The sequence below is a fragment of the Clostridium amylolyticum genome (assembly GCF_900142075.1).
Lineage (GTDB): Bacteria > Bacillota > Clostridia > Clostridiales > Clostridiaceae > Clostridium_AA > Clostridium_AA amylolyticum.
Map to the genome: position 1 here is coordinate 57,672 of NZ_FQZO01000011.1, position 46,055 is coordinate 103,726.

The 46,055-nt window shown below is 32.5% G+C and carries 40 protein-coding genes (1 of these 40 only partly in view); 29 read left to right on the forward strand and 11 right to left on the reverse strand.

Annotated elements, in window-relative coordinates:
* The 18 genes from murQ to uvrA all read left to right on the forward strand — a co-directional run.
* A protein-coding gene (gene murQ / locus BUA82_RS18560; protein ID WP_073012073.1) for an N-acetylmuramic acid 6-phosphate etherase crosses the window boundary here: on the forward strand, positions 1 to 277 show its 3' portion. 629 nt of this gene lie to the left of the window's left edge; the window shows 277 of its 906 coding nt (coding positions 630-906); the start codon falls outside the window, past its left edge; the stop codon is at positions 275 to 277.
* The gene (agaF, locus tag BUA82_RS18565) at positions 274 to 684 is read left to right on the forward strand and encodes a PTS galactosamine/N-acetylgalactosamine transporter subunit IIA (RefSeq protein WP_073012075.1); all 411 of its coding nucleotides are present in this window, start codon (positions 274 to 276) and stop codon (positions 682 to 684) included. The genes murQ and agaF overlap by 4 nt, the downstream gene beginning before the upstream one ends.
* A 347-nt stretch (positions 685 to 1,031) precedes the next feature.
* Positions 1,032 to 1,700, forward strand: coding sequence for a response regulator transcription factor (locus BUA82_RS18570; protein ID WP_073012078.1), 669 nt, complete (start codon positions 1,032 to 1,034; stop codon positions 1,698 to 1,700).
* Positions 1,687 to 2,703, forward strand: a complete 1,017-nt coding sequence (locus BUA82_RS18575; RefSeq protein WP_073012081.1) for a sensor histidine kinase — start codon at positions 1,687 to 1,689, stop codon at positions 2,701 to 2,703. Before BUA82_RS18570 ends, BUA82_RS18575 begins: the two co-directional genes overlap by 14 nt.
* Before the next feature lie 71 nt (positions 2,704 to 2,774).
* Complete coding sequence (locus BUA82_RS18580; RefSeq protein ID WP_073012084.1) at positions 2,775 to 3,530, forward strand: ABC transporter ATP-binding protein; 756 nt, start codon at positions 2,775 to 2,777, stop codon at positions 3,528 to 3,530.
* The gene (locus tag BUA82_RS18585) at positions 3,530 to 5,503 is read left to right on the forward strand and encodes an ABC transporter permease (protein WP_073012087.1); all 1,974 of its coding nucleotides are present in this window, start codon (positions 3,530 to 3,532) and stop codon (positions 5,501 to 5,503) included. The genes BUA82_RS18580 and BUA82_RS18585 overlap by 1 nt, the downstream gene beginning before the upstream one ends.
* Positions 5,504 to 5,683: 180 nt before the next feature.
* Entirely contained in the window at positions 5,684 to 7,627 is a 1,944-nt protein-coding gene (locus tag BUA82_RS18590; RefSeq protein WP_083600026.1) for a BglG family transcription antiterminator, read from the forward strand.
* Positions 7,628 to 7,672: 45 nt separating this feature from the next.
* Positions 7,673 to 8,281 carry an RDD family protein gene (locus BUA82_RS18595; protein WP_073012093.1) on the forward strand — a complete coding sequence of 203 codons (609 nt, stop codon included), beginning with the start codon at positions 7,673 to 7,675 and terminating at the stop codon, positions 8,279 to 8,281.
* Between the two features lie 54 nt (positions 8,282 to 8,335).
* Positions 8,336 to 8,662 carry a PTS sugar transporter subunit IIA gene (locus BUA82_RS18600; protein ID WP_073012097.1) on the forward strand — a complete coding sequence of 109 codons (327 nt, stop codon included), beginning with the start codon at positions 8,336 to 8,338 and terminating at the stop codon, positions 8,660 to 8,662.
* 41 nt (positions 8,663 to 8,703) lie between these two features.
* Positions 8,704 to 9,027 (forward strand): PTS sugar transporter subunit IIB, encoded by a 324-nt coding sequence (locus BUA82_RS18605; RefSeq protein WP_073012100.1) that lies wholly within the window; start codon positions 8,704 to 8,706, stop codon positions 9,025 to 9,027.
* A gap of 87 nt (positions 9,028 to 9,114) precedes the next feature.
* A complete protein-coding gene (locus tag BUA82_RS18610; RefSeq protein ID WP_073012102.1) occupies positions 9,115 to 10,470 on the forward strand; it encodes a PTS sugar transporter subunit IIC in 1,356 nt (451 codons plus the stop codon).
* A 13-nt stretch (positions 10,471 to 10,483) separates the two neighbouring features.
* Positions 10,484 to 11,011, forward strand: a complete 528-nt coding sequence (locus BUA82_RS18615; protein WP_341430618.1) for a GrdB-related putative oxidoreductase — start codon at positions 10,484 to 10,486, stop codon at positions 11,009 to 11,011.
* A gap of 70 nt (positions 11,012 to 11,081) precedes the next feature.
* Positions 11,082 to 12,038: a glycosylasparaginase gene (locus BUA82_RS18620; RefSeq protein ID WP_073012105.1), complete on the forward strand. Its 957-nt coding sequence runs from the start codon at positions 11,082 to 11,084 to the stop codon at positions 12,036 to 12,038.
* A 7-nt stretch (positions 12,039 to 12,045) separates the two neighbouring features.
* Positions 12,046 to 13,164, forward strand: coding sequence for a Sapep family Mn(2+)-dependent dipeptidase (locus BUA82_RS18625; protein ID WP_073012108.1), 1,119 nt, complete (start codon positions 12,046 to 12,048; stop codon positions 13,162 to 13,164).
* The gene (locus BUA82_RS18630; RefSeq protein WP_073012111.1) at positions 13,157 to 13,903 is read left to right on the forward strand and encodes a copper homeostasis protein CutC; all 747 of its coding nucleotides are present in this window, start codon (positions 13,157 to 13,159) and stop codon (positions 13,901 to 13,903) included. Before BUA82_RS18625 ends, BUA82_RS18630 begins: the two co-directional genes overlap by 8 nt.
* A gap of 100 nt (positions 13,904 to 14,003) precedes the next feature.
* Complete coding sequence (locus tag BUA82_RS18635) at positions 14,004 to 15,098, forward strand: DUF871 domain-containing protein (RefSeq protein ID WP_073012114.1); 1,095 nt, start codon at positions 14,004 to 14,006, stop codon at positions 15,096 to 15,098.
* Between the two features lie 509 nt (positions 15,099 to 15,607).
* Positions 15,608 to 16,441: a MerR family transcriptional regulator gene (locus BUA82_RS18640; protein ID WP_073012117.1), complete on the forward strand. Its 834-nt coding sequence runs from the start codon at positions 15,608 to 15,610 to the stop codon at positions 16,439 to 16,441.
* 117 nt (positions 16,442 to 16,558) lie between these two features.
* The gene (gene uvrA / locus BUA82_RS18645; protein ID WP_073012120.1) at positions 16,559 to 20,158 is read left to right on the forward strand and encodes an excinuclease ABC subunit UvrA; all 3,600 of its coding nucleotides are present in this window, start codon (positions 16,559 to 16,561) and stop codon (positions 20,156 to 20,158) included.
* A gap of 172 nt (positions 20,159 to 20,330) precedes the next feature.
* Here uvrA and BUA82_RS18650 read toward each other — a convergent pair whose 3' ends face one another.
* Positions 20,331 to 21,779 carry an alpha/beta hydrolase family protein gene (locus BUA82_RS18650; protein WP_073012123.1) on the reverse strand — a complete coding sequence of 483 codons (1,449 nt, stop codon included), beginning with the start codon at positions 21,777 to 21,779 and terminating at the stop codon, positions 20,331 to 20,333.
* Positions 21,780 to 21,946: 167 nt separating this feature from the next.
* Between BUA82_RS18650 and BUA82_RS18655 the strand changes: the two genes are divergently transcribed.
* From BUA82_RS18655 to BUA82_RS18665, 3 genes are all read left to right on the forward strand, one after another.
* Positions 21,947 to 22,648, forward strand: coding sequence for a response regulator transcription factor (locus BUA82_RS18655; protein WP_073012126.1), 702 nt, complete (start codon positions 21,947 to 21,949; stop codon positions 22,646 to 22,648).
* Between the two features lie 14 nt (positions 22,649 to 22,662).
* Positions 22,663 to 24,027, forward strand: coding sequence for a sensor histidine kinase (locus BUA82_RS18660; RefSeq protein ID WP_073012129.1), 1,365 nt, complete (start codon positions 22,663 to 22,665; stop codon positions 24,025 to 24,027).
* A gap of 156 nt (positions 24,028 to 24,183) precedes the next feature.
* Complete coding sequence (locus tag BUA82_RS18665; protein ID WP_073012132.1) at positions 24,184 to 24,888, forward strand: SDR family oxidoreductase; 705 nt, start codon at positions 24,184 to 24,186, stop codon at positions 24,886 to 24,888.
* A 91-nt stretch (positions 24,889 to 24,979) separates the two neighbouring features.
* Here BUA82_RS18665 and ahpF read toward each other — a convergent pair whose 3' ends face one another.
* The 5 genes from ahpF to BUA82_RS18690 all read right to left on the reverse strand — a co-directional run bounded on the left by ahpF (position 24,980) and on the right by BUA82_RS18690 (position 31,554).
* On the reverse strand, positions 24,980 to 26,506 hold the full coding sequence (gene ahpF / locus BUA82_RS18670) for an alkyl hydroperoxide reductase subunit F (protein WP_207650320.1): 1,527 nt from the start codon (positions 26,504 to 26,506) through the stop codon (positions 24,980 to 24,982).
* Positions 26,507 to 26,521: 15 nt separating this feature from the next.
* Positions 26,522 to 27,085: an alkyl hydroperoxide reductase subunit C gene (ahpC, locus tag BUA82_RS18675; RefSeq protein ID WP_073012138.1), complete on the reverse strand. Its 564-nt coding sequence runs from the start codon at positions 27,083 to 27,085 to the stop codon at positions 26,522 to 26,524.
* Positions 27,086 to 27,427: 342 nt separating this feature from the next.
* Positions 27,428 to 28,099, reverse strand: coding sequence for a class A sortase (locus BUA82_RS18680; RefSeq protein WP_073012141.1), 672 nt, complete (start codon positions 28,097 to 28,099; stop codon positions 27,428 to 27,430).
* 102 nt (positions 28,100 to 28,201) lie between these two features.
* On the reverse strand, positions 28,202 to 30,742 hold the full coding sequence (locus BUA82_RS18685; protein ID WP_073012144.1) for an LPXTG cell wall anchor domain-containing protein: 2,541 nt from the start codon (positions 30,740 to 30,742) through the stop codon (positions 28,202 to 28,204).
* A gap of 254 nt (positions 30,743 to 30,996) precedes the next feature.
* Positions 30,997 to 31,554 carry a hypothetical protein gene (locus tag BUA82_RS18690; protein ID WP_073012148.1) on the reverse strand — a complete coding sequence of 186 codons (558 nt, stop codon included), beginning with the start codon at positions 31,552 to 31,554 and terminating at the stop codon, positions 30,997 to 30,999.
* Between the two features lie 370 nt (positions 31,555 to 31,924).
* Here BUA82_RS18690 and hsp18 point away from each other — a divergent pair, with 370 nt between their 5' ends.
* The 4 genes from hsp18 (at position 31,925) to BUA82_RS18710 (ending at position 33,572) form a co-directional block, all read left to right on the forward strand.
* Positions 31,925 to 32,368 (forward strand): heat shock protein Hsp18, encoded by a 444-nt coding sequence (gene hsp18, locus BUA82_RS18695; RefSeq protein WP_073012151.1) that lies wholly within the window; start codon positions 31,925 to 31,927, stop codon positions 32,366 to 32,368.
* Between the two features lie 173 nt (positions 32,369 to 32,541).
* On the forward strand, positions 32,542 to 32,766 hold the full coding sequence (locus tag BUA82_RS18700) for a DUF1659 domain-containing protein (protein ID WP_073012154.1): 225 nt from the start codon (positions 32,542 to 32,544) through the stop codon (positions 32,764 to 32,766).
* Between the two features lie 34 nt (positions 32,767 to 32,800).
* Positions 32,801 to 33,022, forward strand: a complete 222-nt coding sequence (locus BUA82_RS18705; protein ID WP_073012157.1) for a DUF2922 domain-containing protein — start codon at positions 32,801 to 32,803, stop codon at positions 33,020 to 33,022.
* A 178-nt stretch (positions 33,023 to 33,200) separates the two neighbouring features.
* The gene (locus BUA82_RS18710) at positions 33,201 to 33,572 is read left to right on the forward strand and encodes a hypothetical protein (RefSeq protein WP_073012160.1); all 372 of its coding nucleotides are present in this window, start codon (positions 33,201 to 33,203) and stop codon (positions 33,570 to 33,572) included.
* A gap of 24 nt (positions 33,573 to 33,596) precedes the next feature.
* Here the strand turns inward: BUA82_RS18710 and BUA82_RS18715 are convergent, their stop codons facing one another.
* Positions 33,597 to 34,292 carry a hypothetical protein gene (locus BUA82_RS18715; RefSeq protein WP_073012163.1) on the reverse strand — a complete coding sequence of 232 codons (696 nt, stop codon included), beginning with the start codon at positions 34,290 to 34,292 and terminating at the stop codon, positions 33,597 to 33,599.
* A gap of 424 nt (positions 34,293 to 34,716) precedes the next feature.
* On the opposite strand from BUA82_RS18715, the gene glgB reads away from it, so the two are divergent.
* The 4 genes from glgB (at position 34,717) to BUA82_RS18735 (ending at position 42,603) form a co-directional block, all read left to right on the forward strand.
* Positions 34,717 to 36,657, forward strand: a complete 1,941-nt coding sequence (gene glgB, locus BUA82_RS18720) for a 1,4-alpha-glucan branching protein GlgB (protein WP_083600029.1) — start codon at positions 34,717 to 34,719, stop codon at positions 36,655 to 36,657.
* Between the two features lie 14 nt (positions 36,658 to 36,671).
* Entirely contained in the window at positions 36,672 to 38,105 is a 1,434-nt protein-coding gene (gene glgA, locus BUA82_RS18725; protein WP_073012166.1) for a glycogen synthase GlgA, read from the forward strand.
* A 188-nt stretch (positions 38,106 to 38,293) separates the two neighbouring features.
* Positions 38,294 to 40,729: a glycogen/starch/alpha-glucan phosphorylase gene (locus BUA82_RS18730; protein WP_073012169.1), complete on the forward strand. Its 2,436-nt coding sequence runs from the start codon at positions 38,294 to 38,296 to the stop codon at positions 40,727 to 40,729.
* A gap of 14 nt (positions 40,730 to 40,743) precedes the next feature.
* The gene (locus tag BUA82_RS18735; protein WP_073012172.1) at positions 40,744 to 42,603 is read left to right on the forward strand and encodes a glycoside hydrolase family 13 protein; all 1,860 of its coding nucleotides are present in this window, start codon (positions 40,744 to 40,746) and stop codon (positions 42,601 to 42,603) included.
* 123 nt (positions 42,604 to 42,726) lie between these two features.
* Here the strand turns inward: BUA82_RS18735 and BUA82_RS18740 are convergent, their stop codons facing one another.
* The 4 genes from BUA82_RS18740 to BUA82_RS18755 form a co-directional block, all read right to left on the reverse strand.
* Complete coding sequence (locus BUA82_RS18740) at positions 42,727 to 43,662, reverse strand: glycosyltransferase family 2 protein (RefSeq protein ID WP_073012175.1); 936 nt, start codon at positions 43,660 to 43,662, stop codon at positions 42,727 to 42,729.
* Entirely contained in the window at positions 43,655 to 44,035 is a 381-nt protein-coding gene (locus BUA82_RS18745) for a GtrA family protein (protein ID WP_073012178.1), read from the reverse strand. Before BUA82_RS18745 ends, BUA82_RS18740 begins: the two co-directional genes overlap by 8 nt.
* Entirely contained in the window at positions 44,020 to 45,459 is a 1,440-nt protein-coding gene (locus BUA82_RS18750; RefSeq protein ID WP_073012181.1) for an ArnT family glycosyltransferase, read from the reverse strand. The genes BUA82_RS18745 and BUA82_RS18750 overlap by 16 nt, the downstream gene beginning before the upstream one ends.
* Before the next feature lie 146 nt (positions 45,460 to 45,605).
* The gene (locus BUA82_RS18755; RefSeq protein WP_242949006.1) at positions 45,606 to 45,872 is read right to left on the reverse strand and encodes a hypothetical protein; all 267 of its coding nucleotides are present in this window, start codon (positions 45,870 to 45,872) and stop codon (positions 45,606 to 45,608) included.
* Positions 45,873 to 46,055: the final 183 nt, after the last annotated feature.

The window sequence follows — 46,055 nt, forward strand, 5'->3', positions numbered from 1 at the left end:
AACTGTTATGATAAAGTTAGGGAAAGTATATAAAAACTTAATGGTTGATGTACAAGCTACTAATGAAAAATTAGTAGAAAGAGCAAAGAGAATAATAATGGAAAGCACCTCTTGTGATATGGAAAGGGCTTGTGTTTTAATAAAACTTTCAAATCAAAGTGTTAAGCATGCAATATTAATGGAGTTAACAGGCAAAGGCTACGATGAAGTATCAGTAATGTTAGAGAGAAATGAAGGAAATATTTCTAAGGCTATTAGGGAGGAGATAGGGCAATGATTGGGATAATATTAGTAGGACATGGGTCTTTTGCTAGTGGATTAGAGTCATCTGTTAAATTAATAGCTGGAGAACAAAAGAATTTTATTTCAATTGATTTTATTCAACAATTAACAGGAGAAATGCTTGAGGATGAGATAAAAAAAGCTCTTAATGAATTAAAAAATTGTGATAGCTTAATAATATTTACAGATATTTTAGGGGGCACTCCATTTAATACAGCTGCTAAATATGTGAATGATAGAGTAAAGCTTATTACGGGTACTAATTTATCTATGGTAATTGAAGCAGCACTTTTTAGAGGAATGAATAGAGATTTAAATGAAATTGTTAAAGGAACAATGAATTCTGGTAGAGAACAAATTAGAGAGTTTACAATTAAAGCAACAATAGATGAGGATTTTTAAAAAGAGATACATAGAACTGTACCGCAAGTAATACTTTAAAGAAAATATCTTTGGAGAGACTAAGAAATAGGAGTGAAAATTCATCACTCCTATTTTTTTATATCTTATTTTTAAATATATATGTTAAAGTCTCCGTTATATCTATAACGAAGAACTTAATCATAAATAAAGTAGACTTTCCTAAAAAACGTTGGTATAACTACTTTTAGGAGATAAAATTATGACATGTATGGTATCATATATCAAATAAGTTACAAAATATCTTTTTATATATTTTTTGATATAATATATGCATGATTGTAACTGTTATTTGTCAAAAGACCAATAAAATTTAAAAGAGGATGAATATGGGGAAAAGAATTTTACTTATAGAAGATGATGTTAATTTAATAAAATATATAGAAGAATACTTAAGTGCTTATGATTATTGCGTTGAAACCATTAAAGATTTCAATGATATTCATAAGAAAATATTTGAGGGAAAGAACGATTTAATACTTTTGGATATAAACCTTCCAAAGTTTGATGGATTTTATTTTTTAAAGTTAATTAGAAAAAAGTTAAACGTACCTGTTATTATAGTTTCTTCAAGAGGTGAAGAAGCAGAACAAATTAGAGGGATGGATTTAGGTGCAGATGATTATATAACGAAGCCTTTCAGTATTGGAATACTTTTAGCAAAAATAAATGCAGTATTAAGAAGAACAAGTGGTATTAATGAAAATGTTATTGAGATTAATAAAGTAAAGCTTTATTGTGAGAGCATGGAGTTAAGAACCGATAATGAAATTATGCCGTTATCAAAGAATGAGTACAAGCTTCTTAAAGTGTTTTTTATTAACTATGAAAAAGTGGTTACCAGGGAAGAACTACTGGAAGAGTTATGGGATGAAGATGAATTTGTAGATGATAATACTCTAACAGTTAACATTACGAGATTAAAGAAAAGGCTTAAGGAAAACCATATACAATTGACTATAGAAACTAAAAGGGGTGTTGGCTATGTCCTTAAGTAAGTTAATTGGAGCTGTTTTAAAAAAGGAAAAGGTTTCAATTTTTATTTATTTATTTAGCTGCCTTTCTATAATGCTATTTTATTATTTTTTATATAATGGAAAATTCATGTTATACCCTGTTTTATTATGCTTCTTTTGCCTAATGGTATATTTAATTTATAAGCTTTGTGTATACAATTCATTTTATGAATCTCTTAAAGAAATAAGGACAAGTCCTTCTTTTAATTTGGATAAGGATAGTAATTTTGAAGAAGTGTTTAATGAGATTAGGACGATACATAACGACTATATTTCAAAGATATATGCTTTAGAGAATAACTATGAAGAAAAGGAGAAATTACTTATACAATGGATTCATAATATGAAAACCTCTGTGGCAGTAATTAATTTGGCTATAGATAAGCTGCCAAATGAAGATGCAGCTAAGGATATACGGAATGAGAATAGTTTGTTGCAGAATAATTTAGAAGGTGTATTAAACATATTTAGGTTAGGAGAGTTTTCTAAAGATTACGTTCCAGAAGCAATAAATTTAAAAAAGCTGGTGAAGGAAAGTATTAATTTACAAAAAAGAAATTTTATCTATTCTAATGTATTTCCTGAGGTAAATATACCTGAGGACTATTTTATTTTGTCAGACAAAAAGTGGAGTAAATATGTTATTGAACAGGTTATAAGCAACGCAATAAAGTATTCATTTTCAGGAGGAAAGGTATGCTTTTATACAGAGGAGAATGATTATGAGATTACCCTTTATATACAGGATTCTGGGGTAGGGATAAAGAAAGAAGAGCTTTCCAGGGTTTTTGAAGCATTTTTTACAGGAAGAAATGGAAGAAGAGAAGAAAAATCTACAGGCATAGGTCTTTATATGAGCAAAAACATTTGTGATAATTTAAATAATAAAATAGAAATAACCTCAGAGGTTTCAAAAGGAACAACTGTGAGTATTACATATTTAAAGCAAGAGAAACCTTTCACACATGTAAGGTTAGGTAAGTAAAATCGATTTGAGAATATATAAGCAGGTAATATACTTTAGGTAAAGTTTGAAAAGAAATGAGGTATATTTACATGAAGGTTTTGGAATGTAGAAAGGTAATAAAGGTTTATGACGCCTTTAAAGGTGCCCAGGCGGTAAAAGCACTTAATGATATATCCTTTAAGGTAGAGGATGGAGAGTTTTTGGGAGTAATGGGGCCTAGTGGCAGCGGCAAAACAACTTTATTAAATATTTTAGCTGGAATTGATAAGGCCACTGCAGGTGAAGTTCTTATTGACGGAAAAAATATTCTTACCATGAAAAAAGATGATATGGCTATTTTCAGAAGAGACAACATAGGCTTTATATTTCAGGAGTTTAATCTTTTAGATAGTCTGACTGTGAAAGAAAATATAGGATTCCCATTAACCTTAGACAGGATAAAGCCAAAGGTTATTGAAGATAAGGTTAATGAATTAATAGAATATTTTGGCTTAAAAGATGTTGAGAATAGTTATCCTTATAATATTTCAGGAGGCCAGAAGCAAAGAACAGCAGAAGCCAGAGCATTAATAAAGGAACCAAAAATAATATTAGGAGATGAACCAACAGGGAATTTAGATTCCAAAGCTTCAAAGAATATAATGGAAAGCTTTAAAAAAATAAATGAAGAAAAAAAGGCTACTATTGTCATGGTAACCCATGATCCCTTTGCAGCATCTTTTTGCAAGAGAATTATATTTATAAAGGATGGAACTATTAAGCTTGAGATAAACTCTAATGGAAACAGAAAAGAGTTTCTTGACAAGGTAATAGAAGCACAATTGGTTATAGGGGGGCAGGAATAGTGGACTTCTCTTCAATGATTATAAAGAATATTAAGCATAATATTAAAAATTATATGGCATATCTTATTGGTAATAGTATAATTCAGTGCATATTATTTATGTTTTTTACTTTAGTTTTTAATCCTAAGTTTATGGAGAACAAAGAATTCCTGGCCTTAAAGGGAGAGTTAAATACTATAGTGATTTTTATGATAGCTTTTTCAGCAGCATTTATAATCTTTACCACAGTTTCATTTACAAAGTATAGAGGAAGAGAATTTGGAGTGTATTTTACAATAGGACTAACTTCAAAGGAAATAATAAAAATACTTTGCTATGAAAATATTATAATTTCTTTAGCATCATTTTTAATTGCATCTCTCTCAGGAAGTATATTTTCAAAACTCTTTCATATGGCTATAGGAAAAATACTGAACATTGACAACATAGTCATTCCTTTAAGCATTAAGGCTTATGCAGCAGTGTTATTAATATCATTTGTAATATTTTTATTTACTACAGTATATCAGATGATATTTTTAAACAGATATTCAGTTATAAATATATTAAAGTCAAAGTCGAAGAAAGATATAGGGAGTACAAGCACTATCTTAGGTGTGATAGGAATAATAATTTTTATAGGCTCTTTTGTCATTGTTAAGATGATAGCTGACAGGAAAATAAATAGCAGAGGGAGTACATTCTCTTTAGCTCCTGTAGTGGGTACAATAGTATCGGTTTACTTATTGATAGGCTTTTCAATGACAGTAGTAGTAAAGGTTATGAAAAAATTTAAGAAAGCCTACAATAATAATATTTTATTTATTAATTCTCTTTCACACAGGTTTATATCTTATAGAATAGTTTTATATGTGGTTACCTTAATGGTTTCTGGAGGAATAGTATTTATTTCTTTTGCTTACAGCATGTATAAATCAACCGAGAAGCAAGTAGGTGCACTTTTTCCATATGATATGAGTTTTATAGTTGATAAAAGCAGCATTAAAGATATGAACATTAAGGACTTTATCACTAAGAATTTAGGAGAGGTAAAAAGCTACGATGAAGTAGAAGGACTAAATATTCCTAATATTAGAGTAAATGATGGCGCTTGCTTATGGCGTAGACCTAATATGCTGGTTATAAGCGAAGACAGCTATAAAGCTTTGGGAAATAATGAATTGAATTTAAAAAAGGGAGAAATCTTTTATTGTCATGCTGAAAAGACAGGCAGCTTTTATGATGGAGGCTTTATGCTGGATTTATCTAAAAAGGTAATGGATGATACTGCTATTTCTCTAGGTGAATATAAAGCTCAGCGCAATACTGATGAGTACATATATGTACCTAAAGAGAAAAAAGAGGAGAAAGTAGCTGCTATAGTAAATATCTCTTACAATGAAGATTATTTCAGAGGGGATGTTGTGGTTGCTAGTAATGAGGATTACAAAGCCATGGAGCAAAAGCTGGGGCATGAAGCCATTACGTATGATGTGCTTATTGATTTAAAAGAAGAGGGCAAATATGAGAGGCTAAGTAATGAATTAGAAGCTAATTTTGGGAAAAAGGTTAGTGATACCTTAATTACTAGGGAAAAAACATTTGATAAAGCTATAAAAGAAAATAGTTTTATGCTGTTTATCTGCAGTTTCATGGGAATGATGTTTTTAGTAGGAAGTGCAGCAGTTATATATTTTAAAACAATAACCTCTATTGAAGAGGATAGAGAAAGAAGTAAGCAATTAATGAAAATAGGTTTAAGCAGAAAGGAAATTAACGCTTTGATTATGAAAGAGTTAGGTGCAGTGTTCCTGGTACCTCCAATTATAGCTTTAGTATGTATAGGGTTCTATTTATCTGCAGTGTTTAATAAGATTAATGATGGTGAATATATGTTGAAAAATAGCTTGTTTGTTTTTGGAGTATACTCTGTTATTCAAATTATATTCTATTTCCTAACCTCAAATAGATATAAAAAACAAGTTATATTATAAGATGTATTATGGCTTACCTCAATGAGTGTAGGCCTATTTTTACGTCTTATGTATAATTTGAAAAAGTTCTAGGTTAAACCAGTTACGTAGAACTATATCATGATTATTGGTTTTTCTTAATTTCCTAGCACTAGGAAATCTATTGGAGGAAAGACACAAGATATTAATATATAATCAGAGATGAAAATATTAATCACAGGAGGAGGTAATAAGGTGCTAAATAAAAGACAGGATAGAATTATTTCATTTATGCATAATAGTCAAAATTGGATTTTAGGTAAAGAACTAGCGAATGTATTAGGAGTGTCTGATCGCACTATCCGAAGCGATATTGCTTATATTAATAAGTCCTATGGTTATGAGCTGATTGAATCTAATATAAGGCTTGGATACAAAATAAATGAGGATAATTTTCAAAGTCTAGATATTAAAACAGTGGAGATAATTCCTCAAACTTCGGAGGAGAGATGTAATTACATCATTAAGGAATTATTGTTTGAACGAAATGATATTAATTTAACACTTTTGCAAGATAAAATTTTTGCTTCCAGTTATTCTATTGATAATGACATTAAAAAAATAAGAAAAATGATAGAACCATATGATAGTTTGCAACTTATAAGGAGTAAAAATTATATACTTTTGACGGGTAAGGAAGAACAAAAACGTAAATTGTATAAGGATCTATTGGAAAATGAGATAAAGGGAAATCTTTTAAACTTAGATAAGATAGCTTCTTTTTATAAAGACTTCAATTTAATTGAAATAAAAGATATTTTAGAAGATACATTTAAAGAATATGACTATCATATTCGAGATCTGACCTTTACTATGATTATAATGCACATTGGAACTGCGCTAGAACGCATTATAAGGCATAAATTTATTAAAACAGATCGAAGTACTGAAAAATTAAAAGATAGTTTGGAATATAAAATCGCACAAACATTCTTTGAAAAGGTATCAAAGAAGATCAGAATTAAAATTGTTGAAGATGAAATCGTTTTATTGGCTTTATTATTAGTAGGAAAAAGGAATACTTCTTACACAGATGATGTGGCAAAGCAGCAAATTGATTATTTGATTCCTGATGTACTAAAAGAAATATTTGATGACATAAAAAAGATGTTTGACGTTGATTTTAGCAGTGATAATGAACTTAAGAACGGACTAGAAATGCATATTGCTTGCTTACTAGAAAGGTGTAAGAAGAACATTGAAGTTGATAATATGTATCTGCAACAAATCAAACGAAACTATCCATTGGTATTTGAGATGGGGGTTAAGGTTTGCGAGTTATTAGAGGAAAAACTCCATATTCATATCAAAGAAAATGAGATTGCGTTTATTGCTCTACATTTAGGAGTTGCCTATGCTAGAACAAATTATGTATATAAGTATAAAGTGGTAATGATTCATCCTCGGGATCAAGTTTTATCCAATTTATGTATGGAGAAGATTACCAATAGATTTGGTGATTGTATGGAGATTATCCAGTGCATGGGCTTCTTTGAAAAAAGCACAATTGTTGATTTAAATCCAGATTTAATCATAACAACGCTTCCACTAAAACATGACTTATGCACTATGACAGTATATATTTCTTTATTTATGAATTATAAAGACGAAAGTAAAGTTTTTCAAGCATTAAATAACTTAGATAGGATTAGGTGCTATGCAGATTTTAAACTTCTAGTATTAAAGCTTATAAAGAAAGAGTTTTTTTATACAAATCTTGCTGCAAATAGTCCTGATGAGGTAATAACAAAAATGTGTAGTAACTTAAAAGAAAAAGGATATGTCACCGAAGATTTTGAAAGCGGTGTACTGCAAAGAGAAAAGACCTCTGCAACTTCTTTTGATTATGGATTAGCAACCCCCCATAGTCTAAACGAAATGTTCATAAATCAGTCTGTTTTAAGTATTGCAATCTTAGATAAACCAATTAAATGGGGAGATTTTAATGTACGACTTATTATTCTCTTTGCTATTAATAGAGGGGATTATAAATTATTAAAGATATTCTTTGATTGGCTAAGCAATGTGATTTCTAATTCTAACGAGTTTGCTAAATTATTAGAAGTAAATAATTATAAAGAATTCATAGATCATGTTTTAAAATAAATATTTAATCATTAAAAAATATAAATTTAAATGGAAGGTGAAAATATGAAAAAGTTCATTAAATCAGCTAATGAAAGTAAATCTCCAATTTCTTATGATGTACCAATTTGGAAACGCTTAATAGCCTATATGTTAGATTGGTATTTAGGAAGCCTCTTTACATCGTTACCTATGATAATGATATATATGAAAGTAACAGACACTCAAGAATTAAATGTGAATTTATTTCAATATCCGGAACAATATTGGTTGTTAGCGGGAGGGCTAGGACTATTATTTGCCTTTTTTTATTACGTCTTTGTACCATTAACCATTTGGAATGGACAAACTCTAGGCAAACGTTGGTGCCATTTTAAAATTGTTAAAACAGATGGTAAAAATGTGGTGTTTAAAGAATTGTTTTTTAGACAAGTTATCGGTATTTTTTTAGTGGAGGGAGCTCTTATTTTTCCTAGTAGCTTATTACGACAAATCTTATCATTGGCAAGTAATATAAATTTTATTACCCCATTAATGTACCTGGGCATTGCTGTGAGCATTATATCAGTATTATTTGTTTTATTTAGAAAAGATCATAAGGCTATTCATGATTTAATTTCTAACACCAGGGTGATTAGCACTGTAATGCTTCCTAGCAATAGGAAAGAGATTTAAAGTAGAAAGCTATTTTGAAAATATATAATAGAAATATCAGGAGGTAGGACAACAATGGATGAATTAGAGCTAGCATGTTTTCAAATTATATCAGCAGCAGGTATAGCCAAAAGTAGCTATATTGAAGCAATTAAGGAAGCTAAAAAAGGTAACTTTAACAAAGCAAGACTTTGTATAGACGAGGGTGACGTAAATTACACACAAGGTCATAATGTTCATTCAAAGCTAATCCAACAAGAAGCAGACGATAAAAAAATAAACTTTAATTTGTTACTATTACATGCAGAAGATCAATTAATGTCAGTTGAAACCTGCAAAATAATGGCTAGTGAGTTAATTGAGAGTTACGAACGTATTGTTGCATTAGAAAATAGAAGATAGTTGATACAGTTAGTAAATAAATATGGAAGGAGGGAAATTATATGAAAAAAATTTATTTGTTTTGTAGTAATGGAATGTCTACAAGTATATTAGCAAGCAAAATGCAGGCTGCAGCTGATGAGAACTCATTACCAATTGAGGTTAAAGCATATCCACATAAGGATTTGGATGAGATTATTAAAAGCTTACACCCTGATTGCATTCTGCTTGGACCACAAGTTAAGTATTTGTATGAAAAGACTGTAAACGATTTTGGAGGAACTGGTATTCCAATCGCAGTTATCGATCCAACTGATTATGGTATGATGAATGCTAAAAAGGTTTTAAAGAATGCAATTAATCTAATCAAGGCTTCAAAGAAATAACTTTGCAACAGTATAATTTGGTGATTATTTTATTTTTCTATGAAAAATAAATGCTTAATTTCAATTATTACTAAGGGGGAAAAAAATATGCTTAAATGGTTAGAAAAAGTATTGCTTCCACTGGCTGAAGCAATCGGCAGAAACAAATATTTAATTGCCATACGTGATGGATTCTTATTATCAACGCCATTATTAATTGTAGGATCATTATTTTTGCTTATTGCAAACTTCCCAATTCCAGCATGGATCAATTGGATAGAGTCTGTACCAGTAAATGGGGTTACATTAGCTCACTATTTTGGCAAACCTGCCGATGCAACATTTGCAATTATGGCTATATTTGCTGTAATGGGTATTGGTTACTCATTTGCTAAGCAGATGAAGGTAAATCCTCTTTTTGGAGCGGCAGTATCTATTATGTCTTGGTTTTTAATTATGCCCTATGGTGTATCTGGAAAAGTTGCAGTTGATGGCTTAGAGGGTAAAGTTGATGTTTTTTTAAGAGGGGGACTTCCTCTTGGATGGGTAGGTGCTAAAGGAATATTTATTGGTATTATTTGTGCCATCTTAGCAGTACATATATATTCTTTTGCGGAGAGAAAAGGATGGACTATTAAGATGCCAGATGGTGTTCCACCTACTGTGGTGCAATCCTTTGCAGCCTTAATACCTGCAGGTCTTGTAATGACTGTATTCTTTGCAATTAACTTAATATTTGGTTTCTTTAAAACTGACGTTTTTACAATTGTATTTAAATTCTTACAGTTACCACTGATGAATTTAGGCGATACATTAGGTGCTATGGTTATTGCATATATCTTTTTGCACTTATTCTGGTTCTTTGGAATAAATGGTGGTTCTGTAGTGGGTGCTGTATTCAATCCTATTCTTCAAACATTAACTGCGGAGAATTTAGAATTCTTTAAAACTGGTGTTGGACAAGGGCATATTATCAATCAGCAATTCCAAGATTTATATGCTACATTTGGTGGATGCGGTTCTACATTATCACTAGTAATTGCTATGTTGCTTTTCTGTAAATCTAAACGAATTAAGGAACTTGGCACATTATCGCTAATTCCAGGTATCTTTGGAATTAACGAACCAATCGTATTTGGTCTGCCAATAGTTTTAAACCCATTGATGCTGATTCCATTTATGATAGTTCCCACTATTAACATTGTTATCTCATATATTGCTATGGCTTTGAAATTAGTTCCTATAACTAATGGTATTAATATTCCGTGGACAACCCCGGTAGTTATTTCCGGTTTCCTAGCCACAAACTGGGTAGGTGCACTGCTTCAAGCCGCATTATTGGTTTTAGGTGTGCTTATATATATGCCTTTTATTAAGATTATGGATAAGCAATATTTAACTGAAGAAACAAAGGGAATTGAAGATGATGATTCTTTAGAAGATTTATCATTTGATGACCTATAGGAGATGATTACAAATGTCAATTAAAATCATGATGATTTATGATCAAATTCAAGCTGGTGCAGGTACTAAAGACGATAAAATGGTACCACTAGGTACAAAGAAAGAACCTGTAGGGCCAGCAATCATGATGGAACCATTTTTAAAGGAAATTAGAGGCAAAGTCATTGTTTGTCTTTATTGCGGTAATGGCACTTATTTAACTGATCCAGACGAAGTATCCAGAAAGTTTTGTGCCATGGTAAATAAAGTTAAGCCTGACGTGGTAATATGTGGCCCTGCTTTTAATTACATAGATTATGCTAGTATGGCAGCAAGAGTTGCTTATGATATTATTCAAACAACAAAAATACCAGCTTTAGCTGCAATGTCAGTTGAAAATGAGGAAACTATTGCTAATTATAAAGATAAAGTTAATATCGTAATTACTCCTAAAAAAGGTGGAACAGGACTGAATGATTCATTGCGTAATATATGTCTATTAGCTGAAGCTTTAGTTAATAAAGAAGATGTTACATCTTTAGCGGATAGAATTTGTTTTTAATTGAAAAAACCACTAACTTGATTAGTGGTTTTTCACATTATATTATTTTTACATAAAGGAGCAAATTGATATGTATGGAATGATTGCAACATGGCGTATGGCTTTTGAAGGTGTTACAAAGGGCACAGAAATACTGAAGCATGGAGGACATGCAGGGGATGCTATTGAAATTGCAATTAAAGAAGTAGAAAACTTTGAATTTTATAAGTCTGTAGGCTATGGCGGTCTACCTAATGAAGACATGGAAGTAGAATTAGATGCTGCATATATGGATGGCACTACATTTGATATTGGAGCCGTTGCGGCAATTAAGGATTTTGCAAATCCAATCAGTATTGCAAGAAGATTAAGTAAAGAGGAGGTAAATAATTTATTAGTGGGAGAAGGAGCGGAAAAGTTCGCTCATAAAGAAGGTTTTGAACGTAAAAACATGCTCACAGAGCGCGCTAAAATTCACTATCATAACCGTGTTAAAGAAGTAAAAGAACTTCAGCTAAAACCATATAGCGGTCATGATACTGTTGGAATGGTCTCCCTTGATGTAAATGAAAATATGATAGCTGGTACCTCAACAAGCGGTCTATTTATGAAAAAAAAGGGAAGAGTGGGCGATTCGCCTATTTGCGGTTCCGGGTTCTATGTAGATTCTAAAGTAGGGGGAGCTAGTGCTACAGGATTAGGAGAAGATTTAATTAAGGGATGTATTTCCTATGAAATTGTACGTTTAATGAAAGAAGGTCATCACCCTCAAGAGGCTTGTGAAATCGCTGTAAATAATTTAGATGAAGAACTAAAAATAAGAAGAGGAAAAGCAGGAGATTTATCATTAATTGCTATGAATAATAAAGGAGAATGGGGAGTTTCTACTAACATTGAGGGATTTTCCTTTGTTGTTGCTAATCAGTTTCAAGAGCCAACGGTATATTTGACAAAAAATATCAATGGCAAATGCATTCATGAAGAAGCTAGCCAGGAATGGTTATACAATTATATGAAAACAAGAACTGCACCTTTAGTTAGAAAGTGAGCTTATAATGAAAGATACCATTTTGAAAAAAGTTGATGAGTTAAGAGAACAAATAATTTCTGATATCATTGAAGTGGTAAGAATTGAAAGCGTAGAAGGCGAGCCAGAGACAGGAATGCCATTTGGCAGAGGTATCAATAATTGTTTAAATAAGGCCTTGGAAATCGCTTATAAACTTGGCTTTCAGGTGAAAAATCTAGATGGATATGCAGGTTATGCTCAATTAGGTAAAGGCGATGATTATATTGGTGTAATAGGACATCTAGATGTTGTGCCGGTAGGTGATGGATGGATTAAACCTCCATTCAGCGGCTATATTAAAGAAGGAAGAATTTATTCAAGGGGAATTTTAGACAACAAAGGACCAATAATGTCATGTTTATATGCCTTATATGCCTGTAAAGAATGTCAGGTTGTTTTTAATAAACCAATCCGCATAATATTTGGGACTAATGAAGAAACTGGAATGAAAGATATTGAGTATTACCTGCAGAACGAAAGACCGCCGCTTATGGGGTGGACTCCAGATTGTAAATACCCTGTAGTTTATGGTGAAAGAGGCAGAGCAAAATTAAAAATATTAGGCGATCAAGCAGCTCTAAATGAATTTTTCAATTTTGTAACAAAATATTTTTTGAAAAGTAAGAACACTGGAGATCGGTTAGGTATTGACTACTTTGATAATGAATTCGGTAAGATGCAGATTCGTGAATATGGACTAAGTATGGAGAAAGACAGGTGTGTATTTGATTTTGTTTTAAGCTATCCCGCCAGTACAACTGTTTCCCAAATTATGTCGCAAATAAAATCAAAAATGCCAGAAGACTTATCATTAGTATTGGTTCATAACTATGATCCAGTAAAATTTAATAAAGATTGCTTTTTAGTAAGAAAACTTAAAGAGGCTTATGAGGAAGTAACTGCATTTGATGGAACACCAGTTACTACAACAGGCGGAACCTATGCAAAATCTATGCCTAATATTGTTCCGTTTGGTCCAAGCTTTCCTGGACAAAAAGGAATTGGGCATAATCCTAATGAATGGATGGACATAGAAGATATTATAATGAACACAAAAATCTATGCATTGAGTTTTATAAAGTTAGCGGGTGAAGATTGTGAATAAAGTAGTAGAGATATGTTGTGGAAGCTATTATGATTGTTTACAAGCATATAAAGGAAAAGCAGATAGAGTAGAATTAAACAGTGCTTTATATATGGGAGGATTGACACCTAGCATTGCAAGTCTTGCCCTGACAAAAAAGAATACGCAGTTAAGGGTTATTTGTATGGCAAGACCAAGAGGGGCTGGGTTTTGCTACGGAAAAGAAGACTTTGAAACACTATTACTGGATATAAAGACTATGATGGAGTTTGGGGCAGATGGAATTGCCTTTGGATGTCTTGATGATACAGGCAATATCAATATTGAGCAAACAAAAGAAGCTATTGATTTAATTAAGTTTTATGGAAAAGATAAAGAAGTAGTATTTCACCGAGCTTTTGATTGCGTAAGTAATCCTTTTGAAGCAACTGAAACTTTGGTAAAGCTAGATGTAGATCGTATTCTGACTAGTGGATTAGAATCAAAAGCTATTCAAGGAATAGAACTGCTTAAAGGCCTGCAGATGAGCTATGGAGATGAAATTCAAATAATGGCAGGCAGCGGAATTAATGCAAACAATGCCAATAAGATTATGGAGTATACTGGCATAACACAAATACATAGTTCTTGTAAGTCATGGCTAAACGATAAAACTACTACAAAAAATAATGTTAGTTATGCTTACAGCAATAATGAGTATGCTTATGATGTAGTAGATTCTAAACTAGTTGAAGAGTTAGTTAAAGTAACTCACAAATAGCATAGAAAACTTAGAACGGTAATTTTGTGTATAAAAATAGGGAAATTATTGGCTGTATATATTTAATAAGGTTTTAAAACTGAAAGGTAGGGATTTTATAATGCATAGAATGGGTATTTCTCTTTATCCGGAACACTCAACAGAACAAATAGATTATGAGTATATGAAACTAGCTGCAAAATATGGTTTTAATCGAATTTTTACATGCCTTTTGTCAGTAAGAGAATCAACAGAAATTGTGATTGATAAATTTAAAAGATTTATAGAACAGGCACATAATCTTGGATTTATCGTTGCGGTAGATACGAATATATCTGTATTTTCCAAAATGGGAGCTACACCTTATGATTTAAAGATATTTTCTGACATGAAAGTAGATATTATTCGCCTAGATGGGCATTTTGGTGAAATGGAGGACATAGCAATAACGCAAAATCCTTATGGAATAGCAATTGAATTTAATGGAAGTTCAAACATAGCTTTGGATTTAATGATTGAAAGAGGTGCAAATACACATAACATGATTGTGTGCCATAATTTCTATCCTCAGAAATATACAGGACTTGGATGGAATAAGTTTATGGAGTTTACTAATAAATACAAAGCATTAGGCCTTTCTGTTGCTGCATTTGTTTCCAGCAATAATGATAAGACTTTTGGACCTTGGCCTGTATATGAAGGACTTCCTACTTGTGAGATGCATAGAGAATTACCTATAGATTTACAGGTAAGACATCTGCTTGCAACGAATAAAATTGATGATATTCTAATTGGAAATGCCTATGCAACTGAGGATGAACTAAAAGCAATATCGCAAGTTAATAAAACAAAAATTACATTCAAATTGGAGTTGGCAGATAATATTACAGAAGAAGAGGAAAACATCATATATAACTATCCTCATTTTGGTAGGGGTGATGCCTCAGATTATATGACTCGCAGCAGTATGCCAAGGTTAGATTATAAAAACAAAAGAATTCCTTACCGAAAGTATGATAAAGATTTCTTCCATAGGGGTGATGTGGTAATAGTTAATGATAATTTACCCCATTATCGTGGGGAACTAGAGATTGTTACAAAAGACATTTCTAATGATGGTCAAAGAAATTTTGTTGCCAGAATACCTGAACAGGAGTTAATTTTATTAGATTTATTGAAACCTGAATATCCTTTTGGATTTATCAAAATAAAATAGTTTTTATTAACTGTTGCTCTTGTGCTTTTTTACTATTTATGGTTAATAAATCAAGTGTATCTATAATAGATCTATATTAATATAATTACCACAGAAATTATTTTTTGACTTTTCAACTTCCTGTAATATGCTGATGTATAGAGTAGAGGAAGAGAACAAAGATAAAAGAATGACAAAACTTACTGGGCAAATACAACAACTGCGTAGCTGTTGCATACACCATGAAACCCCTGGACTAATTTAATTAGTTGGGGTTTTTTATATGTATAAGTTTAGAATAAGTAAGAGTGAACCGTACCATAAATAAGCGAGGCTTTTATTAAAATTGGATGAGGTTAACTTCACTAAATATATTTATTATAATAAAAGCAAGTCAAAAATTTGTTATCTAATTTGTAATTTATTTAACAAATTTATATAGTTAAGGTTATAGAGTAGAAAATTATAGATTACAATTTAGGTATATGGGTTATATATAATTGCATAAATGTATTTGGAGGAAGAGGCAAGTGTTTAGGATTGGAGAATTTTCAAAATTAACTCAAGTTTCTATTAGAATGTTAAGATATTATGATGACGTTGGTATTTTAAAACCAGCTAAAATTAATAATGAAAATGGATATAGAATGTATTCAGTAGAACAAACAAAAGTTTTAAGTAAGATAATCTTTTTAAGAGACATAGGGTTTAGTACTGAGGAAATTTCTCATGCATTAAAGCATTGGGATAGTGAATCTTTAAAGAAAGAATTTAGACGTAAAGAAGAAGTTATTAAAGAAGCAATAAGGATTGAAGAGCAGAAGTTAGAGAAATTAAGAGGAGCAATGTGGGAAATAGATGATAATAAGGATTTTAACTATAATGTCGTGATAAAATCTATTCCATTTTATAATGTTATTTCAATTCGGAAGATTGTACCAAACTATTTTTCAGAAGGTGAACTTTGGCATTTATTATGTGAACATATTAAAAAAGAAAATTTAAATATAAAAGATAGTAACCATAGCTTTGCCATATATCATGATAATGAATATAAAGAAATAGATGTAGATATTGAGGTATGCATAGTAACAGAAGAAAAGGGAATAGAAAAAGATGGAGTTAGTTTCCGTAAAACAGAAGCTTTTGATTTGGTTGGAGCTACAATGGTTTATGGGCCTTATGAGAATATTTCAGGTGCATATAAATCATTTGTGAATTGGTTTGATGAAAATAATCAATATGAAATAAGTGGACTGAGTATGCAGGTATGCCATAAAGGACCTTGGAATGAGAAAAATCCAAAAAATTATTTAACAGAAATACAGATACCCATTAGAATTAAGTCACAATCAAAAAAGTAATGGATTAGTTTATGCTTGTTCATTGTTTTTTTGATTATGACTAAATAAAAAATATTGACTCTCACATTATGGTAGGGATTATTATCAGTAATATATCAATGGCAAAGGAGAGTTTTTATGAATAGGAATGAGTATTTTAATGTTTATGAAATAGGGAGAGTCGAGGGAAGAAATAAAATAGCAATAAATAAAAGTTTCATTAAGGGATTAAAACACTTATCTTCATTTAGTCATATAATTATTATTTTTTCTAAGGAGCTTATGCAAAAAACTATTGAAATAAATAATATAGATGGGAAAACAGGAATAATTACTTTTAATGAGGACAATGATTTAGAAGATAATGTTCCTGTTTATGATATAAAACCATATTTTCCTTGTGAAGATAGGGTTAAGGAAAGTTTTAGCCCTAAGATAAAAGGAGCAGACAATAAAAAAGTTTTTGTAAATTCCAAGAATGAGATCGCAGCAATTGGAAACCTTAAAAAAATAAATGGAGAAGATTTTATTTATATAGGAAATGATTTTGAAAATATCTATGAAGAATTAAGGGGATATTCTCATATAAAGATAATGTGGTGGTTTAGTAGATTTGATGAAGCAAAGTATAGAAGGGCAACTGAATGCGATCCACCTTATGAAAATGCGCCTAGAACAGGAATTTTTGCATCAAGGTCACCAGTAAGACCTAATCCTATAGCACTTACAACAGCTCAAATATTAGAGTTTGATAAAAGTCTAAAAAGAATCAAAGTAAGCAAGTTAGATTCTTTTAACAATACTCCATTAATTAAAATATTCCCATATATAGCTGTTAATGATAAAGCTGAAGTATGTAGTGTTCCTGACTGGCTTAAGCATTGGCCAGAATGGGTGGAGGAGTTTGAAGAAGAGAATACTTCACAGCTTTATATAAAGGAGTCAAGTCTTGATATAATCAAAAAGTATTCTCATAATAATATAAATAAAAAGAAAAAAGATTTTTATAAAAATCAGTATACAGATGACAAAAAAGCTGAAGGCATTGTAATAAAAGGTGCAAGACAGAATAATCTTAAAAATATTGATGTTACAATTCCATATAATAAAATAACAGCAGTAACAGGAGTTAGTGGAAGTGGAAAATCAAGTTTGATATTTGATACATTGTATTCAGAAAGCCAAAGAAGACTTATGGAAAGTATGGGCAATTTAGCTAATGATGCATGCAGAGAAAAACCAGACTTTGATATGATAAATGGCCTGCCACCAGCAATATCAATTTCTCAGAAAAGTATTTCTAGAAATCCACGTTCTACAGTAGGGACTATAACAGAGATTTATGGTTATTTAAGAAATATATTTTCAACTATTGGTATAAGACATTGTCCTAATTGCGGTAGTGCTATCATTCCTCTTTCTAGCCACGAAATTTATGAAAAGTTAATGGAATTACCAACGAATACAAGGATTTCAATAAAACCATATAATAATGAAGAGTTATCTTATAAACCTGTAATTAATGAAAACTTAGTTTATGAGCATGTAATTGGTGGAGAAGAAAATATGCTTAAAAATATAGAAGAAGCATTGAATATAGGAAATGGAGCAATTTATGTACTAATTAATGATTATGAAAAGATATTATTTCAAGAAAAGCAAATGTGTTATGAATGTAAGCATCTTATGTTTGAGTTAACTCCATCTACTTTTAGTTATAATAATCCAGATTGCATGTGCCAAGTATGTAATGGGTTAGGTATTCATAGAGAGATAGATTGTAGTTTAATTGTTTCTAAACCAGATAAATCAATTTTTGATGGAGCATCAAGGTTATGGGGAGATTTAAGAAAATTTAAAGAAAATCCTAATGCTAACTGGTCAAAAGGTGAAGTATTAGCATTAGCAGGAGATATGAATGTTGATTTAGAACTGCCATGGTGCGAGTTGCCACAAGAATTAAGAGAAAAAATAATATGGGGCACTGAAGATGAAATTACATATGTATATAAAAATAAGAATGGTAGAAGTGGTGAAATCACAAGGAAAGTTGAAGGTGCTTATAATTATATAAAGCGCTTATATGAGAATGGCAGTAATGAGTCTATAAAAAGAATTGCTGATGAGTTTATGAAGGAAGATATATGTAATAGCTGTAATGGTGAAAGGCTTAATAGAGAAGGAAGAAGTGTTGAAATATTAGGGGTAAGATATTCAGTTGTAGCAGCAATGACAATTGATGAGCTAAAGAAATGGATTGAAGAATTGCCAGATGCATTGCAGGAAAGTGAATTAAATAAGATTGAGCCATTATTAAAAAAGCTTTATAGAAAAATTGATTTATATATAAAAATGGGCCTTAACTATTTAGCTTTGAATCGTTCAGTAGCAACATTATCAGGTGGTGAACTTCAGAGATTAAAAATAGTTAAGCAATTAAATGGTGAAATTACTAATATGCTTTATGTTTTAGATGAACCATCAACAGGACTTCATCCCAAGGATTATGATAAGCTTATTATGATTATAAAAGAACTTAAAGACTATGGAAATACTGTTGTTATCGTAGATCATAATAAGGAAATTATAAAGTGTGCTGATTATATTATAGATATAGGTAAAGGTGCAGGAATAAATGGTGGTAATATAGTTGCGCAAGGGACAGTCATTGAAGTTATGGATAATGAAAGTTCAGAAACAGGAAAATATTTATGCAATGAAAAGACAATAGAAATTGAAAAATTAGAATTAAGTGATAAGTGGATTAAAATAGATGGAGCTAGAGGTAATAATTTAAAAAATATAGATATTAGACTTCCGATTGGAGCTATTACATGTATAACAGGTGTTAGTGGTTCGGGGAAAAGTACGTTAGTTTCTAAGGTTATTTATCCAGTTTTAATAAATAAATTAGAAGGGAAAGATGATATAAGCAGATTTTGTGATTATATTTCAGGAGAAAATCATGTAAAGCAAATTATTTATGTTGACCAAAGGCCAATAGGACGTACTTCTAGATCAAATATAGCAACATATGTTGGACTTATGGATGAAATAAAAAAGCTTTTTGCTTCCACAAATGCCGCAAAAACCCGAGGGTATAAAGATAGTAAGTTTAGTTTTAATAGCAAAGATGGTGGATGTGAAAAATGCAATGGTGATGGTAGTATTTGCAATCATATTTCTTTTATGGAAGACATTTGGACCACTTGTCCAGTTTGTAAAGGAAAGAAATATAAAAATGAAGTATTAGAGATAAAATATAATGGGAAAAATATATATGAAGTTTTAGAAATGACTGTAGAAGAAGCCTTAAATTTCTTTATAGAACAAAGAAAGGTATATAAAATTTTAGAAACATTATTTGAAGTAGGCTTAGGATATATAAAATTAGGACAAAGTGCAACAACGCTATCTGGAGGAGAAGCACAAAGAATAAAATTATCAAAGGAATTATGTTTAAATCAATTAAGTGATTGCATATATATTTTTGATGAACCAACTTCAGGGTTACATTTTTCAGATATTCAAAACTTATTAGTTCTTTTTAACAAGATAAGAAATAATGGTAATACTATTTTAATTATAGAGCATAATTTAGACGTTATTAAAAATGCAGATTGGATAATCGATTTAGGTCCTGAAGGTGGAGCTTTAGGAGGAAATGTTATAATGCAAGGTACAGTAGCAGATTTACTTGGTGTAGATTATAGTTATACAGCTAGGGCTTTAAAATAGTAAATCATAACTTCATATGTAACATTTAAGACAGAGGAGATGTTCCTCTGTCTTTTATTGTCTATTGAAAAGTAATGTGCTAATCTTGTGAGGATGACGCACTTTTTTTCTTTACCTTTACTTCTACATAAAGACTAAGAAAATTATATGGCCCGGAGGATTTTCAAAATTTTTAGTACACAGACACTTCTACCTCAGGATATGTGGATGAAGGAACATCAAGCAGTGGTGTAGACTTACTCTTTAAATGTTTATCAAAGAAATTTAGAATAAAGCTATTCATTATTTCTGTTTGACGTTTTTCTTTAATATCACCTAAAAATCCAGAAAGCTTGCCTAATACAGGCATGAGAGAGTTAATGTCAGAAAAGTTCATGTGCTCTGCGCCACTTATTTGTACAAACAAGAAATTTTTTTCTTTTTCTGAATAACCATAACGAATGTATTTTCCATATTTTTCGGTGGTTAAGATCATAAATGGTTGAATTATTTCTTTATCAGGAGCATATCCAAAAGGTGAGCCATCCATATTGATAAAAGCCTTTACTCTACTATCATCCAGGGAAAGCTGTCCTGCTGCGGCACTACCGAAGGAGTGGCCTAAGGCTCCTATATTTGATATGTCTAATTTATTGTAAAAAATACTATCGGTCATACTACCATTAATTTCAGTTATTTTATTAATGATAAACTGCATATCTTTACTCCATGTTTTAACGCTGTTATTATTTAACTTGGCATTTCTAAGGAGTGTTCTAATGTATTCGGGGCTCTCTGTATCTGTTACTGTCTGTTTAGCTATTTTAACAGCATTTTTACTATCAGCGGTTAAATTCTCTGATAGTTTTTTACTATATGGTGTTATTGTTCCATCAGGATATATACATGCAAAATCATCATAGGGATGCCCCACTGCAAAGACCACATATCCATGGCTGGCTAGCTCCTCCATTTGAATTGCATTCTGTCCGTTAAACATTGTGCCACCGCCAGAAAAGAGGATTACGGGATATTTTTTTTCTTTTTCAGAGATATTGGAATTAATATAACTATGAGTTTTCACTAAAGTTAGATTGTCAAAAACCTTTGGCATGTGTTTACTTTGGGAAAAAAGATCCATTGCTTCTTTGCTGTTTATCCAGTTGGCACGCTTTTTTCCATTGATATCTGCTGTGGGATACCAAACTTGCACAGGTATATTTCTATATTCATTCAAGTTTGAAAGTTGTTCTTTACGTGAAAAATCTTTAAAAGACATAAACATGGTACCTACTGGGTAAGCTCCCCCCGGTTTGGGTAGATTAACTACAGGAAAAAGGAAAGGAAGAACAACAGATAAAACAAGTATTGGAATCAGCATAATTAAAGAAACTAACCTAATAATTCTATTAGGTTTTCTATTAGGAAGTAATGAATTGAATATGCCGCCAATTAAAAATAGCATTGATAGTATAAAAGCTGGAACAATATGAATACGGTATCCTTCAAAAATGATGCTGAATACAGCTGTAATATTTGCTGCTAAGGGTAAAAAAATAGATGCTTTTTTATTTTTAAATATAAAAAGATTTATAGAAGAAAAAATAACTAAAGTAAGAAATAAGGTTTCTAAAATCCTCATGGTATCATCCTTTCTAGTAAATTCTAGTGCACTTAATTTATGCCCTTATAATATCAGGCTTGGTTTATGTCAACCTATACGCTGCCTTAAGGTAACCTTAATTTTCAAGTAAACATAGAATCTACTGACTCATGTTATAATTAGATAAAGAAGGAAGGAGTGATGAAATGAACCATTTTAAAAACAAAAGTATATTATTAGTAGATGATGAACCACAGCTTCTAAAGATGCTGGAAACAATATTTAAAAAAGATGGTTTTAATCATATATTTTGTGCTTCAACATTTACAGAAGCAATGTCAATTTTAACAAAAAACATACCTGATATTGCTATTCTTGACGTAATGCTTCCTGATGGAGATGGATTTTCCTTATTGAATGAAATTAAAAGGATTCGAGATATACCAGTACTGTTTCTTACAGCAAAAGGTGAAGCAGAGGATAAGATCCTAGGACTGGGGCTTGGTGCTGATGATTATGTTGTAAAGCCATTCTTACCCCGAGAACTTACTCTAAGACTTAACACAATTTTGAAGCGAACTTATTCAAATAGTATAAAAAATGAGCAGTCTGTGATTAATCTTGCAGCATGCACCATTGATTTAAGTAAGGCTGAGGTGATGAGAGGAAAAGAAGTAATCCAGCTTACTGCCAAGGAACATGCAATTTTATCTTTGCTATATGAAAATTCTAATACTATTGTTACTTTGGACATGCTTTGTGAATCTGCCTGGGAAGATGATTCTTATGGTTATGAGAATACATTAATGGTACATATTCGTCATATTCGTGAAAAAATAGAGAAAAATCCGTCTGCACCTGTTTCTCTGGTTACAGTAAAGGGTCTTGGATATAGGTTAGTAACATAGAATGGGAGAATTGTATGAATAATAAATCCATGAAAATTATAGTTAGATATATAATTAGAATTATTTTTATCGTGTTTATTGTCCTTGCAATTAATTATTCACTTTTCTTATTCATTATACGCTATAGTCCAATGGCTAAGGAGCCTACAACAACAGTAAAAATCATTGCAGAGGAGCTTAATGGAGACAATAAGCAATTAACAGATAAAACAACTAAAGTTATACAGAAGAACAATTTATGGGTTCAGTTGGTCAATGCCAGTGGATATGTGATTTATTCTTACAACGAGCCTGATGATATTTATAACTACTATTCCATTAATGACATTGCAAAACTATCTAAAAGCTACTTAAATGATTATCCAGTATATTTATGGGAAAGTGGTAGGAATTTAGTGATACTTGGTTATCCTAAAAATACAATTTCTAAATACAATTGGTTTATTCCAACAAATGTCATTAATAATTTGCCACTGACTTTAGTAGTTATTATGTTAATGAATTTGATTATTACAATAATATTGTCAATAATTCTAAGTAGAAAGCTAACCAAACCTTTAGGGAATATTATAAAGGCTATCTCCTCTTTAAAAGAGGAACAAGAGGTGAAGTTGAAAGAGAAAGGGATATTTAAAGATTTAGCTGAAAATATAAATGAAACTTCTGAAATAATACGTGATAAAAATCACAAAATAAAACTTCGTGACACAGCTGTTTCTAATTGGCTCACAGGGATATCCCATGATATACGAACCCCGTTATCTATGATTCTAGGATACTCTGCATTAATGGAAGGGGATGCTACTTTATCAGAAGAAGTCCATTCACAAGCTAGAATAATTACAGAGAATGCAGTACGTTTAAGTGATCTAATTACTGATTTAAACCTAGCAAGCTCACTACAATATCAGTTGATACCATTAAATCTATCATTAGTAAAGCTAAGCAGCATTGCAAGGAAAGCTGTGGCTAAGGGGGTAAATAGCGGAATTCTTAAAAACAGCAGTATAGATTTGATTATCCAAGACGAGTCTGCATCAGCATTATTGGATGAAGCATTATTCTTGAGGGCGATAATTAATTTAATAGCAAATAGTGCAAAACATAATAAACAGGGCTGCAATATTACTGTAACCGTTCCAAACACAAATGAATATGATTATGTTTCTATAATTGTTTCAGATAATGGAAGTGGGATTCCCAAGGATAAAATTGAAAGAATTAATGGATATGATTATTTTAATGCTTGGATAAATAAATCCAATGGATTAGGGTTGGTAATTGTAAAAAGTATTATTGAGACTCATCACGGCCAGATGGTAATTGAAAGTGAAAAGGGCAAAGGCACCACTATAGTTATAAGAATACCAGCAGGTTAGAAGATAAGAAGCTATTGGAGTTGAAATTGCAGGAAATAGGGAAACTTGCCGACATTAAACTTTCTTTAATCTTTATAAAGAGCACTGAAAATTTACTTGATAAAACTAAGATTAAATTTGAAATCTAAAAGAATTATATAATTTTGGAGGCTACTTATGGTATTTAAGGATAAGGTTGTAGTTGTTACAGGGGGAGCTGACGGGATAGGCAAGGTCATATGCGAAGAGTTTAGAAAAGAAGGGGCCATAGTTTGCGTAATAGATATTAAGGATAATGATTACTTTATAGGAGACATAGGTGATGAAAATATACTCAAAGCTTTTGCTGAAAAAGTGATTTCAGATTATGGCAGAGTGGATTGCTTGATAAATAATGCTATGCTCAGCAAGGGCGGTATATGGAACTGTTCTTACGAGGACTTTAATTATGTGCTGCGTGTGGGGATAAGTGCACCTTTTATGCTTACCAAACTTTTTTCTGAGCATTTTGCACAAGGGGCAAGCATTGTGAACATATCTTCTTCCAGAGACAGGATGAGCCAGCCTAATACTGAGAGCTATACTTCGGCTAAGGGTGGAATTTCAGCCTTGACACATGCTTTAGCAGTAAGCCTTGCTGGAAAAGTACGTGCAAATTCAATATCACCAGGTTGGATAGACACTGCTTTCACCGTATATAAGGATGAAAATGCATATCAGCATCCTGCTGGAAGGGTGGGGAATCCAATGGACATAGCAAATATGGTACTATACTTGTGCAGTGATAAGGCTGGGTTCATCACAGGAGAGAACATCTGCATCGATGGAGGAATGACAAGGCAGATGATTTATCATGATGACTTTGGATGGACGTTAAAATAAATAGTGGAAGATATTGACCACATAGAATCACAAAAAACAAGCCATGTTGCTATCCTTGAGATAGCAACATGGCTTTGTTAAATGAAAATTATTAGTTTCTAATCATATAATCGAACGCACCTAAGGCTGCGGTGGCACCAGATCCCATGGAAATGATTATTTGCTTGTAAGGGCTGTTGGTACAGTCTCCTGCAGCAAACACTCCTGGAACATTTGTAGCGCCGTGGCTGTCAACGATGATTTCACCAAAGCGGGAGCGTTCTACACTGTCACCTAACCAATCGGTGTTTGGTACAAGGCCTATTTGTACAAATACTCCTTGCAACTCTACATGTTCTTCTTTGCCGGTATCACGGTGAACAAAAGTAATTCCATCTACCTTGTTGGTTCCTGTAATTTCTTTTGTTTGAACGTTTTTATATACAGTTACATTTGGTAAGCTGTAAAGACGTTTTTGTAATACCTCGTCAGCTTTAAGCTCTGGCATGAACTCAAGAACTGTTACATGCTTTACAATGCCTGCAAGGTCAATGGCAGCTTCGATACCAGAGTTACCTCCGCCAATAACCGCTACATCTTTTCCTGCAAATAAAGGACCATCGCAGTGAGGGCAGTAAGCTACACCCTTATTCTTAAATTCTGCTTCACCAGGCGCTCCTACATTACGCCAGCGAGCGCCAGTTGAAAGGATTACGGCTTTGCTTTTTAGCACAGCTCCGTTTTCTAGTTCAACTTCGATGAATTCCTTCTTTTGTAAGCCTTTAGCACGCTGAGCTTTCATGATATCCACATTATACTCTCTAACATGCTCTTCTAAGCTTGCTGCCAGCTTGGGACCTTCTGTGTATTTTACACTGATGAAGTTCTCAATGCTCATGGTGTCTAGCACCTGACCGCCAAAGCGCTCAGCCACTATACCTGTGCGAATACCTTTTCTAGCGGCATAAATAGCCGCACTGGCACCGGCAGGACCGCCTCCCACCACAAGTACATCGTAAGGTTCCCTATTATTAAATTCTGATGCATCAGGTTTACTTCCTAACTTAGAAAGAATTTCTTCCACTGTCATAAGACCACTTCCGAAAAACTCACCATTTAGGTAAACTGATGGCACCGCCATGATTTCTTTACTTTCCACTTCTTCTTTAAAGGAAGCTCCGTCGATCATGGTGTGGGTAATACCATGATTTACAACGCTCATCAAGTTAAGTGCCTGCACCACTTCAGGGCACACCTGGCAGCTTAAACTAATATAAGTTTCAAAGTGGTATTCACCTTTAATATTCTTAATTTCATTAATTACTTTTTCTTCAACTTTTGGTGCTCTTCCGCTAACTTGCAGCAAAGCTAATACTAAGGATGTGAATTCATGACCTAGTGGGATACCAGCAAAAGTTACACCAGTATCTTCACCTGCACGATTCACACTAAAACTTGGAGTCCTATTTAATTGTGTTCTTTCTACCTTAATTTTGGAGGACATGGTTGCTAGCTCATTTACTAGCTCTAACATGTTCTTAGATACATCATCCTCTCCAACACTAACTTTAATGAGTACATCGCCTTCCATAAGTTGAAGATATTGGTTTAATTGTGACTTTATATCTGAATCCAACATAATTTATCTTACTCCTTAGATTTTTCCTACTAGATCTAGGCTTGGTTTAAGTGTTGCAGCTCCTTCTTTCCATTTAGCAGGGCAAACTTCGCCTGGGTTGTTTCTAACATATTGTGCTGCTTTAATCTTGTTGATAAGAGTGCTTGCATCACGTCCTATGCCGCCAGCATTAATTTCTAGTGCTTGAACTACACCATCTGGATCTATGATAAAAGTACCTCTATCTGCAAGACCATCTGCTTCAATTAGCACGTCGAAGTTTCTGGATATTGTATGGGAAGGGTCACCTATCATAATATAAGTGATTTTTCCAATAGTTTCTGAACTGTCATGCCATGCTTTGTGGGTAAAGTGAGTGTCTGTGGAAACGGAATATACTTCTACTCCTAGGGATTTTAATTCTTCATAATTGTTTTGTAAATCTTCTAATTCAGTTGGGCATACGAAAGTAAAGTCTGCTGGGTAAAAGCAAACTATGCTCCACTTACCTTTGAAATTTTCTTCTGATACGTCTATAAACTTACCATTGTGGTATGCTGATGCTTTAAATGGTTGAATTTCTTTTCCTATTAATGACATAATAAATCTACCTCCTAAAATATGTTTTTATTTTATTTATTAAGCTAAATGCTTATATGTATTAAATTAATTTAGCTGTAATAATTACTATCTAATAATTATTATTAACTAGATTGATCTATTTGTCAACCCCATTTTCAAAATTAATCACTAAATTATGCCAAACTTCCCAAACTCCTCAGAATTTGGTTGCTTCACAATATATTCTCAGAAACTCTGTGAGCTTCATCCCTCATTCTCAATTCTCAATTTTAAATTCTAAATTAAAAAAAGTAGTAACTCAGTTACTACTTTATTCTTAGACTATTTCCTATTTCCTATACATACAATGTATTTATAATTTTACTGTTTTGAATTCATTAACTTTTCATCATAAGGAATTTTATTTTCCAGTTCTCCCATAACAAAATATCTTTTGCCGGTTTTTGAAGAATAATAGCAAGTCATAAGGGAAATAACAGGCTTCCCTCTTTCTTGTGATTTTTTATCTTCTATCATATAAACTGCATCGTCTGGAACTGCTACGGTTTCATACACTTTATATTCATAGATGTCTTTTTTATCTGTAACCCTTATTATATGTCCATTTTTTATATCCATAAGCCCGCCAAATAAAATATCCTTTTGCTTTATAAAGTGGCCTGCCAGAGGGTAATTTCCTTCCCCAAGTTTCTGATCTGGTCTCATGGTGGCAGCTCCAGCTAGTAGGTTAGTATTATTTAAGCCTTTAATTATAGAAAGATTCAAATTTATACTGGGAACAACAAGTTGTCCTATTATTAAGTTCTTATTTATTTTATTAGGGCTTAATAATGTTCCACTTATATCTATATCTGTTACGCTGGAAAAGTCATATTCAGCTTCATTTTCATTGTTTTTTACTATCATTTCAGCTGTAATATCTGATGAGTTTGCATTTTTAATCTTTTGCTTTATAACTAATTTACTTATATAGGGAGATGCTATTAATAGCAATCCAACTACAATTAATATTATAGATATGGCTTTTTTCATATTTCCTCCTATTTTTTTGTCAAGTGCCAGGCATCTGACAAACTTTTTCTTCTTAATACTAATGATAATAATAAACCCTTGCTAAAAGCAAGGGTTTAAATATTATATTGTTTTATATTTTTTTCTTAAAGCTATAAAGCATCCTAGGGATATTAAGATTACCCCTAAGGTTATTAGGATTATTGAGTTATTTGAAAATCCGGTCTTAGCAAGTTTTTCATTATTATTTGTAGTTTCGGTAGAAGTGTTTCCTCCCTTGTCATCCTTACCAGTATTATTATCTTCTGGTGTTTTTGGCTCTTCTTTTGGAGTATCAGGATCTTTTGGAGCTTCTTTTACTGTTACTTTTATTTCATTGAGTTTTTTATATTCTCCATTTACTGAAAGATAGGGTGTTATAGTTGCTTCGCCTTCCGATACTGCGGACAAAATATTATCTTTAAGATTAACAGCGCTGCCTACTACTTCAAAGTAAACATCCTCCTCATTTATAGAAAGGCCTATTTGCTTCTTAAACTCATCATATAAATTTAATTCTTTATCCTCTAAGTTTAATGTAATAGGGGTAAATTCTTTACTAACATCAAATTCTAAAGCTTTAGGGGTAACCTTGTGAAAATAAACACCTTTAGCATAATATAAATTGTCTTCATTATCTAAGGTAAAGATACCAGTGTTTGCTATGAATTTTGAATCTAAGGAATTAATATCTACAGCGGTAAGTTTTTCACCTGGGTTGGTATACATTAACCCTTTGTTGTCAAACTTAATGTAAGTTGGTCTCCATCTGCCATAGTTAGTGATTTCAGGGTAAAGCTGCTTTTTCTTAACAACCTTTAAGGTTTCTTTATCAAGAGCAAATACCCATCCATTAGCCGTTCCCCAAAGCAAGCCATCTTGTCCAAATTCTAAACCGCTGATCATAGGAAGAGTTTCATTTTCTGCTACTTCTAAATCTTGAATTTTAAGTACTTTATCATTATCTACATCATAAACAAATAGCTTGGCTCTCTTTTCACTAGGGTCTATACCTAGTCCGCCTGCAATAGAAGTGGAACCATAGATTAAACCATCTTTATAGGCTAAGCCTACAATACTTTGATTAGGAACGATGTTTCTTATAGTTTTAAAGCTTTTATTTTCAGGGTTATATATGGTTAAAGCTCCACCCAATTCTGCATAACCTGGGATGGTTCCAATAAAGACTTTTCCATCCCCAGAGGTGATTTTAAAGGGCCTGTCTTGTCCTTCTCCGATTTGACCGATCTTTACTGGCTTTGGAGCAGTTTGAGTGGTATCTAGCTCAAAAATTTGGGCAGTAGGATACTCACCTAGATAAAGTTTATTCCCCAAGGAACCCATACCTTCGATTTGTCCTAAGGTGAAATTTGTAGATTCTCCAGTTAAAGGATTATATTTAACACCTATACTACCCATGTAACCACTAATATATATGTTTCCATCTGCGCTTTTTTCAATAGACTGTATATTATTAGGCTGACTGCTTACCACGGATTTTGTTAAACCCCATTTATTATTATCAAAATCAAATAAATAGAAGGAGCCATTGAAGTTTACAGAAACCATGGTATTTTTACCGAATTCAGAATCCTTTAGATCAATAACTGCTGTATTTCTTAGATTGGTATTAAAGCTTCTTACAGGGTTAGGATCAAGAGTTAAAGTATCTAGATTAAACCTATACATATTTGTATCTCTAGAAGAAAAATATACATGTCCATTTACTTCATCAGAAACCCCTATCATTCCTCTAACTTCTGGTATTACAGTATTAAGCCATTGTTCTTTATCTAAATCATATATCATTACAGTTCTTGGACCATTAAAAAATGCAAATAAATAATTTCTAACCACATTTATATGATAAACCATACCCATCTTATCTTCGCTGCCTTTATTTTCTGGAAGACCTTTGGGTATTTGAAGCTGTACTTTTTCACCGGTGGCAGGATTTATCTTCCATACTCTTCCGTTGTTAGTACCCGTTCCAGCATATATACTGCCTTTATGATACACCATAGATTTTATATAGTTTTCAGATTTTCCATCATCTCCAGGAACTGTGCCGTCATCAATTTTACCGTAATTTCTAAATTTTGTATTTGCAGGATCATAGGAGAAAATTGCTCCTGTAGAATATCCGCCTCCAAACACTAATTCGCCATCAGTACTAAGAGAATAGAAAGTTGAATCTCCTTCTAGAGGAACTCCAAGATCTTCAACCTTATTTTCTGAAGGGCTGTATTTGAATAGTTTAGCTTTAGCGCCGGTAGTACCAATGTATACAGAGCCGTCTTTTGTAATCACATGAGTCCAAGCGCTGCTGGCATCTTGGAGTTCAAAGGTTTTTAAGAGTTTCTCATTGTCTAAATCCACTACATTAAACATTGCGGGGATTTTAGATGAAGCACTTCCTGTTACGGTGGTATAAGCCACATTAACTCCATTTTCCACTCCATAAACCGCATCTAGGGTTTGGATTGACTGGATAGGAGCAGATATAATTTCATCTTTAGAAAAATCCGTTAATACTGCAGCCTTAGGCTTTAGGGTCAAAACACCTGTCATAAGAACAGATGATAACAAAAGGCTAAGACTTTTTAATAACACTCTCTTCTTCATAAATTAACCTCCCTTTGTTAACGTTTACTAAATTCCCTATAATTATATAATAAAATTTTAATTATATTTACAAATCTCCTAAAACAGTCTAATATAGTGCTAAAAATGATAATAAATTACTTGAAAAATTATGATATCAATATAATTATGGAAAGATTCATATATAAGAAGTTAAATTAGTGCTGAATATTTTGATAAAAAATGTCTCTAAGCTAAAATATACTTTTAGCTTAGAGACATGTATTAATAGGTACTTATCCTATAATCTTTCTAATTTCATTAAGCTCTATTATCATTTTATCCATTCCTTCTAATTTGGTTTTTTGCATAGAGATTTTATCATCTAAATTTTTCATTAAGGATTCCACGTCTTTTTCTTCTCTATCTTCCATATTTTTTTTATGTAAGTCATCAGGCCTTCTCATTCCAGTTTGTATCTCTTTTATAGCTTCCAGATGTTTTTTTACTGAATTGTATTGCTCTTCTGTTAGCTTTTTATTGTCAGTTACTAAGGTATCTAGCTTATTGTTGATTTCTTTACGAGATGCATGCACCTCATCATATTTTGCTTTAAGAGCTTCTTCATTTTTGTTTATTTCTGTAATTTTGGCTTCCTTCTTTTCCTTTTCAGCTTTGCTTAGCTTAAAGGTTTGATCCTTTTCTTTCTTATTTGGATTAACCTTGTCAAGCTTATGAGAAATACTATTATATCTTTTGTCAGCAGGACAATCTTTTGGAGATGCTAAGGCTATGGCAGAAGTAGAAAAAGTTATAGCTGAAGCAATAAATAAAGTTAACACCTTTTTATTCATAAATATAACCTCCTTATACTTTATATTTTTAATATACCTTTTCTAGTTATATTTATACTTATGGGTGAGATATTTGCATATAAAATAAAATTTTAGTAGTAAATTACGGTGATTTTATGCACAGAATGGTTTTTAAAATATAGCTAAAATAATTTTTTTATATTATGTTTAGAGAATTGCAATTAGGGGGATTTATATGCATTTAAAATAAATATCTTGCGAAATCTATACATATCTACTTATAAGTAGCTTTTTCTTATTATTTTAGACTTTGACTTTCTTTGACCTTTAATCTATAATCATAATTGTAAAAAGGAATACCAAATAAAACACGTAAATTAAAAATTAAATTATTAAGGAGGTTTTGTGTATGTTTGAAATGATTCCTTGGAGAAGAAATAGTAATATGCAAAGAAGAGATGATCTTTTTGAAACTATGGTAAACAGTTTTTTCAGCGATGACTTTTTTACTCCTGCCAGCCTGCTTAAAAGTAACTTTTCAGTGGATTTAAAAGAAACTGAGAATGAATATGTAGTAGAAGCTGATTTACCAGGTGTAGACAAAGAAAATATCCATATAGACTATAATAAGGGTTACTTAAACATCTCTGCTAAGAGAGATAACTTAGTAGAAGATAAGAAGGACAACTATGTAAGACAAGAAAGAAGCTATGGAGAGTTCAAAAGATGTTTCTATGTAGACAATGTAGATGAAGAAAAGATTCAAGCTTCCTTTGAAAATGGTGTGCTTAATGTAAAGCTTCCTAAGGTAAGCAAAGAAAAGCAAAGTGGAAGAAAGATAGATATTAACTAGTTTTCATTCTAAACTTAATAACTTATTTGTTTCTAATACCCCTATTTACCAGGCTGTATCAGCAATGCTGATCAGCCTGTTTTTAATTTCAAGACATTTTAAATAATTTTTTTAGAAGTTTTTTAAAAAATCCCTTTTACCGCATATATAGTAGGTGAAAGGAGTTGATAAATATGGCAGTAAACACAACATTAACAGGTAATGCCATGATTCTTAAGTTTAAGGTAGGGGTAGATAAGGAGGGTAAGGATGTTTTTAAGACTCAGAGATTTTCAAAAGTAAAATCCACCGCCACTGACGAAAATATCTTTGCTGTAGGTAATGCCCTAGGAGCTTTGGTGGATGCCATGAACTTTGAAGTTCTTAAAGAATCTGACTATCAAATTATCAGTCAATAGTAATATAAATTAAAAGTGAAGGAGGAATTGATTTATGGAAAGTAAGGTCTTAGTTATGACTTTTAAGAATGAGCAAGGAAAAAAGGTCAACGTAAGATTAGGCAATGTAAAAGAAGGGTTAACGGATGCACAGGTAGCTAATGCCATGGATGTGGTGCTATCTAGCAACATACTCTTAACCACTGGTGGAGATATTGCTGCTAAGGAAGACGCACAGATCGTAACCACTAACACTTCCCCATTTACAGTTAAATAGCTTTAAGGTATAGCTGCTTAACTGATTATATAAAGAAAGCTGTCTTGATTTTCAGGACAGCTTTTAATATGAAGTTTTTTATTCATATAGGCATGGCACAGCACATAAGAATAAGTATAGTAATTTAAGTTAGTCACTTGTCAAGTGACTGGTGCCATCTTGTCAGTGGAGGTCGTTGATGAAACTGTTAAAGAGGAAAGAAGTATATTTAAAAAAGTTAAAAAGGATTCTGAAGCTTTTTATTATTACCTTTATTTTAGTAGTAGCCATTACATGTTTTTTTGGAGTAGTTTATGAGGCTCAAGGGGTAGAAAATGTAGAGGCTGGAGGGGGATGGCTTCTTATATATAGGTATACTAAAAAAGAAAGTGGATTTTATATGGAGTTTGGTCTGGGAATATTTATTATAATAGCGGTGATTACCTATATTTTTAATATATTTATTGTAAAATATTATCCTAAAAGCTTTTTTAGCAGATTGTTTGAGAAAAATGATAAGGGTTTTAATTTAAATAAAGGTAGTAATAATAAAAGCAATAAGGCGATATGATTGATAATATCAGATCATATCGCCTTATTTTTGGTTTAAATAAATATATATGGTTAACAAAAAGCTGTCCCTTTTTTCCATATTATTTTGAAAGGATAATTGTACTCCATAATTTCCATACATAAAACAATAATCTTGGGAGGAATTAATTGTTTTTGGATAATTATTAAGGTGATTTTGTATGCAGTCATTAATAGTATTATGGAGTTCTTCAGTGTCTTCTTCAAGAAAATACTGAAGATAGTCTTTTCTTAAACTATCAAATTTATTTAATTCAGCACCAGTAAAAGGGATCAGCTGAGAAAATTTCACAGCTATAACTTTATTTCTGTATTTATAAACTTTTATAGAGTTATCAAAACTTAAGCTAGCATTTTTTGAAGAAAAAACTAAGTCTAGGCTAGCTTCTACCACTCCGTTTTTATCTAAACTTTGTGATAGATTATTTTTCAAAAGCCCCGGAGCTTCCTTAAATTTATTTATCATATGCTCATCATCTATTTCTAGATATTTAATTGCTCTTGGCTTTTGAATGTCCTTAATATTACCTAGACGTAGGGCAATAAGATCTTCATCCTCTTCACTTTGCCAGGAGTAGTCAATAGTAGAATTTACTGGCTCTGAAGAAGAATCTTCTAATATGTCCGTAGTAGAGGCATTATTTAAACAAGTGGCAAAAAAAGTGATAAAAAATATTAGTACCTTAACAAATCTTTTCATATATAAAACCCCGTTCATAATATATAAAGGTTTATGTTTAGAATTATTGACCTTTTTAAAAAATCTAAACATAAAATATCGTATTATTATATTTATATAAGAAGTATTGAATAATAATGTTTAATAAATTAAAATTTGCAACATATACTTAGATTTTTTTAAAATGTCAAAATTGTTGCACAAATTTGTGATATAATCTTATTAAATTATTTTGAAGATTGGGGGCGACCACGTGGGTAAAACTAAAATTAATGAAGTTAATAATTTACTGGTAAAAAACACAGAAGAAAAAAGTGTTAAGGATACTACCTCCAAGGATAAGGCTAACACCAAGAAGACTTCAATAACTAAAGGTAAAGATAAAAAGAATAACACTGATAAAAATGTAAAAACTGTGAAAGCGCTTGCACAAAAAACTGAAGAAATGAAAAGAATAAAAACTACCCAAAAAGTTAATTCTAACACCTTGGAAAGTACCATTATATCTGACTTTGACATATATTTATTCCATGAAGGCCATAATTATGAAAGTTACAGCTTTATGGGAGCACATTATAAAAGTGAAAACAGAAAAAGAGGGGTTAGATTTACCACTTGGGCTCCTAAAGCACAAGAAGTATACGTGGTAGGAAACTTTAGCTCCTGGAAGACAAAGCCTGAGTATGCCATGGAAAAAATTAATGACCAAGGGCTTTGGAGCGTATTTATAAAAGGAATAGCTCCAGAAGAACTATATAAATATGCAGTAAAAAGCAATGAAGGGAAGCTGGTACTAAAAGCAGATCCTTACGGCGTTCAATGCGAGCTTAGACCCAACACTGCATCTATAGTAGCACAGCCAAAAAAATATAGATGGAGCGACAAAAAATGGATAAATAAAAGAAATAAAACAGAGATATATAAAAGTCCTATGAATATATACGAACTCCACCTAGGTTCTTGGAAGAGAAATGAACAAGGTGAGTTTTTAAATTATAGAGAAATAGGTGAAAGCTTAGCGCAGTATGCTAAGGAAATGAGATACACCCATGTAGAGTTAATGCCTATAATGGAGCACCCTCTAGATACCTCTTGGGGTTATCAGGTTACAGGCTACTACTCTGTTACCAGCAGGTTTGGTACTCCAGAAGACTTTAAAGATATGATAAACACCCTGCATAAAGAAGATATAGGTGTAATACTAGATTGGGTTCCTGGACATTTTTGTAAAGATGAGCATGGGCTTTATAAATTTGATGGTACACCTACCTATGAATATGAAGATACTTTAAAGGCAGAAAACATAGGCTGGGGAGCAGCTAATTTTGATTTAGGCAGACCAGAAGTTAAAAGTTTTTTAATATCCAATGCCCTTTACTGGCTTAGAGAATTTCATGTGGATGGATTAAGGGTAGATGCCGTGGCAAATATGCTTTATTTAGACTATGAAAGAGAAGCGGGACAGTGGAATCCTAACAAAGAAGGTGGAAGAGAAAACTTAGAAGCTGTGGAGTTTATAAAAGAGCTAAACACAGCTATATTTAAAGAGTTTGATAATGTGCTTATGATAGCGGAAGAATCTACCTCTTGGCCTATGGTGACCATGCCTGTAAATAAGGGCGGGTTAGGATTTAACTTTAAATGGAACATGGGTTGGATGAATGACATGCTTAAATATATAGAGCTAGACCCTCTTTATAGAAAATATCATCATAATTTAATAACCTTTTCCATGATGTATGCCCATAAGGAAAACTTTATACTTCCTTTATCCCATGACGAGGTTGTACATGGTAAAAAGTCCTTAGTAGATAAGTGCTGGGGAGATTATTGGAACAAGTTTGCAGGGCTTAGAGCTTTTATATCCTATATGTTCACTCATCCAGGAAAAAAGACATTGTTTATGGGTAATGATTTTGCTCAGTTTATAGAGTGGAGGTATTACGAAGAGCTGGAGTGGAAGCTTATTGACCAGTTTGAAATGCATAGAAAAACTCAGGACTTCTTTAAAGCCTTAAATAGATTCTACCTTGAAAATAAAGCTCTTTGGAAAAATGATTATAATCCTGAAGGCTTTCAATGGATTGATGCAGATAATTCTAATCAAAGTATAATAGCCTTTATGCGGAAGGCAGAAAAAATAGAAGATACTCTAATTATAGTATCTAATTTCACACCAGTGGTTTATTATAACTACAATATAGGAGTACCTTATCCAGGAGAATATATTGAAGTTTTAAACTCAGACAGCGAAAGTTTTGGAGGTTCAGGACAGATTATAGAAGAATCTTTATTTTCACAGGAAGGAACCTGGCATAATCAAAAGCAATATATTAAATTAAAGGTTCCACCTATGGCTACTATTATTTTAAAGCTTAAAAAATAGGAGGGGAAGTTATTATGTTAAAGGTACTTTTTGCAGCTTCTGAAGCAGATCCTTTTATAAAAACTGGAGGACTGGGAGATGTAGCATATGCTCTTCCAAAATATTTGAATAAGTTAGAGGTAGATGCTAGGGTAGTTATACCAAAATATAAGAATCTTAAAGAGGAATATTTACAAAAACTAGAGTTTGTAAAAAGCTTCAATATATGGGTTGGTTGGAGAAACCAATACTGCGGCATATTTAAGTGTAAAGTGGAAGAGGTAACCTACTATCTAATAGATAATGAATACTATTTTGGTAGAGATGGCTTATACGGATATTATGATGATGGTGAAAGATTTGCATTCTTTGATAGAGCTGTAATGGAAATGATTAAAGAGATAGACTTTAAGGTAGATGTAATACACTGCAACGATTGGCAGACAGGCATGATCCCTGTACTTAATGCTTTGCAATATAACAAGGGTCCTTGTTATTCTAATATAAAAACCGTGTACAGCATCCATAACCTTTTGTTCCAAGGAACCTACGATCCAAAGATATTAGGAGAGCTTTTTGGATGGGACGAAGAGCAGTTTAGAAATGGAATGCTGGAATTTTACGGCGGTGTAAGCTTTATGAAGGGCGGAATAAATTATGCTCATAAAGTAGCTACAGTAAGTTCTACTTACGCAGAAGAGATAAAGACTCCATTCTACGGAGAGAGGATGGATGGCCTTTTAAGAAGCAGAGAACAAGACTTAATAGGAATATTAAATGGCATAGATTATAACAGCTATGACCCTAAAGAGGATACTTTAATTTATAAAAATTATGATGTAAATACTATAAAAGATAAAAATGTGAATAAAACCAAATTACAAAAGGACCTAAACCTTCCTGTGAGGGCTAAGACCCCAATGCTGGGGATAGTTTCCAGGCTTACTCCTCAAAAAGGCATGGATTTATTGGTAAGCATATTAGATAGAGTGCTTCAGGAAGATGTACAGCTAGCGGTGTTAGGTACTGGAGATTACGGTTATGAAGAGCACTTTAAGAATCTTCAAAGCAGATATCCAGATAAGGTATCTGCCATTATAAAATTTGATAATACCATGGCTCATAGAATATATGCAGCTTCAGATATTTTCCTTATGCCTTCACTTTTTGAGCCTTGCGGCTTAGGTCAGCTTATAGCTCTTAGATATGGAACCATACCTGTGGTAAGGGAAACCGGTGGGCTTAAAGATACTGTAGTTCCTTATAATCAATATACTGGAGAAGGCAATGGTTTTAGTTTTGACAATTACAATGCCTATGAGCTGGAAACAGTTCTTAACATGGCATTAAATTACTACAAAGATAAAAATATATGGGAAAGCCTTGTGAAAAGCGCCATGAATTCAGATAACAGCTGGGAAAAGTCTGCAGAGATCTACAAAAAGTTATATGAAGAGTTAACAAATTAGTCATCGTAAAAAAATAAATAGTCAAAGATGCGAAGTATATTTTGCGTAAGACGAGGACACAGGTTCCATTAATAGTTGGGCTATTAGTGGGTTCTGTGGACGCAGTATTACGCAAAATAGACGAGTAGACTGATTAGTTATTTTTTGGAGATGACTTAAACTAGAGATTAATGTAGGAGGTAAATCTGATGCTGAAAATAAATAAAGAAACCTTTAAGAAGGACTATGAAAAAAAGTTTCTTGAAATGCATGGTACAGAGCTTGCTTTTGCTTCAGAGCAGAGTAAATATGAAACCTTAGGAGTCCTTGTAAGAGACTATGTAGCAGGAATGTGGCTAAGTACTACTAAAAGTTATAATGAAAACAATGAAAAACAGGTTTATTATTTTTCTATGGAGTTCCTTCTTGGAAGGCTTCTCGGCAATACCCTTTTAAATTTAGGTATTAGGGACATGTGCAAAGAAGCATTAGCAGAGTTAAATATAAGCTTAGATAGCTTAGAGGAGCTGGAACAGGATCAAGGACTAGGTAACGGGGGGCTGGGAAGGCTGGCAGCTTGTTTCCTAGATTCCATGGCATCTTTAGGCATACCCGGTAACGGCTGTGGTATAAGATACAAATACGGATTCTTTGAACAGAAGATAATAGATGGCTCTCAGATAGAAGCTCCAGATAACTGGCTTAGAAGTGGTAACGTGTGGGAGATAAGAAAAGCTGATAAGGCTGAAATAGTTAGATTTGGTGGAGAGGTTAAAGTGGAAGATATAAATGGAAGACTAGCCTTTACCCACATTAATTATGAGCCGGTACTAGCTATACCATATGATACTCCCGTAGTGGGCTATGAAAATGATGTGGTGAACACCTTGAGACTTTGGAGTGCAGAACCAGTGTCCAACGAGTTCGATTTTTCCTCTTTTTCTAGAGGTGACTTTTTAAAGGCTATTGAGTATAAAAATTCCGTAGAAGCCATATCTCAAGTACTTTATCCTGAAGACAGCTTTTATGAAGGGAAGATGCTAAGGCTTAAGCAGCAATATTTCTTCGTTTCTGCAGGGTTACAAAGCATCATAAGACATTACAAAAGCAACGGAGGAAATTTAAAAGGGTTAGATGAAAAAGTAGCTATTCATATAAATGATACTCATCCTACCTTGATTATACCAGAGCTTATGAGGATATTAATGGATGATGAAGGCTTTGCCTGGGAAGATGCTTGGAGGATAACTAAAAATATCTGCGCTTATACCAATCACACCATATTATCAGAAGCGCTGGAAAAGTGGCCTGTAGATATGTTTAGAAAGCTGCTCCCAAGGATTTATATGATAGTGGAAGAAATAAACTCAAGATTTTGTCAAAACCTTTGGAACAAGTATACAGGACAGTGGGATAAGATTCACAGGATGGCTATAATAGCAGATGGATATGTTAAAATGGCTCATCTTGCCATAGCGGGAAGCCATAGTGTCAACGGAGTGGCAAAGCTTCATACTGAAATTTTGAAAAAGCAAGAAATGTCAGATTTTTATTATTACTACCCAAGAAAATTTAATAATAAAACTAATGGTATTACCCATAGAAGATGGCTTTTAAAAGCAAATCCAGAGCTTACCAACCTATTGAAAGAAACTATAGGACCAAGCTTTATTAAGCATCCTATGGATATGGAGGCCTTTGAAAGGTTTTCCAATAATAAATCTGTACAGGAAAAGCTTCATGACATAAAGAGAAATAATAAGGTTAACCTGGCAGAAATCATTAGAAGTAATCAAGGGATAATAATAGATCCTGATTCTATATTTGATGTTCAGGTTAAAAGGATACATGCTTATAAGAGACAGACTCTTAACGCCCTTAGGATAATGGATCTTTATAATGAGATTATAGAAAATCCTAATTTAGATATTGTACCTAGAACCTTTATATTTGCAGGTAAGGCTGCACCAGGATATTTCCTTGCCAAAAAGACCATTGAACTTATAAATGCCATAGCAGAAAAGATAAATACAGACCCTAGAGTACAAAATAAGCTGAAGGTGGTATTTATGGAAAATTACAAGGTATCCTTGGCAGAACACATAGTGCCTGCAGCAGATGTCAGTGAGCAAATATCCACCACCACAAAAGAAGCCTCAGGAACTTCTAACATGAAGTTTATGATGAACGGAGGTCTTACCATGGCTACCTTAGATGGAGCTAACGTTGAAATAAGGGATGAGGTAGGAGACGACAATATATTTATATTCGGTTTGAATGAACGAGAGATTTTAGACTACTATAAGCATGGTGGATATAATGCATGGGAAGTGTGCAACAATGACCCAAGGCTAAGAAGGATAACCAATGACCTTATAAATGGATACTATTCTCCAGACAGAGAAAAGTTTAAAACCATATATGAACACCTTTTAACCTATAATGATGAATTCTTTGTGTTAAAAGATTTTGACTCTTACCTAAAAGCTCAAGATAGATTAGATAAAGCCTATAGAGACAAACACCACTGGCAGAAGATGGCCGCAGTGAATATAGCTCATTCAGGAATATTCTCCAGCGACAGAACCATCCAAGAATATGCCACAGGTATCTGGGGCTCTGAGTTCCTTTATAAGAACCTGTAATTAGGAGAATGAACATGGATAACTTTTATATTTTACATGATTCCCATAGTTTGAATTTTAGAAGTCCCTTTGGTGCTGTGACATTAGGCACCGAAGTTACCATTAATATAGAAGTAGAGAACTGTGAAGGGGTATTTTTAGAGCTTATACATTTTAAAGGCTTTTGTGAAAGCATACCCATGGAGAGAAAAACAGAGGAAGAGGGTCAGGACAATCATACCTATAGTGCAGTTATAAAGACACAGGATACAGGATTGTTAAATTACTTTTTTACCATAAAAAGATATGGAGAAACTCTATATTATGGCAACAATGCAGAAGGCTTAGGAGGAAAAGGCTGCCTGCAAAAATATGATCCTAAGCCCTTTCAGATTACTGTGTACAAGGATTTTAAAGTCCCTAGCTGGTATAAGGAAGGGATAATTTATCAGATCTTTGTAGATAGATTTTGTAATGGCAATGAGGATGGACATATAGATAATCCTAAAAAGAATAGTTTTATATATGGAGATTGGTACGATGAACCCATGTATATAAGAAATTCCAGCGGAGACATAGAACGATGGGAGTTTTTTGGAGGAAACTTGCAAGGGGTTATAAACAAGCTTCCTTTAATAAAATCCTTAGGGGTTACCACCATATATTTAAATCCTATATTTGAATCTCCCAGCAGCCATAAGTATGATGCGGCGGATTATAAAAGCATAGACCCTATGTTTGGCAATGATGAAAAGTTCAAAGAATTATGCAGCAAAGCTTTAGAGCTTAATATCCGCGTGGTTTTAGACGGAGTGTTCAGTCATACTGGTTCAGACAGTATATATTTTAATAGGTATGGCAATTACTCAGAACTTGGTGCTTATGAGTCCAAGGAATCTCCTTACTATAACTGGTATAAATTTCGTAATCACCCCAATGACTATGATTGTTGGTGGGGGTTTGTAAATCAACCTAATGTGGATGAATTAAATCCAGACTATATGAACTTCATAATTAATGATGAAGATTCCGTTATAAGCAAGTGGATGAGCTTAGGGGCTTCAGGCTGGCGCTTAGATGTGGCAGATGAGCTTCCAGATGAATTTATTAAGGCCTTAAAGAAAAAGATGAAGGAAGTCAAAGAAGATTCTGTGCTTATTGGAGAGGTTTGGGAAGATGCCTCCAATAAAGTAGCCTACGATGTAAAGAGAGAATACTTTTTTGGAGATGAGCTTGACTCTGTAACCAATTATCCCTTTAGAGATTCAGTACTGGGCTTTTTAAAAGGGGATATAGATGCTCACAATATAATAAGAAAACTTATGAGCCTTTATGAAAACTACCCAAGAGAAGCTTTTTATTCATCTATGAACACTCTGGGAACCCATGATACTGAGAGGCTGCTTACAGCACTTCAAAAGGGGAAAGAACATAAGGAGGAAGGAGAGGCATTATTAAAATTAGCAATAGCATTTCAAATGACCTTCCCAGGAGTACCCCTTATATATTATGGTGATGAAGCAGGTCTTCAAGGAGGAGCGGATCCTAAAAACAGAAAAGCTTACCCTTGGGGGAGAGAAAATAAAGAAGTATTTAATTGGTATAAGGCCATGACTTCTTTAAGAACTAACCATGAGGTATTTCAAAAAGGAGAGTTTAAATTCTATGACGTGCATAAGGATGTGCTATGTTTTGAGAGAAGTCTTGAGAATACCACTGCTTTAGTAATGATAAATAGAGCTTCCCAGGATATTTTTTTTGAACTTCATGGAAATAAAAATGTTCAATATTATAAAAACCTAATTGCTACAGAAGAAGTAATAGAAAATAACTTTGGAGTGCTAAGGTTAAAGTTAAAGCCCTTAGAGGTTAAGATTTTACTAAATAACATTTAAACTAAAAAAATGTAGAACAAGAACTTTAAGAACTATAAATTAAAGTTTTAATTAATGATATTTAAACTTAAAAAAGCATTGGCTATGATTGGATAACCCTCTCATAGTCAATGCTTTTAATAATTAATGAAAATTCACCTTATCTTTTATTATATAAAGAGGTCTTCCTTTGCTTTCATCATAAATTCTAGCTATATATTCCCCTATAACTCCAAGAGAAAGCATCTGTACCCCACCAAAGAAAGTTAAGGCGCACATAATGGAGGTCCAGCCTCTTGCTATATCTTTTTCAAAAACTTTGCTTATTAAGGAATATATAAGTATAGCAAGAGATAGTATTACTGAAACAAAACCTATGGTAGTGATTATTTTAAGAGGTTTTGTTGAAAAGCTGATGATGCCATCCTTGGCAAACTTTATCATCTTCTTTAGGGGATATTTGGTCTCTCCTGCAAAACGTTCATCTCTTTCATACTCTACATAAGTTTGATTGAAGCCTACCCAAGATACCATCCCTCTTATGAATCTATTTTTCTCAGGCATGGAAAGAAAAGCATTTGCTACTTTTCTATCAATAAGCCTAAAGTCCCCTGTATCTTTAGGAATAGTAATTTCAGACATGTGAGCAAGGAACTTATAGAAATATTTAGCAGTGGTAAGCTTGAAAAAAGTTTCTCCTTTACGTTGTTTCCTTTTGGCATAAACCACTTCATAGCCTTCTTTCCAAAGCTTAACCATATCCGTTATAAGCTCAGGGGGATCTTGTAAATCTGCATCTATTATTACCAAAGCATCTCCAGAAGCTGCTTCTACCCCAGCGGTAACAGCTATCTGATGACCAAAATTTCTTGAAAAGTTTATGATTTTAGCATTTTTATCTGAAAGAGCTATATTTTTTAATATTTCATAAGTTCTATCCTTACTGCCATCGTTAACAAATATAAGTTCATAGTTAAAATTATTATCATCCATTACCTTTTTTAGTCGTTTGTAGCATTCTTCTGCCACAGATTCTTCATAATACATTGGTACTACTACAGAAAGTAAAAAGTTATCCATTTGAATTTTCCTCCTTAAATGTCCAAATCTTATTTAAACTAAAGTTTATAACAAGCCCCACTGCAGTTACCAAAAGCTGAGATATAAACTTAGAACCATGAAACTTGTCCACTAATAAATAAAGAAATAATGTATTAAATCCCAAAGTTAAAAGATTTACTGTTATGAATTTAAACAGGACTTTTTTATGTTCCTGTTTAGATTTGAATACCCAATTTTTATTCCAAATATAGCTGTTAAGAGTGCCCAAGGAATATCCTATGACATTTGCTATAATATAATTTATATTTAAGTATGTAAGTAGAGAGTAGGTACCTATGGTTATTCCTGTATTAAGGCATCCTACTAGTGCAAACTTTATGAATGAAGCCATGGTGAGTTCCTCCTTAAGGCTTGGACTGCGAAAATTATAAATATCCAGCCTATTATAAAGCTATAGCGGCCCTGAACCTCTGTAATTAAATAAAGAATTATAAATCCACCTAATAATATGTAGAAAAAATTAATTTCTTCTGGAAAATCATTTAATCGTATTTCTTTAAGTGAAAGTATAAGTACCATAATAAAATAAATGGAACATGCTAATTGAAGCAGGCTTATATTGGCTGTAAGAAAGTTGGTAATAACTGTAGGACTTGCATTTTCCACAGTCCAAAGTACTGAAAAGAAGTCTCCTGTAATCCACTGAAGCATAAGCTTTGTTATATAAAACTTCCCTATTTCCAAAGGGGGAGTATTTTTAAATCTTTCTTTTATTATAGCTTTAGAGGCAGCTTCTATCTTTTCACTGTCATAGTTGTAATCTATAGGAAGTTGAGCATCCTCAGGATTCCACATGCCGTAATATTTAATATTAGTTCCTTTAAGTATAGAAGTCATGTAAGATTCCTTGGACTGCCATAGATGATTTTCAATAACATCTCCCTGCATAAGCCAAGAGCTTGCAACATAAATAGGTATAATGAAAGCAATTAATATTAAGGAAATATTTTTAATTCCTTTAATAAAGCCTTTATATATGAATGAATACATTCCATAAGCCACTAATACTACTATGCCTACCATTCTAAACATGTTTCCTATGCTTAAACACGCACCACATAATAAAAGCAGCCAATGATTTTTTTCTAATTTTAAACTCTTAATAAAAATATATATACTTAATATATAAAATGGTATAGCCATGTTTTCTGACATTGTCTCAGAGGTATACATTATATAGGGTGGATAAAGTGCCAAAAGCAATGCTCCTATGCAGGCTGTTTTTTCATTATACAATTCCTTTATAAGCAAATATATTAAGTATACAGATACTGTAGAAAATATTACGTTGAAAAATTTAATCCACCAAAGAGGATTAGAGGTAAACCTATAAAATAATGAAAAGTAAAGTACTGTTATGATGTCATGGGCAAACCTTGCAAAGTAGCTTGTCCCTTTAAATCCATGATATATTCCCTGAGAAGCTATTTCAGCATATTCATACATAAGGGCAAAATCAGACTGAGGTATAGTAGGGATAAGTATTATCCATAATATCCTTAAAATAAAGGCTATAATAATTACCCTAGGAAGATTGATACCTTCTAAGAGTTTACGCCAAAATATAAGATTTCCCTTCTTGTATCTTTTATACAGATATATAAATAAAATTAATAAAAGAATTACAACAAAAGTTAAGTACTTAAACTTTGCAAAGTTAAAAGGATAATATATTCTTCCAATATTACCCACTATAATCATAATTAAAAATATAATTAGTGCATGCCTTAAAAAGTTGTTAAAGAATTTTTTCATCCTGCGAGTCTCCTTTAAGTTCTTTATCTCACTCACAAAGGTGAATGATTTACCTAACTGTTTCCAATAAATACTATCCATGAGTATTTTAACAATATTCTCATGACAAGTCAAAAGGCTAGACAATCTTTAACTTAAAGGAATTTCTATATCTTAAACAGTATCCACTTGCAGCTTCCTAGTTCATATTTAATTTCAAAGGTCTTTTGCTGTCCATTTATAGTGCTATAGCATCTATATACTAGCATATGATTTCCACAAAGCTTCTCTAATTCTTTGTGAGCCACCCTATCAATTTTTATGATTCTATAACTTTCATCCTTCTCTATATACCTAAATCTAATAGGATGAATGTTACCTAGAGAATCTGTCCAACTTACCACCTCAATAGGCTTCGCTACAACTTTCACCATAAACAACTCCTTCATTTCATTACATTTAATTTAAAATTGAGAATTTAGAATGCGTAAACTAATTTAGAATTGAGAATGTAGAATTTATAATGAAGGACTCATAGGCCCCCTCCAAAAGCTGGACTATTAATTCGAATGAAGTTAGAATTAAAATACAGTTAAGAGGAGGTCTTTTATGTCTAT

Excerpts from the sequence above, each read along its gene's own strand:
- BUA82_RS18620 (WP_073012105.1), top strand. The coding sequence starts at position 11,082 with ATGTATGGAATGATTGCAACATGGCGTATGGCTTTTGAAGGTGTTACA.
- BUA82_RS18655 (WP_073012126.1), top strand. The coding sequence starts at position 21,947 with ATGAACCATTTTAAAAACAAAAGTATATTATTAGTAGATGATGAACCA.
- BUA82_RS18610 (WP_073012102.1), top strand. The coding sequence starts at position 9,115 with ATGCTTAAATGGTTAGAAAAAGTATTGCTTCCACTGGCTGAAGCAATC.
- BUA82_RS18660 (WP_073012129.1), top strand. The coding sequence starts at position 22,663 with ATGAATAATAAATCCATGAAAATTATAGTTAGATATATAATTAGAATT.
- BUA82_RS18600 (WP_073012097.1), top strand. The coding sequence starts at position 8,336 with ATGGATGAATTAGAGCTAGCATGTTTTCAAATTATATCAGCAGCAGGT.
- BUA82_RS18575 (WP_073012081.1), top strand. The coding sequence starts at position 1,687 with ATGTCCTTAAGTAAGTTAATTGGAGCTGTTTTAAAAAAGGAAAAGGTT.
- BUA82_RS18730 (WP_073012169.1), top strand. The coding sequence starts at position 38,294 with ATGCTGAAAATAAATAAAGAAACCTTTAAGAAGGACTATGAAAAAAAG.
- BUA82_RS18615 (WP_341430618.1), top strand. The coding sequence starts at position 10,484 with ATGTCAATTAAAATCATGATGATTTATGATCAAATTCAAGCTGGTGCA.
- glgB (WP_083600029.1), top strand. The coding sequence starts at position 34,717 with ATGAAAAGAATAAAAACTACCCAAAAAGTTAATTCTAACACCTTGGAA.
- BUA82_RS18595 (WP_073012093.1), top strand. The coding sequence starts at position 7,673 with ATGAAAAAGTTCATTAAATCAGCTAATGAAAGTAAATCTCCAATTTCT.
- BUA82_RS18690 (WP_073012148.1), bottom strand. The coding sequence starts at position 31,554 with ATGAATAAAAAGGTGTTAACTTTATTTATTGCTTCAGCTATAACTTTT.
- BUA82_RS18700 (WP_073012154.1), top strand. The coding sequence starts at position 32,542 with ATGGCAGTAAACACAACATTAACAGGTAATGCCATGATTCTTAAGTTT.
- BUA82_RS18755 (WP_242949006.1), bottom strand. The coding sequence starts at position 45,872 with ATGGTGAAAGTTGTAGCGAAGCCTATTGAGGTGGTAAGTTGGACAGAT.
- BUA82_RS18740 (WP_073012175.1), bottom strand. The coding sequence starts at position 43,662 with ATGGATAACTTTTTACTTTCTGTAGTAGTACCAATGTATTATGAAGAA.
- BUA82_RS18750 (WP_073012181.1), bottom strand. The coding sequence starts at position 45,459 with ATGAAAAAATTCTTTAACAACTTTTTAAGGCATGCACTAATTATATTT.
- BUA82_RS18580 (WP_073012084.1), top strand. The coding sequence starts at position 2,775 with ATGAAGGTTTTGGAATGTAGAAAGGTAATAAAGGTTTATGACGCCTTT.
- BUA82_RS18680 (WP_073012141.1), bottom strand. The coding sequence starts at position 28,099 with ATGAAAAAAGCCATATCTATAATATTAATTGTAGTTGGATTGCTATTA.
- BUA82_RS18705 (WP_073012157.1), top strand. The coding sequence starts at position 32,801 with ATGGAAAGTAAGGTCTTAGTTATGACTTTTAAGAATGAGCAAGGAAAA.
- BUA82_RS18665 (WP_073012132.1), top strand. The coding sequence starts at position 24,184 with ATGGTATTTAAGGATAAGGTTGTAGTTGTTACAGGGGGAGCTGACGGG.
- BUA82_RS18745 (WP_073012178.1), bottom strand. The coding sequence starts at position 44,035 with ATGGCTTCATTCATAAAGTTTGCACTAGTAGGATGCCTTAATACAGGA.
- ahpC (WP_073012138.1), bottom strand. The coding sequence starts at position 27,085 with ATGTCATTAATAGGAAAAGAAATTCAACCATTTAAAGCATCAGCATAC.
- BUA82_RS18590 (WP_083600026.1), top strand. The coding sequence starts at position 5,684 with ATGAAAATATTAATCACAGGAGGAGGTAATAAGGTGCTAAATAAAAGA.
- BUA82_RS18710 (WP_073012160.1), top strand. The coding sequence starts at position 33,201 with ATGAAACTGTTAAAGAGGAAAGAAGTATATTTAAAAAAGTTAAAAAGG.
- BUA82_RS18715 (WP_073012163.1), bottom strand. The coding sequence starts at position 34,292 with ATGAAAAGATTTGTTAAGGTACTAATATTTTTTATCACTTTTTTTGCC.
- hsp18 (WP_073012151.1), top strand. The coding sequence starts at position 31,925 with ATGTTTGAAATGATTCCTTGGAGAAGAAATAGTAATATGCAAAGAAGA.
- glgA (WP_073012166.1), top strand. The coding sequence starts at position 36,672 with ATGTTAAAGGTACTTTTTGCAGCTTCTGAAGCAGATCCTTTTATAAAA.
- BUA82_RS18625 (WP_073012108.1), top strand. The coding sequence starts at position 12,046 with ATGAAAGATACCATTTTGAAAAAAGTTGATGAGTTAAGAGAACAAATA.
- BUA82_RS18570 (WP_073012078.1), top strand. The coding sequence starts at position 1,032 with ATGGGGAAAAGAATTTTACTTATAGAAGATGATGTTAATTTAATAAAA.
- BUA82_RS18685 (WP_073012144.1), bottom strand. The coding sequence starts at position 30,742 with ATGAAGAAGAGAGTGTTATTAAAAAGTCTTAGCCTTTTGTTATCATCT.
- BUA82_RS18735 (WP_073012172.1), top strand. The coding sequence starts at position 40,744 with ATGGATAACTTTTATATTTTACATGATTCCCATAGTTTGAATTTTAGA.
- ahpF (WP_207650320.1), bottom strand. The coding sequence starts at position 26,506 with ATGTTGGATTCAGATATAAAGTCACAATTAAACCAATATCTTCAACTT.
- BUA82_RS18605 (WP_073012100.1), top strand. The coding sequence starts at position 8,704 with ATGAAAAAAATTTATTTGTTTTGTAGTAATGGAATGTCTACAAGTATA.
- BUA82_RS18650 (WP_073012123.1), bottom strand. The coding sequence starts at position 21,779 with ATGAGGATTTTAGAAACCTTATTTCTTACTTTAGTTATTTTTTCTTCT.
- uvrA (WP_073012120.1), top strand. The coding sequence starts at position 16,559 with ATGAATAGGAATGAGTATTTTAATGTTTATGAAATAGGGAGAGTCGAG.
- agaF (WP_073012075.1), top strand. The coding sequence starts at position 274 with ATGATTGGGATAATATTAGTAGGACATGGGTCTTTTGCTAGTGGATTA.
- BUA82_RS18635 (WP_073012114.1), top strand. The coding sequence starts at position 14,004 with ATGCATAGAATGGGTATTTCTCTTTATCCGGAACACTCAACAGAACAA.